The 56560-nt window shown below is 54.4% G+C and carries 55 protein-coding genes (2 of these 55 cut by a window edge); 40 read left to right on the top strand and 15 right to left on the bottom strand.

The annotated features are described in order from the left end of the window. Nucleotides 1-1148 carry the 5' portion of an IS4 family transposase gene (locus PAE68_RS02070; RefSeq protein WP_281882888.1) on the bottom strand. It extends 10 nt beyond the left edge of the window, so only the first 1148 of its 1158 coding nucleotides appear in the window; it begins with the start codon at nucleotides 1146-1148; the stop codon falls past the left edge of the window. Nucleotides 1149-1323: 175 nt separating this feature from the next. Between PAE68_RS02070 and PAE68_RS02075 the strand changes: the two genes are divergently transcribed. The 6 genes from PAE68_RS02075 (at nucleotide 1324) to PAE68_RS02100 (ending at nucleotide 6300) form a co-directional block, all read left to right on the top strand. Next, a complete protein-coding gene (locus tag PAE68_RS02075; protein WP_281883587.1) occupies nucleotides 1324-2364 on the top strand; it encodes a hypothetical protein in 1041 nt (346 codons plus the stop codon). Continuing rightward, complete coding sequence (locus PAE68_RS02080; protein WP_281883589.1) at nucleotides 2351-4555, top strand: molybdopterin oxidoreductase family protein; 2205 nt, start codon at nucleotides 2351-2353, stop codon at nucleotides 4553-4555. The genes PAE68_RS02075 and PAE68_RS02080 overlap by 14 nt, the downstream gene beginning before the upstream one ends. Then, nucleotides 4552-5115, top strand: a complete 564-nt coding sequence (locus PAE68_RS02085; protein ID WP_281883591.1) for a 4Fe-4S dicluster domain-containing protein — start codon at nucleotides 4552-4554, stop codon at nucleotides 5113-5115. The genes PAE68_RS02080 and PAE68_RS02085 overlap by 4 nt, the downstream gene beginning before the upstream one ends. Nucleotides 5116-5141: 26 nt before the next feature. Continuing rightward, the gene (locus PAE68_RS02090; protein WP_281883593.1) at nucleotides 5142-5678 is read left to right on the top strand and encodes a QcrA and Rieske domain-containing protein; all 537 of its coding nucleotides are present in this window, start codon (nucleotides 5142-5144) and stop codon (nucleotides 5676-5678) included. Then, entirely contained in the window at nucleotides 5668-5856 is a 189-nt protein-coding gene (locus PAE68_RS02095) for a hypothetical protein (RefSeq protein ID WP_281883595.1), read from the top strand. Before PAE68_RS02090 ends, PAE68_RS02095 begins: the two co-directional genes overlap by 11 nt. Nucleotides 5857-5937: 81 nt before the next feature. Continuing rightward, nucleotides 5938-6300 carry a group I truncated hemoglobin gene (locus PAE68_RS02100; RefSeq protein ID WP_281883597.1) on the top strand — a complete coding sequence of 121 codons (363 nt, stop codon included), beginning with the start codon at nucleotides 5938-5940 and terminating at the stop codon, nucleotides 6298-6300. Nucleotides 6301-6381: 81 nt separating this feature from the next. On the opposite strand, the gene PAE68_RS02105 is transcribed toward PAE68_RS02100, so the two are convergent. After that, the gene (locus PAE68_RS02105; RefSeq protein ID WP_281883599.1) at nucleotides 6382-7113 is read right to left on the bottom strand and encodes a Crp/Fnr family transcriptional regulator; all 732 of its coding nucleotides are present in this window, start codon (nucleotides 7111-7113) and stop codon (nucleotides 6382-6384) included. A 325-nt stretch (nucleotides 7114-7438) separates the two neighbouring features. Here PAE68_RS02105 and PAE68_RS02110 point away from each other — a divergent pair, with 325 nt between their 5' ends. From PAE68_RS02110 to mobA, 7 genes are all read left to right on the top strand, one after another. Beyond that, nucleotides 7439-7930 carry a GAF domain-containing protein gene (locus tag PAE68_RS02110; RefSeq protein WP_281883601.1) on the top strand — a complete coding sequence of 164 codons (492 nt, stop codon included), beginning with the start codon at nucleotides 7439-7441 and terminating at the stop codon, nucleotides 7928-7930. Nucleotides 7931-7990: 60 nt separating this feature from the next. Then, complete coding sequence (locus PAE68_RS02115) at nucleotides 7991-8644, top strand: response regulator transcription factor (RefSeq protein WP_281883603.1); 654 nt, start codon at nucleotides 7991-7993, stop codon at nucleotides 8642-8644. 49 nt (nucleotides 8645-8693) lie between these two features. After that, a complete protein-coding gene (locus tag PAE68_RS02120; protein ID WP_281890861.1) occupies nucleotides 8694-9743 on the top strand; it encodes a PAS domain-containing sensor histidine kinase in 1050 nt (349 codons plus the stop codon). A 257-nt stretch (nucleotides 9744-10000) separates the two neighbouring features. Continuing rightward, nucleotides 10001-10546: a hemerythrin domain-containing protein gene (locus PAE68_RS02125; protein ID WP_281883605.1), complete on the top strand. Its 546-nt coding sequence runs from the start codon at nucleotides 10001-10003 to the stop codon at nucleotides 10544-10546. A gap of 22 nt (nucleotides 10547-10568) precedes the next feature. Further along, nucleotides 10569-11108: a ribosome hibernation-promoting factor, HPF/YfiA family gene (gene hpf, locus PAE68_RS02130; protein WP_281883607.1), complete on the top strand. Its 540-nt coding sequence runs from the start codon at nucleotides 10569-10571 to the stop codon at nucleotides 11106-11108. A 67-nt stretch (nucleotides 11109-11175) separates the two neighbouring features. After that, a complete protein-coding gene (gene adhE, locus PAE68_RS02135; protein WP_397379362.1) occupies nucleotides 11176-13782 on the top strand; it encodes a bifunctional acetaldehyde-CoA/alcohol dehydrogenase in 2607 nt (868 codons plus the stop codon). 173 nt (nucleotides 13783-13955) lie between these two features. Then, nucleotides 13956-14573, top strand: a complete 618-nt coding sequence (gene mobA / locus PAE68_RS02140; protein ID WP_281883612.1) for a molybdenum cofactor guanylyltransferase — start codon at nucleotides 13956-13958, stop codon at nucleotides 14571-14573. A gap of 120 nt (nucleotides 14574-14693) precedes the next feature. On the opposite strand, the gene thrC is transcribed toward mobA, so the two are convergent. Next, nucleotides 14694-16082 (bottom strand): threonine synthase, encoded by a 1389-nt coding sequence (gene thrC / locus PAE68_RS02145; protein ID WP_281883614.1) that lies wholly within the window; start codon nucleotides 16080-16082, stop codon nucleotides 14694-14696. Between the two features lie 153 nt (nucleotides 16083-16235). Here thrC and PAE68_RS02150 point away from each other — a divergent pair, with 153 nt between their 5' ends. Next, entirely contained in the window at nucleotides 16236-18245 is a 2010-nt protein-coding gene (locus PAE68_RS02150; RefSeq protein ID WP_281883617.1) for a dihydroorotate dehydrogenase, read from the top strand. Between the two features lie 94 nt (nucleotides 18246-18339). Further along, a complete protein-coding gene (locus tag PAE68_RS02155) occupies nucleotides 18340-19179 on the top strand; it encodes a hypothetical protein (protein ID WP_281883619.1) in 840 nt (279 codons plus the stop codon). Nucleotides 19180-19322: 143 nt separating this feature from the next. Here the strand turns inward: PAE68_RS02155 and PAE68_RS02160 are convergent, their stop codons facing one another. Beyond that, a complete protein-coding gene (locus PAE68_RS02160) occupies nucleotides 19323-20969 on the bottom strand; it encodes a stalk domain-containing protein (protein ID WP_281883621.1) in 1647 nt (548 codons plus the stop codon). A 294-nt stretch (nucleotides 20970-21263) separates the two neighbouring features. Here PAE68_RS02160 and PAE68_RS02165 point away from each other — a divergent pair, with 294 nt between their 5' ends. The 4 genes from PAE68_RS02165 to PAE68_RS02180 all read left to right on the top strand — a co-directional run bounded on the left by PAE68_RS02165 (nucleotide 21264) and on the right by PAE68_RS02180 (nucleotide 26361). Then, nucleotides 21264-21713 (top strand): MarR family winged helix-turn-helix transcriptional regulator, encoded by a 450-nt coding sequence (locus tag PAE68_RS02165; protein WP_281883623.1) that lies wholly within the window; start codon nucleotides 21264-21266, stop codon nucleotides 21711-21713. Beyond that, on the top strand, nucleotides 21710-24874 hold the full coding sequence (locus PAE68_RS02170) for an MMPL family transporter (RefSeq protein ID WP_281883625.1): 3165 nt from the start codon (nucleotides 21710-21712) through the stop codon (nucleotides 24872-24874). The genes PAE68_RS02165 and PAE68_RS02170 overlap by 4 nt, the downstream gene beginning before the upstream one ends. 273 nt (nucleotides 24875-25147) lie before the next feature. Then, nucleotides 25148-25540: a Fur family transcriptional regulator gene (locus PAE68_RS02175; protein WP_281883627.1), complete on the top strand. Its 393-nt coding sequence runs from the start codon at nucleotides 25148-25150 to the stop codon at nucleotides 25538-25540. Next, nucleotides 25519-26361 carry a winged helix-turn-helix domain-containing protein gene (locus PAE68_RS02180; protein WP_281883629.1) on the top strand — a complete coding sequence of 281 codons (843 nt, stop codon included), beginning with the start codon at nucleotides 25519-25521 and terminating at the stop codon, nucleotides 26359-26361. The genes PAE68_RS02175 and PAE68_RS02180 overlap by 22 nt, the downstream gene beginning before the upstream one ends. A gap of 177 nt (nucleotides 26362-26538) precedes the next feature. Here the strand turns inward: PAE68_RS02180 and PAE68_RS02185 are convergent, their stop codons facing one another. Next, complete coding sequence (locus PAE68_RS02185) at nucleotides 26539-26814, bottom strand: hypothetical protein (protein ID WP_281883631.1); 276 nt, start codon at nucleotides 26812-26814, stop codon at nucleotides 26539-26541. A gap of 175 nt (nucleotides 26815-26989) precedes the next feature. After that, on the bottom strand, nucleotides 26990-27280 hold the full coding sequence (locus PAE68_RS02190) for a hypothetical protein (RefSeq protein ID WP_281883633.1): 291 nt from the start codon (nucleotides 27278-27280) through the stop codon (nucleotides 26990-26992). A gap of 452 nt (nucleotides 27281-27732) precedes the next feature. Between PAE68_RS02190 and PAE68_RS02195 the strand changes: the two genes are divergently transcribed. Further along, nucleotides 27733-29202 (top strand): catalase, encoded by a 1470-nt coding sequence (locus tag PAE68_RS02195; protein ID WP_281883635.1) that lies wholly within the window; start codon nucleotides 27733-27735, stop codon nucleotides 29200-29202. Between the two features lie 72 nt (nucleotides 29203-29274). After that, nucleotides 29275-29751 (top strand): Fur family transcriptional regulator, encoded by a 477-nt coding sequence (locus PAE68_RS02200; protein ID WP_281883637.1) that lies wholly within the window; start codon nucleotides 29275-29277, stop codon nucleotides 29749-29751. A gap of 80 nt (nucleotides 29752-29831) precedes the next feature. On the opposite strand, the gene PAE68_RS02205 is transcribed toward PAE68_RS02200, so the two are convergent. Then, nucleotides 29832-30467, bottom strand: coding sequence for a nitroreductase family protein (locus tag PAE68_RS02205; RefSeq protein ID WP_281883639.1), 636 nt, complete (start codon nucleotides 30465-30467; stop codon nucleotides 29832-29834). A 109-nt stretch (nucleotides 30468-30576) separates the two neighbouring features. Between PAE68_RS02205 and PAE68_RS02210 the strand changes: the two genes are divergently transcribed. The 6 genes from PAE68_RS02210 (at nucleotide 30577) to PAE68_RS02235 (ending at nucleotide 36717) form a co-directional block, all read left to right on the top strand. Beyond that, a complete protein-coding gene (locus tag PAE68_RS02210; protein WP_281883641.1) occupies nucleotides 30577-30948 on the top strand; it encodes a helix-turn-helix domain-containing protein in 372 nt (123 codons plus the stop codon). A gap of 644 nt (nucleotides 30949-31592) precedes the next feature. After that, nucleotides 31593-34028, top strand: coding sequence for a nitrite reductase large subunit NirB (gene nirB, locus PAE68_RS02215; protein WP_281883643.1), 2436 nt, complete (start codon nucleotides 31593-31595; stop codon nucleotides 34026-34028). A gap of 56 nt (nucleotides 34029-34084) precedes the next feature. After that, nucleotides 34085-34414 (top strand): nitrite reductase small subunit NirD, encoded by a 330-nt coding sequence (gene nirD, locus PAE68_RS02220; protein WP_281883645.1) that lies wholly within the window; start codon nucleotides 34085-34087, stop codon nucleotides 34412-34414. 171 nt (nucleotides 34415-34585) lie between these two features. Continuing rightward, a complete protein-coding gene (locus PAE68_RS02225) occupies nucleotides 34586-35176 on the top strand; it encodes a TVP38/TMEM64 family protein (RefSeq protein ID WP_281883647.1) in 591 nt (196 codons plus the stop codon). Between the two features lie 139 nt (nucleotides 35177-35315). Beyond that, on the top strand, nucleotides 35316-36392 hold the full coding sequence (rsgA, locus tag PAE68_RS02230) for a ribosome small subunit-dependent GTPase A (RefSeq protein WP_397378023.1): 1077 nt from the start codon (nucleotides 35316-35318) through the stop codon (nucleotides 36390-36392). A 232-nt stretch (nucleotides 36393-36624) separates the two neighbouring features. After that, nucleotides 36625-36717 (top strand): YjcZ family sporulation protein, encoded by a 93-nt coding sequence (locus PAE68_RS02235; protein ID WP_281883649.1) that lies wholly within the window; start codon nucleotides 36625-36627, stop codon nucleotides 36715-36717. Nucleotides 36718-36905: 188 nt separating this feature from the next. Here the strand turns inward: PAE68_RS02235 and PAE68_RS02240 are convergent, their stop codons facing one another. Beyond that, nucleotides 36906-37391: a DinB family protein gene (locus PAE68_RS02240; protein ID WP_281890864.1), complete on the bottom strand. Its 486-nt coding sequence runs from the start codon at nucleotides 37389-37391 to the stop codon at nucleotides 36906-36908. A gap of 226 nt (nucleotides 37392-37617) precedes the next feature. Continuing rightward, nucleotides 37618-39297 (bottom strand): glutamine--tRNA ligase/YqeY domain fusion protein, encoded by a 1680-nt coding sequence (locus tag PAE68_RS02245; RefSeq protein ID WP_281883651.1) that lies wholly within the window; start codon nucleotides 39295-39297, stop codon nucleotides 37618-37620. A gap of 239 nt (nucleotides 39298-39536) precedes the next feature. Here PAE68_RS02245 and PAE68_RS02250 point away from each other — a divergent pair, with 239 nt between their 5' ends. Both PAE68_RS02250 and PAE68_RS02255 read left to right on the top strand, forming a co-directional pair. Further along, nucleotides 39537-40076, top strand: a complete 540-nt coding sequence (locus tag PAE68_RS02250; protein ID WP_281883654.1) for a hypothetical protein — start codon at nucleotides 39537-39539, stop codon at nucleotides 40074-40076. Nucleotides 40077-40189: 113 nt separating this feature from the next. After that, entirely contained in the window at nucleotides 40190-41533 is a 1344-nt protein-coding gene (locus tag PAE68_RS02255; RefSeq protein WP_397379365.1) for a DUF2252 domain-containing protein, read from the top strand. Between the two features lie 178 nt (nucleotides 41534-41711). On the opposite strand, the gene PAE68_RS02260 is transcribed toward PAE68_RS02255, so the two are convergent. After that, nucleotides 41712-42689 (bottom strand): EcsC family protein, encoded by a 978-nt coding sequence (locus PAE68_RS02260; protein WP_397378026.1) that lies wholly within the window; start codon nucleotides 42687-42689, stop codon nucleotides 41712-41714. A gap of 96 nt (nucleotides 42690-42785) precedes the next feature. Between PAE68_RS02260 and PAE68_RS02265 the strand changes: the two genes are divergently transcribed. The 5 genes from PAE68_RS02265 (at nucleotide 42786) to PAE68_RS02285 (ending at nucleotide 46386) form a co-directional block, all read left to right on the top strand. Next, on the top strand, nucleotides 42786-42923 hold the full coding sequence (locus PAE68_RS02265; RefSeq protein ID WP_309299309.1) for a hypothetical protein: 138 nt from the start codon (nucleotides 42786-42788) through the stop codon (nucleotides 42921-42923). An 89-nt stretch (nucleotides 42924-43012) separates the two neighbouring features. Then, nucleotides 43013-43447: a hypothetical protein gene (locus PAE68_RS02270; RefSeq protein ID WP_281883659.1), complete on the top strand. Its 435-nt coding sequence runs from the start codon at nucleotides 43013-43015 to the stop codon at nucleotides 43445-43447. A 157-nt stretch (nucleotides 43448-43604) separates the two neighbouring features. Next, a complete protein-coding gene (locus PAE68_RS02275) occupies nucleotides 43605-44441 on the top strand; it encodes a hypothetical protein (protein ID WP_281883660.1) in 837 nt (278 codons plus the stop codon). Between the two features lie 630 nt (nucleotides 44442-45071). Beyond that, complete coding sequence (locus tag PAE68_RS02280; RefSeq protein WP_281883662.1) at nucleotides 45072-45764, top strand: hypothetical protein; 693 nt, start codon at nucleotides 45072-45074, stop codon at nucleotides 45762-45764. Further along, nucleotides 45754-46386, top strand: a complete 633-nt coding sequence (locus PAE68_RS02285; protein WP_281883664.1) for an ABC transporter ATP-binding protein — start codon at nucleotides 45754-45756, stop codon at nucleotides 46384-46386. The genes PAE68_RS02280 and PAE68_RS02285 overlap by 11 nt, the downstream gene beginning before the upstream one ends. Nucleotides 46387-46886: 500 nt before the next feature. On the opposite strand, the gene PAE68_RS02290 is transcribed toward PAE68_RS02285, so the two are convergent. The 3 genes from PAE68_RS02290 to PAE68_RS02300 form a co-directional block, all read right to left on the bottom strand. Beyond that, nucleotides 46887-47615, bottom strand: coding sequence for an IS4 family transposase (locus PAE68_RS02290; RefSeq protein ID WP_281883666.1), 729 nt, complete (start codon nucleotides 47613-47615; stop codon nucleotides 46887-46889). Between the two features lie 182 nt (nucleotides 47616-47797). After that, nucleotides 47798-48583 carry a transposase gene (locus tag PAE68_RS02295; protein WP_281883668.1) on the bottom strand — a complete coding sequence of 262 codons (786 nt, stop codon included), beginning with the start codon at nucleotides 48581-48583 and terminating at the stop codon, nucleotides 47798-47800. 578 nt (nucleotides 48584-49161) lie between these two features. Continuing rightward, nucleotides 49162-49641, bottom strand: coding sequence for a hypothetical protein (locus PAE68_RS02300; protein WP_281883670.1), 480 nt, complete (start codon nucleotides 49639-49641; stop codon nucleotides 49162-49164). A gap of 549 nt (nucleotides 49642-50190) precedes the next feature. Here PAE68_RS02300 and PAE68_RS02305 point away from each other — a divergent pair. The 4 genes from PAE68_RS02305 (at nucleotide 50191) to PAE68_RS02320 (ending at nucleotide 54018) form a co-directional block, all read left to right on the top strand. Then, a complete protein-coding gene (locus tag PAE68_RS02305) occupies nucleotides 50191-51096 on the top strand; it encodes a cation diffusion facilitator family transporter (RefSeq protein ID WP_281890867.1) in 906 nt (301 codons plus the stop codon). 18 nt (nucleotides 51097-51114) lie between these two features. Further along, the gene (locus PAE68_RS02310) at nucleotides 51115-52200 is read left to right on the top strand and encodes a flavin-containing monooxygenase (protein ID WP_281883673.1); all 1086 of its coding nucleotides are present in this window, start codon (nucleotides 51115-51117) and stop codon (nucleotides 52198-52200) included. Between the two features lie 57 nt (nucleotides 52201-52257). Further along, nucleotides 52258-52533, top strand: a complete 276-nt coding sequence (locus tag PAE68_RS02315) for a hypothetical protein (RefSeq protein ID WP_281883675.1) — start codon at nucleotides 52258-52260, stop codon at nucleotides 52531-52533. 150 nt (nucleotides 52534-52683) lie between these two features. Beyond that, complete coding sequence (locus tag PAE68_RS02320) at nucleotides 52684-54018, top strand: IS91 family transposase (RefSeq protein WP_281883677.1); 1335 nt, start codon at nucleotides 52684-52686, stop codon at nucleotides 54016-54018. A gap of 390 nt (nucleotides 54019-54408) precedes the next feature. On the opposite strand, the gene PAE68_RS02325 is transcribed toward PAE68_RS02320, so the two are convergent. Both PAE68_RS02325 and PAE68_RS02330 read right to left on the bottom strand, forming a co-directional pair. After that, a complete protein-coding gene (locus tag PAE68_RS02325; RefSeq protein WP_281883679.1) occupies nucleotides 54409-54705 on the bottom strand; it encodes a type II toxin-antitoxin system RelE/ParE family toxin in 297 nt (98 codons plus the stop codon). Next, complete coding sequence (locus PAE68_RS02330) at nucleotides 54706-55092, bottom strand: AbrB/MazE/SpoVT family DNA-binding domain-containing protein (RefSeq protein WP_281883682.1); 387 nt, start codon at nucleotides 55090-55092, stop codon at nucleotides 54706-54708. A gap of 151 nt (nucleotides 55093-55243) precedes the next feature. Here PAE68_RS02330 and PAE68_RS02335 point away from each other — a divergent pair, with 151 nt between their 5' ends. Both PAE68_RS02335 and PAE68_RS02340 read left to right on the top strand, forming a co-directional pair. Further along, nucleotides 55244-55963 (top strand): 4'-phosphopantetheinyl transferase family protein, encoded by a 720-nt coding sequence (locus PAE68_RS02335; RefSeq protein ID WP_281883684.1) that lies wholly within the window; start codon nucleotides 55244-55246, stop codon nucleotides 55961-55963. Between the two features lie 165 nt (nucleotides 55964-56128). Next, nucleotides 56129-56560: the 5' portion of a protein kinase family protein gene (locus tag PAE68_RS02340; RefSeq protein ID WP_281890869.1), read on the top strand. Its footprint extends 231 nt past the window's final position; 432 of the gene's 663 nt are visible here — the first part of the coding sequence; the start codon lies at nucleotides 56129-56131; its stop codon lies off the right edge, out of view.

A 56560-nucleotide genomic window follows, 5' to 3' on the forward strand; every position in this document is an offset into this window, starting at 1 on the left:
TTCTGTTTCTTCTGTCGCCCTCTCGAAGTTCGACTTGGTTTTCGCTCTACTGCTGCGACCATCCTCAGCCACGGTTGCCACATGAGTTCTTTCAAAGCCTCAATGAGTTCCGTTAACGTTCGACTCGTTCCCAGTTCTAGCTTCATAAGCAGCAGCAAGCAGTATGCAATTAAACAGATCCAAATCTGATTCATCACTGCGTTCTCGCTGTCACCGTAAAAACAGGTTAGCTTCAGGTTCTGCTTGACCCACCGGAAGAACATCTCGATCTGCCAGCGGCTACGATACAGGTCACCAAGCTCTTCTGCCGTCAGGTCGAACCGATTCGTAATGATACGGACCTCATTACCGCGACCGTCTGTGGTGACGATCATACGAAGGGGGTGCTGCATGCGCTTGTGAGCTTTGCCTAGCACGACTTTGACATCGCGGATGATGTCTGAATCTGTGTTCACCGAAAGTTCTTCCACTTCTTCGACAACAGCATTGTCCTTTAATCGTGATACGAATCGAATGCCACGCTCGCAGTAACTGTCGTATTTGCCGTAGTCCAGATACCCGCGGTCCATCAGATACGTGACGTCCGACTCATCGATCAGGACGTCCATTTGGCTGCGGTCTGCGGGCCTTGCAGGCGTAACCACTGCCTTATCCGGATAAACATGGTCGGGGTCAGCAAATGCCACTCGCAGGTGCAGTTTCACGCCTGCTTTCGTTTTTCGGAAAGTCGCCCATTTATACCGCTGTAGGCAAACGCTGATCGTAGAAGAGTCTATAATCTTGACCGTTCCGATGCGCCCTGATATCGGCCTAGCATCTCGATGCAACTGTGTAATGAGATTACAAAGGATGGCTTGAAGTACTTCTGGGTCCAGTTGATTATTTTTACGGGACAACTGGGATGCACTGATCGAAGCAATGCCGAGTTGCTTTTGAAATTCCTCGTCGTGCTCCAGCTTTCGCATGATGGAACGAAGACCCTTTCGCTTCTCTAACTGTGCTTCGATGAAGATGTACAGAAAGACTAAGGTGTCGAGCTTTTTCACATAACGGTCGAGCGTAGTCGTGCTTTGCCAATTCGGGATGATGTTTGGATTTATTGGTGCAACCCATTTACCAAATGCAGAAAATAGTGTATCCTTGTCCATGCGTATCTCCTAAGTTAGGGATTTGGACAGGGCTACCTGTTACCCTAATTTTAGGAGTTTTTTGTTACAGAGTACGACCTATTTATTACAATAATAGCACAATTTGTCCAATCTGTTCGCGTGTTAGTTTTTATGCAACGCTACTGATAGAACTTGAAAGTGAGGAGCAATGATCATGGATCAAGCATTCGCCTCCAGATGGGCCCGCAATATGTTCCTGACGGTTTGCGGCCTACTTATTCTCATGTATATCGGTTCCCGAATGTTCACGCATATAGACCTTGCCCTATATGGGTACATGGTTGGGACGGTCGTCTTCATCGGCGGCTCCTTCTACCGCTTCATGGCATGGGCAGACCGGCCGCCTACCCGCATCATCCTGACCAAGGGAATCAAGCTGCTGGGCAGGCGCTCGACGCCGCGAACGGCGACGGAGCAGCTGGTCACTTACAGATTCATCTGGAATCGGGGCTGGTACCGCTGGCTGCAGCATATTCTGCTCGGCTGGGGCTGTCTGCTCTCCTGCTTCGTTACCTTCCCGCTCGTATTCGGTTGGATGTACTTCACGATGGAGGATAACGGCTATTATACGGTCGTCGGCTTCGGACTGGATCTGATGCGGGTGAAGGCAGACGGCATGATCGCATTCCTCTTCTACAATGCGCTCAACATCACGGCCATGATGGTCATCGCAGGCGTATGCATGGCGCTTCGCCGCCGTCTTGGGAGCATGCAGGCCCGTGCGGAGCAGACCTTCGCCTACGATTTCCTGCCGCTTTATCTGCTGCTGTTTATCTCAGTCACAGGGCTGCTGCTGACGGTTAGCAACGTATTCCTCGGTGGCTTCGGCCATCCTGTGATGTCACTCATTCATCAATGGTCCGTCATAATTACGCTGATCTATCTGCCGTTCGGCAAGCTGGCGCACATTCCGTTCCGCCCAATGAGCGTGCTCGCCCGCAGCTACCGTGAGCATTACGGCCAGCAAGCTCCGCTTGCCTGCAAGGTTTGCGCGTCTCCGTTCGTATCGGTTGAGCAATCTGGCGACGTCGTAGAGGTGCTGAAGCAGAGCGGGCTCGACTTCCGCACGCCGGAGGGCTATCATCTGGCCGAGCTGTGTCTGCCCTGCCGCCGCAAGTATCGCATGTCCCGGTTCACTGGTATTGCTACTCATGAGATTCGCGTCAAGGAGGCTAATCAGAATGCTGAAGGCTGATCACGGCGTGAAGCCGATTGAGAATAAGCATCATCCGGGCGAGAAGCTCGTAGAGACGCATTGCTCGTACTGCGGCATGCAGTGCGGCATGAACCTGCGGGTGAGCACCGCTACGAACAAAATTATCGGCGTCGAGCCGCGCTATGACTGGCCGGTGACGCTCGGGAAAATGTGCCCGAAGGGGGTCACGGCATATCAGCAAACGAACCATGACGACCGTCTGCTCCGTCCGCTGATTCGCGACGACCGGTCGCTGAGGGGAACGAAGAACGGGTTCCGCGAGGCGTCCTGGGAGGAGGCCTACGCGTTGATCGTGCGTCGCTTCCAGGAGCTGCAGACAGCTTACGGTAAAGACTCGCTGTCGGTGTTCAGCGGCGTGTCGATGACCAACGAGAAGTGCTACTTGACCGGCAAGTTCGCCCGCGTGGCGCTACAGACACGCTACATCGATTACAACGGCCGATTCTGCATGTCAAGCGCAGCTGCCGGCTTCATGCGCACATTCGGCGTCGATCGCGGCTCCACGATTCCTTGGACGGATCTGAATGAAACGGATTGCTTGTTCATCGCCGGTAGCAATACGGCGGAGTGCCATCCGACCTCGATGTTCCGTGTGTGGGAGATGCAGAGCCGCGGCGGCTACCTGATCGTAGTCGACCCGCGGGCAACGCCGCTTGCCCGCCGGGCCGATCTTCATCTGGATCTGCGTCCGGGAACGGATCTGGCGCTGGCCAATTGCATGGTGCATCTTCTGCTCGAAGGGGGCTATGCGGATCGTGCATTCATCGAGGCGCATACAACCGGCTATGACGAAATGGTAGAGGTCGTGAAGCTCTTTACCCCTGAATATACAAGTGAAATTACCGGTGTCGCCCCGGAGAAGCTGATTCGGGCCGCGGAATTGTACGGCAAGGCGCCGAATGCGGTCGTCATGTTCGCCCGCGGTATTGAGCAGCAGCATAAGGGTGCGGACAATGTGTCGGCGTATACGAATATGAGCCTGGTTACCGGTAAGATCGGCCGTCCGAGATCGGGCGTCGCTACCTTCACTGGACAGGGGAACGGGCAGGGCGGGCGTGAGCACGGGCAGAAGTCCGATGCGCTGCCGGGCTATCGGAAGATCACCAACCCCAAGCATGTGGAGGAGGTCAGCAACGTATGGGGCATTGAGCCGGAGGAGATGCCGCAGGCGGGTGTGTCCGCCTACGAAATGTTCGGACTGATGAGCGACAAGACGATACGTGGCTTATACCTGCTCTGCTCGAATCCTGCCGTATCGGCCCCGAACCTGAACGAGGTACGCGCAGCGATGATGGCGCTCGACTTCATGGTCTGCGCGGATATGTTCCTGTCCGAATCAGCCGAGTTCGCCGACGTCATCCTTCCTTCGACGACCTGGTCGGAGGATGAAGGCACCGTCACCAATCTGGAGGGCCGAACGATCAAGATTAACAAGGCGCAGGAGCCGCTCGGCGAATCGAAGCCGGATTGGCTCATGCAGGTCGAGCTGGCGGAGCGTCTGGGACGGGGCAACTATTTCGCCCACTTGCGCACGCCCAGAGCGATCAACGACGAGTTCCGACTTGCCTCCAAGGGCGGCTATGCTGATTATTACGGCGCGACCTGGGAGAAGATCGATCGGCAGCAGGGTGTATTCTGGCCTTGCCGTAGCGAGGATGACCCGGGAACGCCTCATATGTTCCTGGATAAGAAGTTTTATCACCCGGACACGCGTGCGAAGCTGTGCGCCCTGCCTTACCGACCGCCGGCTGAGGAGCCGTGTGGTGAATATCCGCTGAGGCTGACGACGGGCCGAGTTGTTTATCATTATTTGTCGGGCAACCAAACACGCCGCATTCCTTTCCTGCGGGATATGTGCCCTGAGCCGTTCGTTGAGGTGCATCCAGAGACAGCGGCGAAGTACGGTATTAGGCATGAGCAGTTGATTCGGCTGTATACCCGACGCGGAGAAGCGGTGTTTAAGGTGAAAATAACGGAAGCGATTCGTCCCGATACGGTCTTCGTGCCCTATCACTTCGGACATGAGCAGTCGGTCAACCTGCTCACGATCGCGGCACTGGACCCGATGTCCCGCATGCCGGAGTTCAAAGTATGTGCGGCGCAAATCGAACGTATCTCCTTACAGTGGCTGGTCGAACAACATGTGCACAGGCTGGAGGTGGAGAGATGAGGCAGCATCTATATATCGAAATGGACAACTGCATCGGCTGTCGGGGTTGTTTAGCCGCCTGTACGCAATGCGGCGGACACGAGGAGCGTAACCGTAATTACGTCCTCGACGTGAATCCGCTCGTCGATCGGCAGACGATTCCGCTGATGTGTCTGCACTGCGTTAACCCTGCTTGTGCCCGCAGCTGTCCGGCGCAGGCGATTCAGGTGACACCGGAGGGTGCGGTGCTGTCCGCACTTGTGGAGAAGTGCATCGGCTGTCAGAACTGTACAATTGCATGCCCATATGGGATACCGAAATTTGATGAACAGCAAAATTTAATGTACAAGTGCGATCTGTGCTACGACCGGACGAAGGACGGTATCCCGCCGATGTGCGCTTCGGTATGTCCGACGAATACGCTGCAGTGGCTTACGGAGGAGGAGCTGCAGGCGCGACACAACCGGCACACCTTAGGGCAATGGACGGCCAGCCGTCTGCCGGACGATCCGCTTACAGGGGAGACGAATGTGAAGATTTCGTTGCCGGGCATTGTGTCAGGCATGCAGAAGCGGTATTAAATGTTCAGGAATGGAGGCGTACTAGAATGAGCCACAAGAAGGATCAGGGCATGGATCCCGTTCCGCCGCAAGACGATAAATACACGCACAATATTCGACGTGACAACGAACGGCGATTGGACCGTCGCGGCTTCATGAAGACGATGGTCGGCGCAGCAGGTGTATTCGCCGTCTCCACGCTGCCGTGGGGCGCGATTGCGGCCAAGGAGCTGGTAACGGGCAGGCGGCGGACGTTTCCCAAGCGTAAGATTGTAGAGGTCGGCAAGCTTGCAGTTGGAGAGGCGGCACAGTTCGCCTACCCGGGTGAGCATGATTCTGCCTTGATTGTGCGTCTTGCTGATGGAGAGTATAAGGCTTACCACAATGCCTGCACGCACCTGAAATGTCCGGTGTTCTGGAGCAAGGACAAGGGAGAGCTCGTCTGTCCGTGTCACCATGGCATTTTCGATGTGCGCACTGGTGCGCCACTGCAGGGACCTCCGAAGCGGCCGTTGCCTGAGATTGAGCTGACCATTGAGCAGGATGCGGTATATGCCACTGGGGTTAAGCGCTATGAAGCGTAGCTACGTAGGTGTCATTATGCTAAGCGTTGTGCTGCTGCTGAACATCGTGTTCACCCAGCAGGTTGTCCATGCTTTTTATTTCGAGAAGTATGGGCTTGTACTCATTTATGCCGGCTTGAATATCGTCTTGCTTCCATTTGCGGTCTGGATGTACCGGCGCGAACGGAACTACGGTTAGAGAACGGGTTCAAGTTCAGCGTGCAGGTCGTAAAGGAAATGGTATAATAGTTTATATGTGGATAAAAAGGGGTGATTATGTATGGTTCAACAAACAATGTTTGAGAAGCTTGGAGGAAGCGATGCGATTCAGAAGGTGGTGGATTCCTTCTATCAGAAGGTGCTCGCCGACGATACGGTGAACGGCTTCTTCAAGCATACGGACATGGAGAAGCAGCGCCGTCACCAAGCGGCATTCATCGGATTTGCCTTAGGCAGCACCGCGGCCTATACCGGCAAGTCGATGGCGAAGGCTCATGAGGGCATGAATCTGCAGCCAGAGCATTTCCATGCAATCGCAGGGCATCTGAAGTCAACGCTGGAGGAATTCGGTGTGGATGAATCCGACATCGCCGAGGTGCTGAGCAAGATCGGTGGCTTGCGCGACGATATCCTCTATAAGTAGACCGACGTACAAAAAATGGCTGTTGAATTCGACGGATGAATTCAATAGCCATTTTTTCGTTTCCTTAGCCAGCACTTCAAGCTACACGCGGCAAATTTCGAGCGGGCAGTTCTCGCAGTGGCAAATATCGCGCAGGTACACGAAATCCTGAATCGTAATTTGACCGCTTTTCTCCACCGCGATAACGTCATTCTTGCGGAGATCGCTCAGCATTCGGTTCACACTCTCTCGGGTGGCGCCGATCATTTCGGCCATTTCGCTGTTCGTCAGCTTCTTCTCGATCACGATGTGATCACCCTGCGGACTGCCGTAGGAATTGCTAAGACGAATCAGCAGGGAGCACAAGGCGCCTGTTTTACCATAGAGCATCAGATCGCGGAACTTGGTCTGTGTCATTTGATGCATCATGCCCATCCACTTCATGAAGTCGACGGCGAGCTCGCCGTGCTGCCATAGCAGCACCTCAAGGTCCTTCTGCTGGATGACGCCGATCTCGGCATCCTCCATCACCTCGGCGTCATAGCTGAGCATCGATTGCTGGAACGGTGTGATTTGCCCGAACAAATCACCGGCGTGGTGCATATACAAGGTCACCTTCGTTCCCGCATCGGTCGTTTTGGAAATTTTGACGCTGCCCTTTTTAACATAGTACAGTTGGTTGGCGGCATCGCCCTCCCAGAACAGGAACGAGCCGGCGTTCACCTGCTTCGCGTACATAATCGTCTTGAGACGATTCAAATTGTCTTCCGAGAACAACGAGCGGATTCCTTCTGTTCTTACTTTGCAGTCCGATCTAGATGGTGCAATGGCCATTCGTGCCATCCCCTCTCCGTATAAGCTCATGTCTTAATCATAAAGGTTTGCGCATCGCACGAACATCGGGGGATATACTGATCTTTGGCAGGGGAAAAACCCTCATCCGAAGTGAGGTAGATCACTCTGTGAGGAGTAGAATCCCCCTAGAAGCTCGGTGAAACACCCCTACAGCCGTAAGGGGGAACGTCACTGCTGAGTTATTACCTCTAGAATAGAATCAGGGATTTCCCTGACTTACTTTCTGAGCCGAACCCATTATAATGAGATGCAATAGCAGCACGAGAGCCTAATGCCGATCAGGCGGGTAGTAAGGAGGTAGGGAATGATGCTGAGCGGAGATGAGCTGCGGGCTGAACTGCACATGCTACGTATGGAGCAGACGTTTGACTTCGCAGGCGTTGCACGTATCGATCGTCAGCTTTCAGGTGGACATTGGGTGTCCGTAACGGGTAATCGTACCGATAAGTATAAGCATATGGTGTTGAAGCAGGGCCGGGGAGTTGCCGGGACGGCGCTGATGACGGGCAGGCTCATGACCCATCAAGCGTATGTGCAGACGGGAATGACGATCGCCGATTGCCCGATGATGCTGGCTGAAGGGCTGCTCTCAGCGGTAGCGATTCCGATCCGAAGCTCGAGCGGGGTGCTCGGGGTGCTGTTCATCGGTTCGCGGCAATCCCACGCGTATTCGCTGGGAACACTTGTACTGCTTGAGCGTGTGGCCGGAACGCTCAGGGGCCGACTGCAGGAGGAGTGGCTGGAGAATGAGTTGCCATCAAAGAGTGAAGACACTATGAAGGTTCAGGAATCTTAGCTTGCGTTCCGTTATAATACAAGTGGTAGTGGCTGAAGTTAAGGGCAGGGGGGAAGCAGGGTGACGACCTTAATCATTGTAGATGACCACGCTGTCGTGCGCAGTGGATTGATGCTGCTGTTGAACGGAAGAGAGGAGCTTCAGGTGATCGGCGAAGCCGCCGACGGCGATGAAGGCATACGTCTAGCTAAGGAACTGAAGCCGGATGTCGTGCTGATGGATCTGAGCATGCCACACGGCAAGGATGGACTGACGGCGACGCAGGAGCTGAAGCAGGCGGCACCGGAGTCGGCCATTCTGATCTTGACGATGCATGATGACGACGAATATTTATTTCGAGCGATTCATGCAGGTGCCTCTGGCTATATTTTGAAAAGCGCGCCGCATGAAGAATTGCTTGGCGCGATCCGATCGGTCGCTAGTGGCCAGGCGTACCTGTATCCAACAGCCACGAGGCGTCTGATGAGCGAATATGTGGAGCGCTTCCGCTCAGGAGATGGAGGCGGAAGCTTTGAAACGCTGTCTGAGCGTGAGAAGGAGATTGTCTCCCACGTGGCACTAGGCTACAGCAATAAGGAAATTGCTGAGCAGCTGGTCATTAGCATCAAAACCGTCGAGTCGCACAAGGCGAACGTGATGGAGAAGCTGGGGCTGAAGACGAGACCGGAGCTTGTGAAATATGCGATGAAGAAGGGGCTGCTCCATTTTGAGTAGATTCAAGAAGGAGCCTTCTGAGGTGATCGGGGGCTATGTTGCGGCATTGATGTCTGAGCTTGAGGAGCACATTCAGGATACGGATGTCCGTGAGGAGCTCAAGCACTCCTTAAGGCAGCTGTCGGACCTGAAGTTCGCGCTTGACGAATCTTCCATTGTCGCTATGACGGACAGCCAAGGTCGTATTCAATATGTAAACGATAAATTTTGCAAAATCTCCAAGTATGCAAGAGAAGAGCTGATGGGCAAGGATCACCGGGTCATCAACTCTGGCTATCACGGCAAACTGTTCATGAACCAGCTCTGGTCCACCATTTCCAGTGGTCGGGTGTGGCGAGGCGATATCAAGAACAGAGCTAAGGACGGTACGTATTACTGGGTGAACACGACGATTGTTCCGTTCTTGAATGAGGAGGGCAAGCCGTATCAATACTTGGCCATCCGCAATGAGGTCACTGAGCTGAAGCGGGTCGAAGAGGAGCTGCAGTTCATGATGAAGCAGGTCATGGACATTCAGGAGGAGGAACGCAAGCGATTTTCAAGGGAGCTTCATGATGGTATTGGTCAAAGTCTGTTCTCTCTACTCATACACATGGACCGGGTCATCAGCGAACGCGGGGTAACTGAGCTGGAGCCGCTGCGTGAGCAGGTGACGCACCTGATTGAGGATGTACGCGGGATGGCCTGGGAGCTTCGGCCTTCTGTGCTGGACGATCTGGGGGTCGTTCCGGCGATACGAACGTATATTGAGAATTTCACCGAGCATTATGGTATTAAGGTGCACTTCACCAGCAATATCCGCAAGCGGCTCGGCGCCCAGATCGAGACCACGATCTACCGAACGGTACAAGAAGCGCTGACCAACATTCGGAAGTACGCCGATGCGTCGGAAGCGACCGTTGAGCTGGAAGCCCGCGAAGACTCCATTACGGCACGCATAAAGGATGAGGGCCGCGGCTTTGACCCGACCCTGCGCCTTGCGGGCGGAGTCGGCTTGTTCAGTATGGAGGAGCGGGCTCGGATATGCGGAGGACAGCTGGAGATCGACTCAGCCCCGGGAAGGGGGACGGAGCTCCGGCTGCATATACCGTTTTCTTAGCCCACGAATCGTCTAGTATACAGTAAGCTGAGAAGCCTGCAGCACACCTTCGTCAAGGGTGCTGCAGGCTTATTCGTGCGCTGCACAAAGAGCTAAAAAGAACAGGTGTTCGGATACTGTGCATATGGCTGACTACGCACCCGGACGAGACAGCCACTTCTTGCGCTCGAGTGACTTCCCTCACATACAACAAGGTTGGAAGGGAGTATGATGAACGCATAACCAAGAGCTGAACGCGAGTTGGAGGGATTGGATAAATGAGCATCGAGTCGTCGCAATCGCTGGGAACGGGTCTGGGCGAAGACCATGTGACGGGGCTATTCGCAGCTGTTCAGCGGCTGCAGAACGAGCATGCCTACATCCTTGAGCTTCTGGAGGAGATGGAAGTGCAGGCGGTGCAGATCGGGAAGGCCTCTACCACTGCGCAGGACTGGTCGAGATTACAGCATTTGCGTCTGTGGACAATAGGGGTCATGCAGGAGCTAGAGGCCCATGCCAAGTGGGAGGATGGCGTGCTGCTTCCGTTTCTAGTGAGTTACTTTCACCTTCAGGAGAGTCCATCCTTGGCTCCGTCGCTGTGGATGATGGAGAAGGAGCATGAGCTTGCCGTCGAGTATGTCGAGTGCTTCATGCGGGAGTTCCACAAGCTGCGCCCAGCTTCGTCGCGGGAGCGGATGTGGAAGACCGCATCGCTCCTGCTTCAGGCCTGCTACATTCTCAAGAGTCATATTGAGAAGGAGGAGAAGCTTGTATTTCCGCTGGTGGAGCAGGTGCTGACAGACGTCGATTATTTATTTTTATAAACGGCTATAAGGAGTGGTTAATATGGGACTGAACATACATGGCAAACAAATCGAGGTTACAACGGCGCTGCACGAGTACACCGTGGAGAAGCTCGGTCGTATTCTGGAGCGGCTCCACGAAACGGCAGATGTTGAGGTCATGCTTTCGGTGCAAGGTCATAAGCACGTGCATGTCGTGGAGGTCACGATTCGTGACGAAGGTACCGTTCTTCGCGCGGAAGAGAAGCAGGACGACATGTATGCCTCGATAGACCTGGTTGCAGATAAGCTCGATCGCAAGCTGCGGAAGCTGCGCGAGAAGCGGAGAGATCGCGTTCGGCGCCATACTGAAGGTCGAGCGGCGGGCTGGGACACCGAAGCCGCCTTCGCTGAGGATGAGGAGCTTGAGGTAATCGTACGGCAGAAGCGCATTGTGCTGAAGCCGGTTGATGTGGAGGAAGCGATTCAGCAACTGAAGCTGCTCGACCATGACTTTCATCTGTTCTTGAACCGTGAGACAGGACAGACCGAGCTTATCTACAGACGGCATAACGGCACCTTGGGACATTTGACCACTGTATAGATGAGGAAGAACGCTCTGCTTGTGATGTATTCGGATGTTCCAAATATGGGAGGCGACAAAGATGACGATGAAGGAAAAAGAAGAAGCGAAAAAGCAACCGGCAGCCAATCAAGAGGTGGCGGCTCTCGTAGCCCAGGCGTTGAAGGCTCAGGAGGCGTTCATGGAGCTGAATCAGCAGCAGGTGGACGACGTGGTTCAGGCAATGGCGCTGGCCGGGCTGGAGCAGCATATGGTACTGGCGAGGATGGCGATCGAAGAGACGGGTCGAGGCGTCTACGAGGACAAAATTACGAAGAACCTGTTCGCATCCGAATATATTTATCACAGCATCAAGTATGATAAGACGGTTGGTGTCATCGAGGAGAATGTCTATGAGAATTATCGTAAGGTGGCAGAGCCGGTTGGCGTGATCGCGGGTGTGACGCCGGTCACCAATCCAACCTCCACAACGCTGTTCAAGGCTATGATCGCGATGAAAACGCGTAACCCGATTATCTTCGCCTTCCATCCGTCTGCGCAGCGCTGCAGCGTAGCGGCAGCTCGCACGGTGATGGAGGCTGCGGTCAAGGCAGGAGCTCCGCAGGGCTGCATCCAGTGGATTGACAATCCTTCGGTTGAAGCGACGGGGCTGCTCATGAATCATCCTGACGTTGCGCTCGTACTGGCGACAGGGGGCTCCTCTATGGTCAAGGCTGCTTACAGCACAGGCAAGCCGGCGCTTGGCGTAGGCCCAGGCAACGTGCCTTGCTTCATTGAGAAGAGTGCCAATTTGAAGCAGGCGGTCACCGATCTGATACTGTCCAAGACGTTCGACAACGGTATGATTTGCGCCTCCGAGCAAGCGGTCATCATTGAGGAGCCGGTGTACGCAGAGACAAAGAAGATTATGGAAGAGTATGGCTGCTACTTCTTGGATGCAGAGCAGATCGAGGCGGTGTCCCGCTTGGTTATCGATTCGGACAAATGTGCGGTGAACGCGATCATCGTTGGTCAACCTGCGGTCAACATCGCCGCCATGGCGAATATCGAGGTACCGGCAGATACGAAAATATTGGTCGCCGAGCTCTCGGGCGTCGGCAAGGACTATCCATTGTCCGCAGAGAAGCTCAGTCCTGTGCTGGCGTGCTACCGCGCGAAGAATGCAGCGCAAGGCATCGAGCGTGCAGCACAGGTGACTGCCTTCGGCGGAATGGGTCATTCCTCGGTCATCCACTCGCAGGATGACCATGTAATTGCAGCTTATGCATCGGCGCTGAAGACAGGCCGAGTGATCATCAACTCGCCTTCCACCCATGGTGCGATCGGGGACATATACAATACGAATCTTCCGTCCCTGACGCTCGGCTGCGGCTCGTATGGACATAATTCGACGACGTCCAATGTGACGGCGGTCAATCTGCTGAACATCAAGAGCGTTGCTTACCGCACCGTCAATATGCAGTGGTTCAAGATTCCACCGAAGGTGTACTTCGAGAAGGGCTCCACTCAGTATCTCGAGAAAATGCCGGATATCTCCCGGGTCCTAATTGTAACCGACCCGATGATGGTGAAGCTCGGCTATGTGGAACGTGTGGAATATTACCTGCGAAATCGGCAAGCGCCTGTCTATATTGAGGTCTTCTCCGACGTCGAGCCGGATCCTTCCGTCGATACGGTAGAGCGTGGCACGGATCTGATGGAACGGTTCCAGCCCGATTGTATTATCGCTCTTGGCGGCGGCTCTCCGATGGATGCAGCGAAGGCGATGTGGCTGTTCTATGAATACCCGAATACGAGCTTCAAATCGCTGAAGCAGAAGTTCATGGACATCCGTAAGCGGGTGTATAAATATCCACGACTCGGACGGAAGGCGAAGTTCGTTGCGATTCCGACGACGTCTGGCACCGGCTCGGAAGTCACGTCCTTCGCGGTCATTACCGACAAGCACGATGGCCATACGAAGTATCCGCTGGCAGACTACGAGCTCACTCCCGATGTAGCCATTATCGACCCGGATTATGTCTACACACTGCCAAAGGTGGCGGTTGCGGATACCGGTATGGACGTACTGACGCATGCGATTGAAGCGTATGTATCCGTGATGGCGAACGATTATACGGATGGTTTATCCATGAAGGCGATCCAGCTCGTCTTTGATAACTTGGAAAAGTCGTACGCTACCGGTGATCCGGTTGCCCGTGAAAAAATGCATAACGCCTCGACGATTGCCGGCATGGCGTTCGCGAATGCCTTCCTCGGCATTAATCACAGCCTGGCTCACAAGTGGGGCGGGGAGTTCCATACCGCCCACGGACGGACGAACGCGATTCTGATGCCTCACGTCATTAAGTATAATGCCAGCAAGCCGACGAAGTTCGCTTCGTTCCCGAAATATGATCACTTCATCGCTGACCAGCGCTACGCGGAAATTGGGCGCATGCTAGGCTTGCCAGCACGTACAACAGAGGAGGGGGTTGCATCTCTCATTATGGCTGTTCGCAAGCTGGGGCAGGCGGTAGGCATTCCAGCTTCCTTCGCCGAGCTCGGCATCGATCCGGTGTTGTTTGAAAGTCGGGTAGAAGAGCTGGCGGACCGTGCCTTTGAAGATCAGTGCACGACAGCTAACCCAAGAATGCCTCTTGTTACTGAGCTCGCAGAGGTGTACCGCAACGCATTCTACGGCAAGTTCGAGTAACACGTAATGACCCATTAACAATTCCTGTTGAATCCATTAGGGGCTGTCTTCGCTTAGCGTTCTGCTGCGGAGCAGCCCCTCATCCTTGAACTTGAAGTCGACTCGGCTTCTTGACTATAGCTAGGGGGGCAAAAATTGCCGAATTGCAAATGATATAGGAAGGAGCACCTGATATGTTGACGGGTATTATACTGGCAGGTGGGGATAGCGAACGAATGAATGGGACAAACAAAAGTCTGCTTACCTTAGATGATGAGATGCTGGTCCAGCGGCAAATTCGATTGATGAAGCAGATTTGCGAGGAAATTATTATAGTAACGAACGAGCCGCGTCCTTATTTACAGCGGTTGGACGGGACGATCCGAATTATCACCGATTATGTGACAGGCATAGGGCCACTGGGTGGAATGTTCTCCGGCTTATCGCTGGCGCAGAAGGACCATGCATGGGTAATCGGCTGCGACATGCCGTTTATTTCGGCCAAGGCAGCCAGGCTTATGCTGGCACACAAGCAGCAGCATGGCTATGAGGTTGTATTTCCTTGCATTCAGCAGGTGGTTCACCCGCTTCACGCGATTTATGATCGCTCCTGTGTAAAGGCGATTGAGCGGATGCTGCACCACCATGATTATGCGCTGACTAAGCTGCATCGATACTTGAATTGGGATGTACTTTTAGAACGAACGTTCGTTCATCACGATATTGAGAGCTCGTTTCTTTATGAGATCAAGACGCAAGAGGATTACTTAACAGCCGTTGAGCTACTCGAGCTGAGGTGTCCTGGCGCATGAGTGTGACACCTTCAATTAGCCTACGCCAAACAACCCTCAGGCTAAGTCTGAGGGTTGTTTGGCAGCGGCAGGTGCCGAAACTTTTAAGTAGAAGAAGGGCTTGGAGTCAGGAGTCTTTCTTTAAAAGAACGAAACAAGCTGCTCCTTAATCGCGTCGTTCGTACCCGCCACAACCTTCTGGAACTGCGGCTTGTCGAACAGCGCCTGAATCTGCTCCGGATACGTCTGGCTGATGCTGCGCAGACGGATCGCCTCGTCGAACTTGGCTGGATGTGCGGTAGACAGCGTCACCGTCACTTCCCCCTCGGCCGTCAGCTTGTCCGAAGCGGCGATACCGCATGCGGTATGCGGATCGAGCAAGTAGTCGTGCTGCTTGTAGTACTCGCTGATCGTATCGAGACATTCCTCGTTCTCGACGCTGTAGGCGGCGAAGTCAGCCTGCACCTGCTTCAGCACGTCACCTGTGACCGTGAGGCTGCCCTCGGACTTGAAGCGGGCCATCAGCGAGGCGACAGCGTCAGCGTCGCCGTTATTCAAGTAGTACAAGTAACGCTCGAAGTTGCTCGCCACCTGAATGTCCATCGACGGGCTGTGCGTGCCGCGGAACTCGCCTGGCTGGTATAAGCCTTCGTTCACGAAGCGTGCGAGGATGTTGTTCTCGTTCGTCGCCACGATCAGCTTATGAATCGGCAAGCCCATCTGCTTGGCCATGTAGCCTGCGAAGATGTCGCCGAAGTTGCCAGTCGGCACGCTGAAGCTGACAGCGCCTTGCTGCCCTTGCTCGGCCAGACGGAAGTACGCGTAGAAGTAATAGACGATCTGAGCGAGAATACGGGCGATGTTGATCGAATTGATCGCTCTCAGATGGTATTGATGCTTGAAGTCGACGTCTGCGAACAGCTCCTTAATAATGCGCTGGCAGTCGTCGAACGTGCCCTCGACCGACAGGTTCAGCACGTTCGCATCGTCGATTGTCGTCATCTGCAGCTCCTGCACCTTGCTCACCTTCTGATGCGGGTGCAGAATGCAAATCTTGATGCCTTCCTTGCCTCGTACGCCCTCAATCGCCGATGCCCCCGTATCGCCCGAGGTCGCCCCGAGGATGTGGATGATCGAGCTGGTGCGGCGGGAGATGTAGGAATACAGATTGCCGAGGAATTGCAGCGCCACGTCCTTGAACGCGAAGGTCGGGCCGTGGAACAGCTCCATCACGTACTGGCTGTCCTTCAGCTTGCGAACCGGCGTCACCGCTTCGTCGCGGAACGTGGCATAGCTGTCGTCGACGAGCTGCTTCAGCTCGTCGCGCGGAATTTCGTCCTCGATGTAGAGGGAGAAGATCTCCAGCGCGAGCTCCGGGTACGACAAGCTCTGCCACTTGGCCAGCTCCTCCTTCGTCAGCTGCGGCATGCGCTCGGGCACGAGCAGTCCGCCGTCGTCCGCCAGTCCCATAAGTACGGCGTCGATGAATCCGATCGGGGCGACTTGTCCCCTTGTACTGATGTATTTCATAACCAAGCTCCTTGTGTCTATAAATTATTCCTATTGTACCGTATCGCGGCCGTTTCCTCAAAAAAATTTTGCCTTAATTGCGTAGAAATTCGTACAGCGCATCTCTTCTTTGGTAACATTAGGGTACTAAGCTAGTGAAAGCGAGGGACCTCCATGCCCGATTGGTCGTATCAAACGGTGTTTCGTCCGCTACTGTTCAGGCTTCCGCCGCGAACGGCACGAACGCTCACGCTCGGAGCGATGGGAGCGCTCAGCCGTATGCCGGGCGGAGCCTTCGTCATTCGCACGCTCGGTCATATGGAGCCGTCTCCGCTGCTCGAGAGCCGCACACAAGGTGTACTGCTGCGCACCCCTGTCGGGCTGTGCGGCGGACTGGACCCCGAGGGGGCCGCGCAGCGTGCGCTGGCGCAGTTCGGCTTCGGCTTCCTCGAGGTCGGGCCGATTACGTATCAGCCTCACCGAAGCGGGGGGACGATCCAGCGAGAGGCTGCTACGGAGACGATTGTGTATGCAGCTTCGGGGGAGCCGATCGGACTGGATGATGCTTGCGAGCGCATCCGCGGCTGCAGGCATAAGGTGCCGATCATGGCGCGAATACGGCTAGAGCCTGAGCTGAGCCATGAGGAGACAGGCGCTCGGCTGGCACAGCTGCTAGCTCCGCTGAGGGCAGCCGGGTCGGCGGGCTTCTACCTCGACGTGCTTGATATGAGAGATGTGCGCGATGTGGAGGCATCGGATACAGCGGGCTCGGACAACGAGGCTGCGCTACGAGCGCTCCAGCGTCTGAGACGTGTCGAAGCGGTGCTGGCTGAGCTCGCGTCAGCTTGGGGCGAGGCGCCGTCGTTCTACCTGTATCTCGCTCCGGACTGGCCGCTGGCGCAGCTGGAGGCGCTGCTGCAGTCAGGTCTAGACCCGATCTGGGCAGGCGCTGTCATCGGTGATGGCATACGCGAGGGCGATCGTCTGCGGGTCGGGCCCGAGGCGAAGCAGCCTGCGCTGGCGCGTATACGGCTCATTCGGGAGCTGGGACGACCTGACCTGACGGTGAAGGCGGCTGCAGGTGTACATGAGCCTGCCGATGCGCTGGAGCTGCTCGCGGCGGGGGCGGACTACGTTCTGCTGCACAGCGGTCTCGTGTTCGCGGGACCGGGACTTGCGAAGCGGGTGAACGAAGCGATTATCTATGAGAAGGTGAAGGCGGAGCCGCCTCCGGAGCCGGTATCGTTCTGGAAGCATTGGGGCTGGATGTGTCTGCTCGGCATCGGCATGATGCTCGGAGGCGTGATCGCCTGGATGGTCGCGGCGACGTCGGTGCTGCTGCCTTACGACGAGGCGTTCCTCGGGATGAGTGGCAGTGAGCTAGATCGGATCAATGAGCACCTGCTGCACTTCATGTCGCATGACCGTATCACGCTGGCCGGGACGATGCTCTCGATCGGCATCCTGTATTACCAGCTCGGCAAGCACGGCCTCCAGTACGGCCTGCATTGGAGCAAGACGGCGCTGCTGCTGTCGGGTGGCGTCGGCTTCTCCAGCTTCTTCCTGTATCTCGGCTACGGCTACTTCGATCCGCTGCACGCCGTCATGGCTGCATTGCTGCTGCCGATGTTCCTGCTCGCCATGCGCGGCAATCCGGACCAGCCTTACCGGCTGCCCGTCAATATGAAGAACGATCGCGCATGGCGGCTTGCACAATGGGGCCAGCTCTGCTTCGTCGTGCTCGGCTTCTCGCTTGCGATCGGTGGCATTACGATAGCCGCTGTCGGCGTGACGTACGTGTTCGTACCAGAGGATCTAGCCTTCATGCAGACGACGGCTGCCGAGCTGGCAGCTGCCAACCCGCGTCTATTGCCGCTCATTGCCCATGACCGGGCCGGCTTCGGCGGCGCGCTGCTGTCTGATGCGCTGGCTCTGACGGTGCTGGCGCTATGGGGGCTGCAGCAGGGCGCCCGCTGGCAATGGTGGACGCTGCTGCTCGGCGGCGCACCTGCCTTCCTCGCCGGTCTCGGCGTCCATCTGGACATCGGCTATACCGACCTATGGCACTTGTCGCCTGCGATCTTCGCCTTCGGTCTGTATGTGGCTGGCCTTGTTCTGCTGTACCCGTATCTGATGCGACCGGGCACGATGACCGCAACTTCTCGCCGCGCTGTCTCGTCGTAGGTATACAGGGCGCAATAAATAGGCGCGACCTGGTTATGCTAGGAAGTGAGCCGTAAGGCCACATCGAGCAGTACGCAGGAAGGATGTGCGAAATATGCGGAATAAGCGCAGTATGATAGCAGTCATGATGGCGATGACCTTGCTTGCAGGGTGTACGTGGTGGGGGAACGAAGCAGAGCAGGGGAACGGTGCCGCGGGTGGCTCGCAGCAGGAGAAGCCGTCGCATGAAGCCGGGACTCCACCGGATGCGGCTAAGCCAGGCTCGTCTGGCGATCAGCCACCCAAGAACGGCGGCACTGGTGATGCGGGCGGCGCAAATAGCGGCAGCGATGGCCGCACAGGTGGCGCTGATCCGAAGCCTGCACCGGGCGGCAGCGCAGCTCCCGCAGACGGTGCGGACAAGCAGCCTGCTGTATGGACGCCGGAGCAGGCCAAGGCCATCATTGCCAAGCAGGCGGACGACGTCGTAGCTGCATGGAAGGCGAAGGATATGGCGAAGCTGCAGAGCTACGCCCACCCAGAGAAGGGGATTCGGTTCTCACCGGACACGCATGTGGACACCAAGGTCGATCAGGTCGTGAAGCCGGACGAGCTGAAGTCGCTCCTCGGCGACAAGAAGAAGCGTGTCTGGGGCGAGCATGACGGCTCGGGAGCGCCGATTGAGCTGACCTTCGCCGAATATTACGACCAATACGTCTATAAGCATGATTACGCGAAGGCAGAGAAGAAGGCATACAACGAGACGGTCGGCAAGGGCAATACGGTCAACAACATTCGCGAGGTGTATCCGAAGGCGGTTGTCGCAGAATACCACTTCAGCGGCTTCGATCCGAAGTTCGAGGGGATGGACTGGGCGAGCCTGCGCCTCGTATTCGAGACGCACGATAACGTCTGGAAGCTCGTAGCCATTGTGAATGACAGATGGAGTATTTAGACCTTTATAACATAACGCTGCATGTAAGGCTTGCTTCTTGATTGAAGCGGGCTTTTTTTCATCGAAAAAAACAAGCGGCAAAGCTACAGCGTAATCGTACGATCACGTCTTCGCTCGCCGCTCGTCAGGCAACATACGAACGATCAATATTCAATCCGAATGCTGTGCGACTCCTCGATATAGGTCACCTTGGCGCCGAGCACCTCGGACAAGAGGCGTACAGGAATCATCGTCTGCTCATCCACGAGCTGTGCGGACACGTCGCCTGCGATCTCCTTGCCTTGGATCGCGTAAGCGGGGCGCGTCGTGTAGAAGGCGACGGTGCGGTCCTTCTTCGTGTAGATCGCGGCCTTCTGCTCGTCGTTCCAAGTAACCTGTGCCCCGAGCGCCGTGGCAAGGTCGCGCACCCACAGGTACGAGGAGCCGTCGATGACGATCGGCTTCACCTGCAGCTCCAGCGGAGCGCCGTCCAGCGTATACCGCTGCTTATTCAGCGAGATCTCGGCCGTATGCGGCACGCTGCTGCGGTCGAGCAGCTTCAGGTACGCCTGCACGTCGGCGTGCAGCTTATGCTTGCCGACGCCGTCCCCCGGCTCGGTGCGGAACTGCCACTTGCGCTCGAATGCTTCCTTGCCGCCGCCGCGCTCCGAGGACAGCTTCACATAAGCGGTATAGGTAGTGTCCGGCTGGAGCGGCTCGAGCGGTGTCAGGATGACTTCACGGATAAGATGCTCATCGTTGTCCGGCGAGTTGCGCAGCAGCTTCACCTCTTGCCCCTGCTCGTCGGTGACCTTCGCCTCGAGCAGCGTAATCTTCTCATCCGGTCTTGAGCCGGTCAAGCGGGCGACGATCGGGTAGCCGACCGGATATTCCGCTTCCTTGTGCATGCGGATCGGGTCGGGGTCCTCGTGTCCGTCGAATTGGATCGGGACGTACTTGTCACCCGCAGCAGGCGTCACGAGCAGCTCGCGCTTCAGCTCCTCCTCGAAGCCGAATTCGAGCACGACGACCGGACCGACAGCGGCCACGCCGATATGCTTCGCCTGCGACAGCAGGAACGGGATGCGGTGATACGGCGCGTCGAACAGCTTGTCGATCGATTCGATCGGCGTCCCTGTATTGTAGGCGACGTCCTCCGCTACGGAGTCGAAGTAGCCGACATACTCGGCCCGATCGCCGGGCTTAGCACCGATGAAGCCGGGCAGCGAAGACTTCTGGTCGTGCAGCGATACCTCGGAAGGATCGATCTTATTCATGTAGATATAGTCCGCGTGCAGCTGCGCCGCCATCATCAGATGGGCATCCGCGCTCAGCGGCTGCAGGCCGTACAGCGTCCGGTAATCGTTGACCGCCCGGACCATCTTCAGCTGCGTCTCCGAATAGTCGGTCGTCGGCTCCTTCACCGCCGTAGCCGCAATCTTGAACGTCCATTGTTGCTCCGCCTGTTCGTAGCCGGAGAAGTTAATGGACGCCTTCACCTTATGCTCACCGACGGAGTAAGGCTCCTTCGGCACATACGTGACGCTCATCGTTTCGCGATCGAATTCACCTCGCACTTCCTTGCCGTCGATCGTAAGCGAGATGTAATTCAGGATCGAGAGCTCGGTGCCGAGGTCGCCAATTCGGAAGCCAATCGTCGGCTTCTGAATCCCAACCTCACCTTGCGGATAAGCATAGTAGCGGAAGGAAGACGACGAAGCATGAGCCGAGGGCAACATAGCGCCGCTGCCAAGTCCAGCGAGCAAGCACAGGGCGAGCACGAGCTTCATCGTAATGTGTAACAGTTTCATCGGGTAATAAGCCTCCTCAATCGTGAACGATCTGTTTCGGACACAAGCACACACCATGCATTCGCCTTCTACGGCGCGGATTCCTTCCTTTTTCCGTAAAAACGTCTAATCCTTATTAGAAATGCAGCGGCTACGTTCGTATGGGTGAAAATGGGAGCTTGACGTTCAGCCTAGCTGTATTATATAGTTCATCTGTAGAACAATTAGATTAACGAACTGTTCGATCATTGAATTAGATCATTCCATACAGATGGAGCGTGTATTCACATGGAGCCTATGAACCATTGTTGTAGCATGAAGCAAATTGTCGCCCGCTACGAGGCGGCTTCCTTCACCGTCAATCGTCGCATCAACGCGATGATCCGGGAGTGTATGCAGGAGGAGCTGACGCTGGACCAGTACTCGATTCTACGTTATATCGGCGATCGTTCGCAGTGTACGTCGTCGGAGCTGGCCGAGGCGTTCTGTGTCGGCAAAAGCTCGATTACGGCGATCATTACGCGCCTTGCGGCTAAGCGTCTCATCGTGCGGCTGCCCGATGAGAAGGACCGCCGCGTCACGTACTTGGCGCTGACCGAGGAAGGCAGAAGGCTCAGCGATGTGGTGGAGTCGAGCATTCAGCAGCTGCTGACGCGGCTGATGGAGCATTTTCAACCCGAAGAAGCAGAGGCATTCATTGGGACGTACGAGAAGCTGGCGAAGGTGCTGGTGATGGTGGATGAGAAGGGGGATACCGAGGAATGAGGATGATCTTGAAGCTGCGCTGGCTGGTGCTTGTACTATGGCTGGTAGCGCTCGTCGCACTGGTGGCGGCCGCACCGGATATGAAGCAGCTGGTGCGTGACAAGGGGCAAATTACGGTGCCCGACGGCTACTCGTCGACGATGGCAGCCGAGCTGTTGAAGGAGATGAAGCGAGGGAGCGGAGCAGCTGAGGCTGCGAATGCGGGCTCGAGTCGGACGTCCGTGCTCGTTCTTCATAACGAGAACGGGCTGAATGAAGCCGACGATCAGCAGATGAAGCGGGCGGTCGAGCTGCTGAAGCAGGGCAAGGAGCGCTACGGCATTACTTCGGTCACGACGCACCTCGACACCCCGGAGCTGAAGGAGCAGCTGGTGGCGAAGGATGGACGGACGGCGCTGATGCTTGTGGAGGCGGAGCTTGGCGGTCGTACCCCGGCTGAGCTGCGCGAGGGGCTGTACGAGGCGCTCTCCGATGTGCAGGTGGACCATTATTATACGGGCAACTGGCTCATTCAGGAGGATGTGATCGAGAGCTCGGAGGAGGGGCTGAAGAAGACGGAGTGGATTACGCTCGTGTTCATACTAGCGATTCTGCTCGTCGTGTTCCGCTCGCCGGTCGCGCCGTTCATTCCGCTGTTGACGGTCGGTATTACGTATATCGTATCGCAGTCGATTGTGGCGTTCTTGGTCGATACGGTGAGCTTCCCGCTGTCTAACTTTACGCAAATCTTCCTGGTGGCGGTGCTGTTCGGTATCGGTACGGACTATTGCATTCTGCTGATCAGCCGCTTCAAGGAGGAGCTGGTGCGCAGCGGCGGTGATCGAGTCGAAGCGATCGTCGCTTCGTACCGGACGGCGGGGCGGACGGTGTTCTATGCCGGTCTTGCGGTGATGGTTGGCTTCGCCTCGATCGGCTTCTCGACGTTCGTGCTGTACCGCTCGGCGGTCGCGGTAGCGGTAGGCGTGGCAGTACTGCTGCTGGCGCTCATGACGCTCGTGCCGTTCTTCATGATGGTGCTCGGTCCGAAGCTGTTCTGGCCGGTGAAGGGCTCGCTCGAGCATAAGCCGAGCAAGCTGTGGGATACGGTCGGGCGCTTCTCGCTGAAGCGGCCACTGACCGCGCTGCTGATCGTGGCGGCGGTGACGGTTCCGTTCTTGTCGGTGTATGAGGGGTCGACCTCGTTCAATTCGCTCGATGAGATCGGGGATAAATATCGTTCGGTGAAGGCGTTCAATGTGATCTCGGACAGCTTCGGCCCTGGTGACTCGCTGCCGTCGACGATCGTGATGCGCAAGTCGGACGGCTGGGCCGGCACGGCGGGGCTCGCCGCTGTCGAGCAGGTGTCCCGCGAGCTGGCGGCTGTGGACGGCGTGAAGCTGGTGCGCAGCGCGACCCGACCGACAGGCGAGCCGATCGGCGAGTTCGAGGTCGGGAAGCAGGCGGCCGCGCTGGAGGATGGACTCGGCGAAGGCAGCGACGGCTTGTCGAAGGTCGGCAGTGGTCTGTCCGAGGCGAGCAGCCAGCTGTCGGACAACGCGCCGAAGCTACAGGAGGCGGTGTCCGGCGCCGATGAGCTGGTCGCAGGCACGACCGAGCTGAAGCAGGGCGTCGACGAGCTGGCGAGCGGTCTGCTTCAGCTGCAGAAGGGGCTCGCGGACGGCTCGGCAGGAGCGGGTGAGCTAGAGGCGGGGCTTGCGGAGGCGCAGGCGAGCGCCGAGCAGCTAGCCGCAGGGAGCCGTCAGCTGCAGGCGAGCTATGAGCAGCTGGGCGGCGGGCTGGGACAGCTGACAGAGGCCTATGTCCAGGTAGCCGGGCAGTCCCAGTCGCTGGCGCAAGGGCTCGCCGATGCCGGTCTAGGCATGCAGGGGCTGGCGGTGAAATATCCGGACCTGCAGCAGGACCCGGATTACTTGAAGCTGCAGGCGGCGATGAAGCAGCTGCAGTCAGGTGCTGAGCAGCTAAGCGCAGGTCTTGGCGAGCTGAACGCGCAGCTGGCCGGCGTGGAGCAAGGGCTCAGCCAGGCGAACTCGGGTTACAAGCAGGCCGCAGAGGGTCAGGTGCAGCTGGCCGCAGGACTTGGTGCGCTCGCCCAAGGGATGAGCGAGCTGCAGAGCGGGATCGCCAAGGCCGCTGACGGCCAGGGCGCGATCGTGAAGAAGCTGCCGGAGCTGAGCGGCGGCTTGGAGCAGCTGTCGTCCGGTCAGAAGGAGCTGCAGCAGGGCTTCGTGCAGCTGAACGAGCAGCTCGGCGAGCTGACGAGCGGACTGCAGTCGAGCGTAGACGGTCTGAAGCAGCTGGAGGACGGCTTGAAGTCGGCGCAGGGCTACCTCGACGGCTTGTCCAGCCCGTCGAACGGACAGCTGTCAGGCTGGTATGCGCCAGAGGAGGCGCTGTCGGATGCTTCGTTCGTCCAGGCGCTCGATACGTACATGTCCGCCGACCGGACGCTGATGAAGCTGGATGTCGTCTTCAGCGGCAACCCGTATGATGCGGCGACGATGGCGAAGGTCGACGACCTGAAGGCTGCGGTCGAGCGTGCGGTGCGGACAGCCGGTCTTGCGAATGTGACCTTCGCCATTGATGGAGTGTCCAGCAGCAACCATGACCTAAAGACGATATCGGATGCAGACTATTCGCGCACAGCGGTGCTGATGCTTGTCGGCATCGGGCTCATCTTGATCGTGATGTTCCGCTCGATCGTCATTCCGATCTATATCACGCTGTCGCTAGTGCTGACATTCTTCACCTCGATGGCAATTACCGAGGTCATCTATGTCGATCTGCTTGGCTTCGCCGGTATTAGCTGGGCTGTGCCGTTCTTCGGCTTCGTGCTGCTGATGGCGCTCGGCGTCGATTACAGCATCTTCCTGATGGATCGGTTCAAGGAGTACCGCCATCTGCCGCCAAGAGAGGCGATTCTGGAGGCGATGCGGAGCATGGGAGCGGTCATCGTCTCGGCTGCGGTCATTCTCGGCGGCACATTCGCTGCGATGCTGCCGTCGGGAGTCATGTCGCTCCTGCAGATCGCGACGATCGTGCTGTGCGGACTGTTCCTGTACGCATTCATTATGCTGCCGCTGTTCGTGCCGGTGATGGTGCGTACGTTCGGCGAGGCGAACTGGTGGCCGTTCATGCGTAAGACGGAGCGGGATGTGGATTAAGACCTGTTCGGGATCGGGGCTTGAGCCGAAGCTGTAGCCTCGTTCTGCACCGCAGGATCGTTTCGCCTATTCAAGCTCTCGACCAACGAGCCGCTGTCCTGCGGCTGGGGTCGGGAGTTTTTTTTCACCCGGAAATTAGATGGTTGTCAGCACGGGAATATGCTCTCTGGGTTAATGCTCGGTCGTGCTGAGCGGCAACGTCTGGGTTGACCAATGGCGAATATAGATTTATACTTAATCTAAATTCAATTATGAACGCAGGAGAAGGCGCATATGAATAAACTCAACTTAACCCCACAGCGTAAAGTAATCTACGATATATTGGTTCAGAGCGACGACCATCCGACGGCAGCAGAAGTCATCGAGCGGCTGCGGGAGATGGGCCAGCATCTGGCCTACGGCACGGTCTATAATTCGCTGCGCTACTTGACGGACATGGGCTTGATCCGCGAGCTCAAGCTGGGAGAGGCATCCAGTCGGTACGATGCGCGTATGGAGAATCACCATCATATTCAGTGTGCCGTGTGCGGCAAGGTGGATGAAGTGCACACGGAGGAGCCAGCCGAATGGCTGAAGGCGATAGAAGCAGAAACGGGCTATACGATCGATCATTCTCATCTGGTATTCGAAGGAGTGTGTTCGGGATGCAGAGCAGCCGCAAAGTGATAGAGCTGGCCTCAGTTCGTCTGATGCCCAAGACGCCGAGGGAGGAGCAGGCCGCACGGGAGCTGCCGGAGCCTACGGGCGCGTACTGCAGCAAGACGCAGCGTCTTGCTGTGATCAGCGTCTTCCCGGAGAGGCTGCATGAGCTCGTGGGCGATCTGTCCGCACGCTGCCTCGATGTGATGATGTTCCACCGCTTCGAGCCGGACGTGATGCGTGGTCTGCCGGTAGAGGCGATCGTCCTCGATGCGGCGGCAGCCGAGGCGGCTGGTGAGCTTGCTGCACTGCGGGAGGCCGTGGCCCAGCATAGCGGCAGTCGTGCTCAGCTGGTATGGCTCGTTGACCGCGAGGGGCTGGCTGCTCAGCTCCCTGCACATTCGCTCGTCGTCTCGACGCGAGATCGGATGCTGGCGGTGGAGCGCATTATGGGGCGTCTATCCGCGGCGGAGTCGATGGGGCTGTCTGGTGACGCCGCGACCGACGCGTCTGTCCGTGTACAGCATTCCGGCGGTACGTCCGGCGTGTACACGTTCAAGGATCTCACGCTCGACCCGAAGCGTATGACGCTGTCCCAGTCGGGCAAGCGCGTCGACGTGACGAAGACGGAATTCGAGCTGCTGCTGCTCCTGATGCAGGCGGGCGGCGAGGTGCTGTCGCGCGAGGTGATCATGGACGGCGTCTGGGGCAGTCAATATTTCGGCGGCAGCAACGTCGTCGATGTCCACGTGAAGAGCTTGCGCAAGAAGCTGCGCGATTCCGCCGCGGCTCCCGCTTACATTAGTACGGTGCGCGGCGTAGGCTACAGGCTGGCCGATGGGCAGTAGGCGAGGTGCTAGGGCAGGGGCAGCTAGATGGATATATTGGCAAGGCACGCTAGGCTATGAACTATAGTAACGACAGTAACGACGGTGCAGACTTCTCTTTGGTGACAAGAGGAGGCTGCACCTTTTTCGTTTCTATATGGGAGGTGGCAGGCAATTGTTCGATTGAAGCGTTGATTGCTAGCTGCCGCTTTCGTATAGCTCCTTCATTTTGTTGTGTAGATTCTCATTGAATATATAGTACGTGTGGCCGATTTGATTATTGGTCATGGACAGCTTTAATTGATTGTTTTCATAGAGATTAAGAATGAACGTATAGCCTGATTTAGGCTCTTGATTGGGGTCGACGGTGAACTCCATATGTTTAATGTTATCGAGGAACTTTTGTATGGTCTCTTGATCCTGATACGTCTTGGTACGCCCTGTGGCTCCATCCTTCAGATCGATTCGGTCCATGCTCGTCAGGTCTCCCGGATAGAGCTGAGCTAGGGATGAGCTTGCTGCGGGTACGTGTGGTAGCTGTTGATTCGGACTCTGGCTGCTACAGCCTGAAGTAGACAGAGCAAGCAAGAGGATCCATGCAAGCAATAGCAATCGTGGACTTTTCATACGTGTATAGCCTCCTCGTGATCTACACCTCATCAAGCTGCATCACAAGCATGACCAGACTATTATAGACTCTTTCCTGAACAAAATATCCAGCCTCACTTAGCTTCACGCCCGGTTGTGCTGGTAATAGGTGAGAAAAAGCATCGAAATCCTTATGACCGTCTACCTCGAACAGGATGCACTGCTCCAGCGCAAGGTCGAAGGATGCGTATTTTTTCAATGGAAATGTAAGTATGAGAGACCTTCCTCGTTCTGAGGATAGGAATACATACAAGAACCCATTCTTCTTATGATAAGGTATCTCCTCCAGCATCCCACAGCACCACCTACTCTATGTTTTGCCAACCATCCAAGTTTACACATTGCTAGAAACGGTTAATGTTATTCTGTGCAGCCAATCGGTGTGTAGGACGTGCTCTTCTGACCGTCGGCTTATACTTCGCAGCACCTATCGTCTCCGAATCAATAGCGTAATGATCATACCGATGAATATGACGATAACAGCAGCCATAATGATTCCTGCAGGAGTAATTAACATCAGCACACCCAACCCCTTATTTGGTTATTACTTACAGTATACCAAACGATAGCTAGCAGGTCATGCGAGTCGTTGGCGGCCTTGGACACCTCCACATTGCACACTGCACGAGCCTTCATCATTTCTTCATCAAAAGCTCATACAGCCTTCATGAATGACAGCACGCGAAATGTTATGATCAGTCCAAGGATTTAGATCAAGTCTAAATATAAAGGAGCTCGATAACGATGAATCCATTCCGCTTAACGACGAACCAAGGCGCCCCAGTCGGCGATAATCAAAACTCCCGCACAGCCGGTCCGAACGGCCCGACGCTTCTCGAGGACTACCACCTGCTAGAGAAGCTCGCTCACTTCGACCGTGAGCGTATTCCAGAGCGCGTCGTGCACGCACGCGGCGCAGGTGCCCATGGCGAGTTCGTCGTGGAGAACAGCATGAGCGCCTATACGAAGGCGCATCTGTTCGGTGAGGTTGGGCGTAAGACGACGGTATTCGTTCGCTTCTCCACCGTTGTTCACGGTGTGGGCTCGCCGGAGACCGCACGCGATCCGCGTGGCTTCGCGGTGAAGCTCTACACCGAGGAGGGCAACTACGACATCGTCGGCAACCATCTTCCGGTCTTCTTCATTCGCGATGCGATCAAGTTCCCGGACATGGTTCACTCGCTGAAGCCTGCGCCGGACACGAACGTGCAGACTCCTGCGCGCTACTGGGACTTCATGACGCTCACGCCGGAGTCGACGCATATGCTCACTTGGGTGTTCTCCGATAACGGAACGCCGGCCAACTATCGCCAGATGGACGGCTTCGGCGTACACGCCTTCAAGTGGATCAACGCACAGGGTAAGGTCACGTATGTGAAATACCACTGGAAGTCGAAGCAGGGCGTCGTTAACTTCTCGGCGAGCGAGGCGCAGGACATGCAGGGTCGCGACTTCAACCATGCGACGCGTGACCTGTACGATCAGATCTCGGAAGGCAATTACCCAGCATGGGAGCTGCATGTGCAGCTACTGCCGGTCGAGGACCTCGATGCGCACAGCTTCGATCCGCTCGATCCGACGAAGGTGTGGCCAGAGAACCTGTATCCGCTGCACAAGATCGGTACGATGACACTGAACCGCAATCCGGACAATTTCTTCGCTGAGGTCGAGCAGTCCGCCTTCTCGCCGAGCGCGCTCGTGCCAGGCATCGAGCCTTCCGAGGATAAGCTGCTGCAGGGCCGTCTGTTCTCGTACCCGGATACGCAGCGTTACCGTCTGGGCGCGAACTATTTGCAAATTCCGGTCAACTGCCCGTATGCGTCGGTGCGCAACCATCAGCGTGATGGCTTCATGAACGTGAAGCAGGACAGCTCGCCGGTCAACTACGAGCCGAACAGCTTCTCCGACAGCCCGAAGGAGGACCCGGCATACGCAGACAGCACCGCACCGCTGCACGGCGCGGCAGGTCGCCAGCGCATTGCGAAGACCGACGACTTCACCCAGGCAGGGGAGAAGTACCGCAGCTTCACGCCGCAGGAGCGCGACAATCTGATCGCGAACCTCGTTAACGATCTGAAGGCGACGCCGCAAGACATTCAGCTGCGTGCGATCTGCAACTTCTTCCGCGCAGACGTAGAGTACGGCGCTAGAATTGCCGCTGGTCTTGGAATTGACATCTCTGGCTTCATGTCGGCCGCTCCGACGAAGGAATAACACTTATTCAATAGCCTGCAGCAAGGCTGAATAGCGCGGTAACACCCGTAGAGGAAGGAGGGGACAGCTCCCATGAAGGTCACTAGGAATGAGGCGATACAGAAGCTGAAGGAGCTGGGTATTCGGATGACGACGCAGCGCGAGCTGCTGCTCCATTATTTGTACGAGCGGCTGTCGCATCCTTCGGCTGAGCAGCTGTATGAAGCGATCTATGCCGATTACCCGAAGGTCGTCAGCATTACGACGGTATACAACAACTTGAGATTACTGCGCGAGCAGCGTCTTGTGAAGGAATTTTACATTCACCATACAGGCACCGCCAGATACGATACGAATGTTCAGCCGCACCATCATCTGTACTGTACCTCGTGTCATAGTGTGACCGACTATGCGGCTGCTGGCTCGCTCCCGACTCTGGCCTCGGGAAGGCTTGAGCCTGTGCAGGAGCTGCCGCCGGGGTTCATCACCGAGCAGGTGTATCTCGAAATATCCGGTATGTGCGAGGCGTGCAGCCAGCCGCAGCCGTTACGCCGAGAGATTGCGATATAAGTCGGTTAGGGTGAGGTGAAATCCGCAGCTTCCTTAGGGAGCTGCGGATTTTTATACGATCAGCTACGTTTCAGTCACCCTTACCGCCAGAACGTAATCTGATCGGGATGCAGACGAACGGAAGGATAGCCTGCCTCTGCGGCTTTGCCAATTGAGACGATGACGACAGGCACGTACCGCTCGGCATCCAGGCCGAAGGCTTCGGCTAACTGATCCGCCTCAAATCCGGCCATCGGATTCGTGTCATACCCGTAAGCTCTGGCCGTCAGCATCAATTGCATCGTGAACAGTCCGCAGTCGAAGCGCGTCACCTCACTGGACTTCTCGGGAGGAAGTGACGGGAAGTACGACTTGATCATACCTAGCTGCTGGTCGCGCACCTCTGGCGGCATTTTGCCTTGTTCCACAGCAAGGTTATAGATGTAATCGGCGTTCTCGTAATATCTTGTATCTGCGAAGATCAGCAGCATCGCGGAGGACGTATCGTTCTGACGCGTATTGAACATGACGAGCGGACGCAGCTTCTTCTTCCCTTCCTCACTCTCCACGACGACGACCCGCCAAGGCTGGAGGTTCGCCGACGATGGAGCGGAGGCTGCGGTCTCGATGATTGCAGTCAGCTCCTCTCTTGGTATCCGGTAATTCGGCTGATAGACTCGAACGGAACGTCTGCCCTTCATGATGCTCTCAAGCTGGTTCTCTCTTAACTCTTTCATATGGTCAGCTCCTTCTTGTATACTCGTGAGATCGTGCACGTATCATCACTTCCCATAGCGTAAACCATGAAGTATACTTCATAGCAAGAGACTTCATGAGATGGAGGAGATGGCTGTGAGGATTAGCGAAGTAGCGAAGCTGACAGGGCTTCCGATCTCGACGATTCGTTATTACGAGAAGTCAGGTCTCATTCCTGATGAATATATGCGTAGAGACTCCAATCATTATCGGATCTACGAGTCGGACATTGTTCGCCACTTGGACGTTGTGAAGACGTGTCTTGCAGTCGGCTTTTCCATACAAGATGTGAAGTCGATGATCGCGAAGCAAGGGCTCACGAGAGAAGAGCAGACACGTATACTTAGAGACAAAATAGCCGAGCTCGAAGAAGCGCAGCACAAATTAGCGGCGGCCAAGCGATCACTTACCGACATTCTCGAATCGAGCATCTGGTGCGAGAAAGGGTTCGGCAAGCATTGATGCCGCTGCATCCGTTATATCGTTCAAGCTCTAGTGTCACCACATGCGTGGTGGCTTTTTTGCATCCATTTCTCCTCGTAACGGAACTCAGAGGCCTTAATTTGCCGTTTCGAGACGATTACAGCTGCTAACGGAACTCATCGTCGCTATATGACCATTATGAGGTCGAGACGGTACAGAAGCTGAACAATAACGTCTCTGCGTTCCGTTAACGGTCCATACAGCCCCATTTTCACCGAATAACGCCTCCTCGTTCCGTAAGCGTAGACGCTCATTGGCCTGCTGTCATGGTTAGCATGATCCACAAGTACCCTATATCTGAGTTCTTACCTTCGACCTGCCATCAATAAAGACGTGATTGCTCATCTTTTATTCCGTTCTGTGCCGTACAATAAGCTTTGAATGTAAGAATACCTGACTCCAAAGAGAGATATTAAGCTTTTTTATAAAGTCCATAAGAAATAATGTTATGAAAATTTACATAAAAGTGTTGTCAATCATGTGACGTATCGCTTATATTATTAAGTAACAGAACAATGTTAGATAATCTTACTTAGTCGAAGTTTTCTACTCAAAGTCCCTATGTTAAGCTGTCGCGACAAGCGTTTGTGTTAGATATTATTACATGATGGAGTGTGAGTACGATGAAGAAGAAGCTCGTTCTCGTTGGTAATGGTATGGCTGGCGTATCCTGTGTCGAGCAATTGCTCAAGATCGCTCCGAACAAATATGAAGTGACGATATTCGGTAAGGAGCCTCATCCGAACTACAACCGGATTCTGCTGTCCAAGGTACTGGCTGGCGATTCGGACATGAAGGATATTGTGCTGAACGACTGGTCCTGGTATGAGGAGAACGGCATCACGCTCCATACCGGCCACGAGGTGAATCAGATTGACACCGTGAACAAGACGGTCACATCGGACCGGGGGCTGACAGTCGCCTACGATGAGCTCATTCTCGCGACAGGCTCGCTGCCGTTCATGCTGCCGCTGCCAGGTGCGGATAAGGAAGGCGTCATCGCCTTCCGAGATATTCAAGATTGCGAGACGATGATCGAGGCGGCGAAGCAATACAAGAAGGCCGTCGTCATCGGTGGCGGCTTGCTCGGTCTGGAGGCTGCCCGCGGCCTACTGAACCTCAACATGGAAGTGTCGGTCGTTCATATCCACCACTACTTGATGGAGCGTCAGCTCGATGAGACCGCAGCGCTCATGCTGCAGCGGGAGCTGGAGCAGCAAGGCATGCAGTTCCTGCTTCAGAAGAACTCCGAGTCGATTCTGGGCAAAAACCGCGTCACCGGCCTCAAGTTCAAGGACGGCTCGTCAGTCGATGCGGATCTGATCGTCATGGCGGTCGGTATTAAGCCGAGCGTCGAGCTTGCGAAGTCGGCAGGTATTACGGTGAATCGCGGTATCGTGGTCAACGACTACATGGAGACGGACGTTCCAAGCGTCTACGCGGTTGGCGAGTGCGCCGAGCACCGCGGCATCGCCTACGGCCTCGTCGCTCCGCTCTATGAGCAGGGCGCTGTGCTGGCGAAGCGTCTTGCAGGCGCTGAGACGGAAGGCTACCAAGGCTCCGTCGTGTCGACGAAGCTGAAGGTGTCCGGCGTCGATGTGTTCTCTGCTGGTAACTTCGTCGATGCCCCGGGCACGCGCTCGGTACGCGTACAGGACGACTTCGACGGCATCTACAAGAAGGTCGTCATTAAGGACGGCAAGATCATCGGCTCTGTCTTGTTCGGTGACACGAGCGACGGCTCCCGCATCTTCGCGATGATCCGCAAGGGCGAGGACGTGACGGGCAAGGAGAAGGAAGTGCTGCTGGGCGAAGGCGGCGGAGGCACGAAGAAGTCTGGCGCTGAGCTGGTCGCGGCGATGCCAGATGATGAGATCATCTGCGGCTGTAACGGCGTATCCAAGGGTGCGATCGTCAGTGCGATCAACGAGAAGGGCTGCTCCAGCGTCAACGATGTGAAGGCATGCACGAAGGCGTCGGCCTCGTGTGGCGGCTGTAAGCCGCTCGTCGCTGATGTGCTGTCGTTCGTGCTCGGCGCAGACGGCGTGCAGACGGTCAAGGAAGGCATCTGCGGCTGCACATCGCTGTCGCGTGACGAGGTCGTCGAGTCGATTCGCAGCATGAGTCTGACAACGAGCCGCGAGGTGATGAACGTGCTCGAGTGGAGCAATCCGGAAGGGTGCTCCAAGTGCCGCCCGGCGCTCAACTACTACCTCGGTATGGTATGGCCGGCTGAGCATGAGGACGAGAGAGAATCCCGCTTCGTCAACGAGCGTAACCACGCGAACATTCAGAAGGATGGCACGTATTCGGTCGTGCCTCGTATATATGGCGGCGTCACGACGCCGCAGGATTTGAAGAAGATCGCCGAGGTAGCGGAGAAGTATGAGGTGCCGATGGTGAAGTTCACCGGCGGACAGCGGATCGACCTGCTCGGTATTAAGAAGGAGGATCTGCCTAGCGTATGGGCGGAGCTCGACATGCCTTCCGGCTACGCATACGGGAAGGCGCTCCGTACGGTCAAGACGTGTGTCGGCAACACGTTCTGCCGCTTCGGCACGCAGGACTCGATCCAGATGGGCATCGACATGGAGAAGAAGTTCGAGCGTCTGAACACACCGGCGAAGGTGAAGATGGCAGTATCCGGCTGCCCGCGTAACTGTGCCGAATCACTGATCAAGGACCTCGGTGTCGTCGCGATTGATGGAGGCTGGGAGCTGTACGTAGGCGGCAACGGCGGTACGAAGCTGCGAGGCGGCGACCTGCTCGTGAAGGTGAAGACGAGCGACGAGGTGCTGGAATGGACGGGCGCGTTCCTGCAATATTACCGCGAGACGGGCAAGTTCAACGAGCGTACGTCCGAATGGACGGAGCGTATGGGGCTTGATGCGATCAAGCAGGCGCTGGAGAAGGCGGAGGATCGTCAGGCGCTCGTCGAGCGGATCGAGCATACGCTGAGCCTGATGAAGGACCCATGGAAGGAAATTATCGAGACCGAGCAGCTGAAGGCGACGTTCGAGGTGCTGGCTGAGGTCGAGGTAGCGGCAGCGGCAGAGTAACGGGGCAGAAGCATAGACGGATTGGCTAAATTTATATTCGAAAGGACTGAGTCGATATGAACCGTATTATCGTGGGTCACATGTCCGATATTATGGAGAAGCGCTCGCGGGTGGTCGTAGCCGGCGGGAAGGAAATCGCGATCTTCAAGCTGTCCACGGGGGAGCTGAAGGCGATCGAGAACAAGTGCCCGCATAAGGGCGGCAAGCTGTCCGAAGGCATTCTGTGCGATCATCATGTCTTCTGTCCGCTGCATGACTGGAAGATCGACGTGAATGACGGTCTTGTGCAGGCTCCGGATGAGGGCTGTGTCGAGACATTCCGCATCGAGGTCGAGGAAGGCGGACTGCTGGCTCTTTATTTGAACGAGGTTGATATGGCTTCTTAATTAAAAATTAACATGCACTCCAAAGTGCCTGACGAGGCTGGCTAGCGTAAGCGGCGGCTTCGAACGGGTGCTTTTTTTTCGTGCGGCGGGAAGGAGAATAACTTTGCTTCTAGGCAGCTCCATCGCTTATAGTGAAGGAAGTACAAGCATAAGGTGGTTGGGAACTGAGCTATGGATTGGACGAACAAGCTGACCTCGATCAGGTGGGAAGATATACAGCACTGGCTGCAGCAGTACGAGTCATTGGGCCCGATTCCGGGAATCGTCGCGCCGATGCTCGAGTCATTCTTCCCTGTGCTGCCGTTAGTGGCAATACTCGTTGCGAATGTGAACGCCTATGGACTAGGCCAAGGGTTCCTGCTCTCGTGGATTGGCGTCGTAGCAGGTTCCATTAGCGTATTCGCCATCGTGCGGGCGCTGGGTGGTCGTCTGCGCAGCATGCTGGAGAGTCGTCTGCCGCGGACGGAGAAGCTGATTCATTGGCTGGAGAAGCACGGCTTCACGTCGATCTTCCTGCTCGCCTGCTTCCCGTTCACGCCGTCCTCGCTGGTCAATATCGTGTCGGGCATGTCGCGCATTCCGTTCCATACGTTCTTCACGGCGACGCTGCTCGGCAAGGGCGTCATGATCTTCCTCGTCTCGATGGCCGGTAGCGACCTTGGGGGCATGCTGAGGAATCCGTGGAAGCTGGCGCTCATTATTGGGGTGCTGGCGCTGATGTGGTTCATTGGCAAGAGGCTGGAGAAACGGTATATGAAGTAAGGAGGCGGTGTAACCGAGCAGATTATTCGGTTATAACCGTCTTTTCCATAGTAAGGGAGTGAGCCTGTGTCTATACTGAAGCATGCAGGGCGATGCAGCTATCGTCTGTGCAGCATTCGTGAAGGCGGAGGTACGACGATTGAATGATATCGATCTGAGAGCTTGGGGCTGGCGCGAGGAGCTGGAGCAGCCGTTCGCTCCGTGGAAGGAGCAGGGCTGTGTGCCGGGGCGCGTCGTGCTGGAGCATAAGCGGCTGTACCGTGTGAGGAGCGAGCATGGCGAGCTGCTGGCCGAGGTATCCGGCAAAATGATGCATCTAGCCGTAGGCCGGGCTGATTATCCCGCGGTCGGTGATTGGGTCGTGCTGCGTGCGCGTCCTGAGGAGGGCCGGGCGACGATTCAGGCTGTGCTGCCGCGCAGCAGCAAGTTCTCCCGCAAGGCGGCGGGGTCTACGGTGCAGGAGCAGGTCGTGGCGGCCAATATCGACACGGTATTCCTCGTGCACGCGCTGAACCATGATTATAATGTGCGGCGGCTGGAGCGCTACTTGACGCTTGCTTACGAGAGCGGCGCACAGCCTGTCGTGCTGCTAAGCAAGGCCGATCTGTGCGAGTCGGTCGCGGATCGGCTGTCCGAGGTGCGGCTCATCGCGCCGGGTGCGCCCGTGTACGCGCTCAGCACGGTCAAGGATGAAGGGCTGGAGCCGCTGAAGGTGTACCTGCAGCCGGGACTGACGGTGGCGCTGCTCGGCTCGTCCGGGGCGGGCAAGTCGACGCTCGCGAACAAGCTGTATGGCGCTGAGCTGCTACGGACCGGCGAGATCCGCGAAGGGGACGACCGCGGCCGTCACACGACGACGCACCGCGAGCTGGTGCGGCTGCCTTCGGGCGCGCTATTGATCGATACGCCCGGCATGCGGGAGCTGCAGCTGTGGGAGGCGGAGAGCGGGCTTGCCGCTGCGTTCGACGACGTCGAGGAGGTGGCTGCGCGGTGTCGCTTCGGCGACTGCAGCCATGCGGGCGAGCCGGGCTGCGCCGTACAGGCGGCGCTGGTGAGCGGCGCTCTTGCAGACGCTCGCTACCAGAGCTACGTCAAGCTGCAGAAGGAGCTGGCGTATGAGGCGAGGCGGGCGGACAGCTCACTGCAGCGGGCGGAGAAGGAGCGCTGGAAGAAGCTTCATGGCGATATGAAGAAGCATCCGAAGCGGCCGCGATAGGTGGGAGCAACGCTAGCGGTGGGCTGACGGTCTTAGCGCTCCAGACGGTTCAGACGGTCCCAGGGGGAAGCAGCCCCGGCATGAGCGGGTTCTCCTGCGTGGAGTCGTCGAGGGCCTCCATAGCTAGCAAGCGCCTAAAGTGAGGTCAGCTGGACGCGAGCCCATTCGTTCTGTCCGCCCTAGGCATAGGATATAGCGTAAGTCAATCAGCTCCCCAAGGAGGACGATATTCATGACACACGCAGGTAATGCCTATACAACGACAGGTGCCATTCTGGTTCTGTTCATTCTTCTTGTGATCATCTGCAGCACGGTTCTGGTCTAACGCATAATGATGAGCAGCGCGCGTGGCTTAGCGCCGCATGGCTGCCTATTCAATAGCATCCTAACAAGCGCCGCTCTTCCCATGAGGGAGGGCGGCGCTTGCGGTGTGGAGCGGTATGCTGCGTTCCTCGGTGACTCGGTGCCTTGCGCATAGCGGCGGCAGTCTCCAGACGAACGACGGGCTTACGCCTAGGCCATCTGCGCCCATTCCTCTTGGGCCGGTCCGTAGACGCCAGGCACCTTCAGTCCGGCTTGACGCATGAGGACGGTCATCTGGCCGCGATGATGAATCTGGTGCGCAACCAGAATGTGCAGCGTCAGCCCGTTCGGCCAAGGCTCGCCGTACAAGTTCACAAGCTCCTGCAGCGACGCGTCGGTCCACTGCGAGCGGATCGCCTCCAGCATGGAGTCACAGGCACGCTCATAGCTCTGGACGATGTCTTCGGCCGTAGCAGGCATCTGGGCATGCTCACCCGGCGCCTCGAATGTCAGTCCGGTACGGCTCATCATCTCGTGCAGTGTTGTGACGAGGTGCCACGCCAGCTCGCCGAGCTTGCGATGGCCGGGTGCTACCTCCTGAGAGAGGGATTCATCGGTCAGTGCGCGGAGCACCTTCAGGGTGGAGCTGCTTTCAAACTGCCACGTCTCTTCGAATCCAGCGATTGTTTGGTACATCATGGGCCAATACATCCTTTCAAGGGGGAGTGGGATTGCCATGAAGTGCTACAGGTTGTATATATCCAATTCCACACATATGTTCGTATTTCCTGCCGGCTATATGTTAAGGAATAATTAAGTTATACGCGCGCACATAACGAAGGCCGTCCCCCCCTCCGTCGGAACGGATGAAGAGACGGCCCTATTCATATGCAGACAGTAGACAAGTAGACAGGGGGCAGGATCAGCCCTTGCCCTTGGTGGCGTCGAACGAGCTCTTCAGCGAGACGATACGGTTGAAGACGAGCTTCTCAGCACTCGTATGCTTCGGATCGACATTGAAGTAGCCGTGACGGAAAAACTGGAACTTGTCGTGCCCCGCTGCATCCTTCATGTTATCTTCGACATAGCCTTGCACGGACACGAACGACTGCGGATTCAGGTTGTCGAGGAAGCTGTCGCTCTCGCCAGCCGATGCATCAAGAATGAGCGGCTCGTACAGCCGGAATTCGGCCTTGCGCGCCTGAGTCGCCTCGACCCAGTGAATCGTCCCCTTCACCTTGCGGCCGGTGAAGCCGCTGCCGCTCTTCGTCTCAGGGTCGTACGTGCAGCGAAGCTCGATCACTTGACCGGCCTCATCCTTCACGACCTCCTCGCACTTGATGAAGTACGCGTGCTTCAGACGCACCTCGTTGCCCGGGAACAAGCGGTGGTAGCCCTTGACCGGCTCCTCCATGAAGTCATCCTGCTCCACATAGATCTCACGGGAAAAAGGAATGTGCCGAACGCCCATCTCCTCGTTCTCGGAGTTGATCTCGGCCTCCAGCATCTCGACCTGCCCCTCCGGGTAGTTCGTGATGACGATCTTCAGCGGCTGCAGCACCGCCATCGTGCGCGGAGCCTTCAGCTTCAGGTCCTCGCGGATGAAGTGCTCGAGCAGCTTCTCATCGACCGTGCTGTTCGCCTTGGCGACGCCGATCTCGCGGCAAAACTCGCGAATCGCCTCCGGTGTATATCCGCGGCGACGCAAGCCTGAGATGGTCGGCATGCGCGGGTCGTCCCAGCCGTCCACCACCTGCTCGTCGACGAGCTGCTTCAGCTTTCTCTTACTCATCACCGTGTTGGTTACGTTCAGTCTGGCGAATTCGTACTGCTGCGGCACGCAGTCCATCTCACAGGCACGGATGACCCAATCGTACAGCGGTCTGTGGTCGGCGAATTCGAGCGTACAGATCGAATGCGTCACGCCCTCGATCGCATCCTCCAGCGGATGCGCATAGTCGTACATCGGGTAGATGCACCACTTGTCGCCAGTATTATGATGATGCGCGTGGGAGATGCGGTACAGCACCGGATCGCGCATGTTCAGGTTCGGTGAAGCCATATCGATCTTGGCGCGAAGCACCTTCTCGCCGTTCTGGAACTCACCCTTGCGCATGCGCTCGAACAGGTCGAGATTCTCCTCAACGGAGCGGCTGCGGAACGGGCTGTCTTGTCCTGGCTCCGTCAGCGTGCCGCGCGTCTTGCGAATGTCGTCGGCCGACAGATCGCACACGTACGCTTGTCCCTTCTTGATCAGCAGCACGGCGCGGTTGTACATCTCCTCGAAGAAGTCGGAGGCGAAGAACAGCTTCTCCCAATCGAAGCCGAGCCACAACACATCCTCCTTAATCGATTCAACGTACTCCGTATCCTCCTTCAGCGGGTTCGTATCGTCGAAGCGAAGATGCGTGCGGCCGTTGAACTCATCGGCGACCTCGAAGTTGAGGCAGATCGACTTCGCATGTCCGATATGGAGGTAGCCGTTCGGCTCCGGCGGGAAGCGCGTGACGATCTCCTTCACTTTACCGGACTTGAGATCCTCAGCGACGATTTGCTTAATGAAATGATTAGATGAAGCAGGCGCAGGTTTCGTTCTCTCCACGGTGGTATCAACCTCTCTCTACGTGACAATATCGTATCGCAATAAGACCGTAAATCTATTACTCCTTATAATACACAATTTTACCGTGGATTATAATGGTTTTTCGCGACATTCGCTCGCAGGAGGTGCTGTTGGACGAGGGTTAGTCCGTTTTTGCCCCCATAAAATGACAACCGATGACGAATGCTCTACTACGCCCGACGAACCATTGGTACGCAAAATGTGGAGGAGGGATCACGATGAATACGAATGATAACGCTGGAAATGAGCAGAGGTACGAGCAGGAAAGGGCCTATGACCCTCAGAGGAGGTACGAGTCGTCTAGATCGCATGAGCAGGCGGATAGGCTTGAGGAGGCGGGCAGAGGAGCGCGTGAGCAAGGTGTCGAGCGTGATGAGGCGGGCTCGTATGGGCGAGGCGGGGCGTACGATCAGCAGAGCATGCTGGAGCAGGCGTATGCAGCAGGTCGCCGTGAGGCGGCTGAGGAGCGACATCGGGCGCAAGCCCGCGGCTGGCGGTGGGTGTGGCTGGTCGCTGCTGTGCTCGGCGTCGGGGTGATCGCGGTGATGCTCGGGGCATTGCTCGGCGGGCTTGAGGATGTCGGGCAGGCGGTTACGCAGCAAACGGAGGCCGTCAAGGCGCAGACCGAGGCGGTGCAAGAGCAGACCGGCGTTCTGCACAGTATGCGGCAGGAGCTGGCGAGTGTGACCAGTGAGGTGAAGTCGCTCGCCGATACCGTCCGACAGGCGGTGCAGTCGTTCTTCGCCTCGATGGGCTAGAATGGACTAGACCGCGTTGACATTAGCTTTCTGGATCGGCTACGATGAGGCATAATGACGGAATTGCCAGCAGGCAGCTCGTGTTCGTTGATGCGTGGAGAGGAGCCGATCGGATGCCTATAGAGGAGAAAATTATGCGCGTGCAGCGCACGCACCGCAAGCTGCGGAAGCTGCTGCTGCAGCGCATATTCGATGAGTTTGACGGGGAGCTGATGGAGCTTGCCGAGGAGGGCCGCCGGGCGAAGTATGCGAAGATGGGGGCGAGCTCCTTTTCCTTCTTCAGGGGGAGCGCGTATTTGTTCTATTTCGACACGAGCCGGGAGTGGTTCCCGTATCATACGCCAGACGCTTACCCGACCTGGATTCAGGGCGATCTGCACTTCGAGAACTTCGGTGTGTTCCAGAGCGAGCTGGGTCGTCTGGTGTATGACGTGAATGATTTTGACGAGGGCTATATGGGCTCTTACTTGTTCGATATATTGCGGATGAGCGTAAGCATTGCGCTCGTGGCGCGTCAGCTAGGGCTTGGCGGCGAGGATGAGCATCAGGCGATCACGGCGTATACGGATGCTTATGTGAAGCAGATTCGCCGCTTCGCCCGTCGCAAGGACGATCCGCGGACGCTCGTGTTCGATAAGGAGCACGCGACCGGGCCGATTCGCAAGCTGCTGAAGAAGGCGGAGAAGCGCGCGGCCTCGCAGTTCCTCGAGGGTGTGACGATGCTGACGAGGGATGAGCGTACGTTCGTGCGCAGCGAGGAGCTGCTCGTGCTGAGCGCGGAGGAGCGGCGGCAGCTGGACGAGGCGTGGCCGGACTATCTGGCGACGATTGAACCCGACGCGCTGCGGCCTGCGAGCAGCTATGCGATCAAGGACGCAGCGGTGAAGCACGGCTCCGGTACGGCGTCGATCGGACTGGACCGCTACTACGTGCTGATCGAGGGAGAGGGCGGCGAGCAGTCGCCGGAGGACCGCGTGATCGAGGTGAAGGAGGTGCGCATTCCGGTGCCGGCCTACTTCATGCCGTATCACGAGCCGTTCTGGGAGCGCTTCGCCCATCAGGGCAAGCGGGTGACGGTGACGCAGCAGATGATGCACCATGAGGCGGACCCGTTCCTCGGGTACTTGTCGATGGGCGACCGGCAGTTCTACGTGCGCGAGCGTTCGCCGTACAAGAAGAAGCTGAAGCTGGAGAAGCTGGCGGGAGCGGAGGAGCTCGTGGAGGTGCTGGACTGCATGGGCCGCATCACAGCGAAGCTGCATGCGCGGGCCGATGCGGATATGGCACACAGCTTGATCGAGTACCACAGCGAGGACGAGATCGCGAAGGCGATCGGCGAGGACGAGCAGTCGTTCAGCGCCTTCGTGGCGCGCTGGGCGTCCGCGTATGCGTATCAGGTGGAGGCGGACTACGAGCTGTTCACCGAATGGGTGCAGGAGCGGTCAGTGCAGGCGTGAATCGTATAGGGTGCGAAAATAGCGGGGCCTTCAGTCGAGCAATTAGCTGAAGGCCTCGCTCAATTGTCGTATGTGTCGAACGGATGTGTTGGATGAAACGTTTGCGTACATCGAACGAGCGTGCGGTGTGGGCGTGGCGCAGGTCATCCTCTGCTACTTGGGCATGCTGTGCGACGCGTCATGTCTCGGTCTGGGCGTGAAGCCGCTCCAGAATGCGCCGCTTGCGATACAGCATCGTGGCCGCCTCTGCGACATCGTGGAGCGTGCTGCGGTTCAATATGGCGCCGAGCAGCATGCCGGCGATCGGCACGAGCTGGAACAGCTTCTTCCAGCCGAAGTTGTCGCGGTAGGCGGTAATGACCTCGCGCCATCCTTGCAGCTGGGACAGCGCCTCCCGACGCTGCTCCGCGTGCTCATGCGCTTGACCGTACACCGACAGCTCCTGCAGCACCGCCTGCTTGCCGACGTAATCGGCGGAGGCGAACTGCAGACATTTGATGACGAAGACGCGCTCCTCCTTGAGCTTTGGATCGTAGCCGTACGTCATGGCGATCTCCTGGATCGTCTTCAGCGATAGGCCGAGAATGGCTGGGATGTCGATGGCGAGCGTGAACAGTCCGCCGAAGCCGGTCGTCGCGCCCTGTGCGGTGGCGAGCGTCTTGCGACTGCGGGCGAGGCTGTCGGCGGCGCGGTTCATGACGGTGAGCGGCAGCAGCTTGACGCGCTCGAGTGTCAGTTCCTCGGCGTGTGGTGCTTGCTCAGGTGGAGCGTGCGTCAGATTGTCGGTGTGTGGTGCTTGCTCAGGCGACGCGGTCTTCACTTTCTCGGCGTGCGGTGCGTATTCAGGTGAAGCGTCCTTCAGCTCCTGCTTCAGCCGTCGCAGCACGCTGCTGTCTGAGATGAGATGCTGACCGCCAGTCTGCACGTAGCTGCCGATCTCATCGAGCGCCTCGGCGAGCTTCGTCTGCAGCGACTGCGGGGTGAGCCGATCGAGCAGCTTGAAGGGCAGGCGGCCGATTCGCTCCCACAGCCACAGATCCTTCTGCTCCTTCTCCCACGCTTCGACTTCCCGGAGCATGGTGAGGAGCGTTTCGTTCGATTCTGTATTTCGGTACAATGACGATGATGAGAGGTTGGGATGCGTGTTAACGTCCATATCGACAATTCCTCCTTGCGGCTGCTGATCATATCGTACGTATAAAGTGGGAATGGGATTCATGGTCGTTATGATAAAAGGAGCGAGGTGGGAGGTATGATTCGAATTGGCCTGGCGGGCTGGGGCGACCAGGAGCAGCTGTATGCGAGAGGGACGACGGCGAGGGATCGGTTGAAGGCATACAGCCGGTACTTCTCGGTGGTGGAGGTGGGCAGCTCGTTATCTATCATGTAGTGATTAATCAATAGGTCTAAATCTTGTAATATAGTATTGACAAAATTAAAGAGTAAATTTACTATGAAGTGGGATCCCAAATTTTACTATTGAAAGAAGATAGTGGATATTTTATGAATATTAACGGTAAGTTAGCTATGGGTGCTCTAGTATTGTCCATGTTGTTTTCAACATCTGCGTTTGCTGCATCGACTACATTTAGTGGAACTCTACCTGCAAAACAGGGAGACACTGAGGTGAGTACAGTAGGGAGAGCTAACGCGCAGGATACTGTTCAGTACTTTAGTATTAAAGTAACTAAACTATCAAACGGCTACTCATCAGTTAGAGCATGGACGGAAGAAGCAGGTTGGCAAGGAGAAAACTACTCCAATCCGTATACTGAAGTATCGGCAAATTCTAATTGGCATACTCCTGCCTATACTACAACTCCTGCTAAAGGTGATAACGTTACCTTAAATCGTGATAACCCTGTTTATACAACTTCGACAGTTTCTGTAGAGGGTGAATGGAGTCCAAACTAAACTTAAATACTTTAACGAGAGCATTATAAGCGACAAAGACTACCAGATCAAATAAGGTCTGCGATCAATATGGATTCGTTTTACAAGGGGGGGTAGTACGCCTCTTGTAAAACGAATTGTATTGCGTTACGAAAAACAGCATTCACTAGGGGGGCATATGAACTACTTTAGGATAGACCTCAAAAGGCTGATGACAAGCAAACAAGTAATAGCTACCGTTATGTTACTGCTTGTTATAGCCATAGGAGACCCAATTACAGTATATATGCAGTTTTCTAAAGATATTGGTACTGCGCAGACAATTGGACAGAATCCATTTCAGTTTTGGATGCTAATGAACTCCGTAAGTTGGGGAAACAACGTATATAATATGTTGTTCTGGATTATCGCAGTATTATTAACCGGATTAATCTACTACGATGATATAAATACTTCGATGTATATGTATCAAATTATTAGAAAAAATAAAAATCAGTACTTGTTCTCAAAGTTTCTTTCCACAGGCTTATTTTCATTTGTTATATTGTTATCTGTTTTAGAGATAAATTTATTTGTAACCTACATGCTCTTTCCTGATACGATGGTCATGACAGAGTACTATAATTTCCTAGTTCCACAAGAAAACAGTTTTGTGTATACAACTTTTATGTCAAACCCAATAAATATGGCTCATATCTACAGTTTATTAAATGCTCTCGCAATGTCAACATTTGTTATATTCTCGCTTTGTATGAGTATGTTATTTAAAATTTCAATCAGATATGTTGCACTTTTAGTTCCTGTCATTACTCTATATGGTATTAGCTTTATTTTTGATTCTTTTCCAATTTTATTTTCATATAATATCCGAATGATACTCCAGCCCAGAGCGGTTAGTGCATTAACCACTATAATTACATGGGACAATGTAATTACTGTTATAGGAGGCTGGATCATAATGAACTTACTATTTATAAGTATAATATATTTTAGATCGAGAGATTGTTATGAGTAGACGTACATTTCAATTATTATTTACAATTTATATTTCAATTACTGCCTTAATAGCTATAGTGAAATTGTCAAATGGCCATGCTTGGTTTAATCAATGGTTTTTTGATAAATTTTTCGTTTTTCAATTTGTATCCGTCATGATTATTGGATTAGTTATCGAAGGAGGATATCTCCACAACTTATCTTACATTAGGCTAGGAAGTCGAAGAGAGATTCTCCGCATAGAGTTGTTAAGATACTATAAACAAGGTTTTATTTATTTGAATATTATGTACACTTTTATAGTACTTGGAGCATTGTTACTCAAAGAAAATAATTACATCGTACAATTAATAGATTTCTATATCAGATATTTACTCGGAATTATTCTTTTTATCAACATAATGTCCTGTATGAAATGGTCAAAAAACTATATTTTAAGTAAATATTGCAAAATATTTACTTTGTTGATGATGACTGTAGATCTCTTATTGCTCAAGCCTTATGTTAGTAAGTTTTTTTTATTGGAAATTAACTTGATATTTTCATGGGTCTTTTATACGGGGCTGGTGAGCTATCCGATTATTTTGATTTTAATTGTGCTTACTGCACTTTTGAATATTTGGTTTAGTGATAAGAGGGATTTTTTGTGATGGCTGTGTTGAAAAGTATGACTCCTTCTGTATTCATAATTTTGATTGGCATTATTATTGCGTATGGATACCTAAGAATGAACGGCAACAACAGTGACTTTGTAACTATGTTCCAAATCATTTTCGGAGGCAAGCCTTTATACGGTGTAAAGTTAAAAGCTTTATTCATCATGGTAATTGCATGGTTACAGTATATAAATATTCACTATATTTCTTTCTATATAGACAACTCAGATAGCTTGTCTGTTCGGTATGGCAGCAAAGACAATTGGTTGAAAGCCCTAATAAAGGGTATTTTTATAATAACAGCAGTATTCGTGATGATGTTTTACACGGTATGGCTGCTTCTAGATTTTTGCTTTGGCGCTTCTACGATGGTTCAAGTATTTAATATGCATGCTCTTGTTGTTATAGGGAGAATTTATTTGTTTTGTATCATATTGATTTTAATTTTTGTCTGTCTGTTGCTGAAACTGACGAAAACAAGCACCTATATGATTATGGGGGGAATTGCTATCTTTTTAGCTATGACTAGTCATCATAGGGGGGGATTGATATTTATCTTACCTCAATTTAGTAATCCTACAAGTACACTTCTTAACGTTATTTTGAATATATTATTTGCGTTCAAGTTAGTTGTCCTTATTACAAGAATAAACCGTAAGAAGGAGTTGTCCTCATATGAAGATTGAGGTTATAAACTTTTCTAAATCCATCGGCAACATCCAGGTTCTAGATAATATAAATGCCCTATTGGAAAGTGGCAATATATATGGAATTATCGGAAAGAACGGAAGCGGAAAGACTATGTTTTTAAGGATGCTTGCTGGCTTGATCCTGCCAACCATAGGGGAAGTCAGGGTAAATGGAAAGGTATTAGGAAAAGATAAATCATTTCCAGACCACTTAGGTGTATTACTTGAAAAACCTAGCTTTCACCAGCATCTTACGGGTTATGAGAACTTACAAATGTTAGCGAAAATTAGAAATGTGACTAGCAATGAAGATATCCAATCGTACATGGGTTTGTTTGATTTAGATTGGAGGTCAAGAAAAAAAATGAAAGAGTACTCATTAGGGATGAAGCAAAAGTTAGGTATTATTCAGGCTATGATGGAGAATCAGCAATTCATCATTCTAGATGAACCTTTTAATGCCTTAGATGAGAGTTCTGTGGAAACATTAAGACACGTCCTAAAAAAACTAAAAACGGAGCAGAAATTGATAGTTATGACATCACACAACAAAGAAGATATTGAATTATTATGTGACCACACTATTACGATCTCTGATGGGAAATTGATGACTTCATAACACGATTGTCAATTAACAGAGTCAAGTCTACCATAGAACTTGATTCGGAGGAACCTGAAAGAACGCAATAGGATGCCCGGAATGGCCATTTTTCGTTTTTCGCTCCTGGCCCCAATTTGAAAAAATGAGTAATTATGAGGCTTCTGGATCCGCTATGATATTCACATCATAGCCTAGTGTTGTTAGTTGCCAGAGGAGAAGTTTCGCTTTATTATCCTTTGAAACATTCTCTTACAGGCCTGTTAATTAACCAGATATTAGGCGACTATTTTTCTTGCATTTGTCTAAAGCATAGAAATGGCGACTATCCATTCGGGAGATAGCCTATCCAGAAGAAATAAGCGAGTGAACGAAACGAGAGCCAGTGATTAGCACTTTATAATAAATAGCTTGGTGCTGCTATACAACCATTGGAGAAGGACATAGGCAATTAAAGCGGCGAATAATTGGATATATATCGCATTCTCTGTTGTACCAAATAAGGTGGGTACATTCAAATGTTATTTGATCCATCGAAAGAATACTTCTATGCCCCAACGTGCTTTATAGATCGCTACGATATGTTCAGCCGATACGTGCAACAAGTTCGTTACAACTCGAATCTCATGACCATGGTCATCTTGAAAAAACACGACACGATGTCGTTTTTCGGATCGACATTGTTCGGTGCCCAATCGGCATGTGATGTCACGCGTGACACTGAAGCCTTCTACGGATTGGCGCTGCAAAGAATGCGGCGTCACCAAAGTCATGTTTTCTTTGATACGTATCACGAAATATTGGCTTTGCTGCGCATAGGTATCGAATCGCTCAATCTTCCCGTAAGCGCGATTTTCTACGATGATAAAATCAGGATTGGCAAGCTTTTCACCGATCGGCCCGTCATGCTTGGTAGCCTTCGTTTCGATGACTTTCGTAGGCATGTTGGCCACCACATCGTAAGCTACGTGAAGTTTGATTCCTGATCGCTTTCCATGGAACACCGCCCAGGGTAATCGGGTCTCGCCCGCCATAATGGTTGTCGAATCGACGAGAAGCAGCGAGGTTGGGACCCCGAGCTTTCGCCTAGTAGACTGATTACACTTGGAAACAAGGATCTCAAACAGACGTTTGAAAAGGAACGTCGGACGCTTTCTTGGAGAAGGTAGAGTGGTTGAACGTTGGCAAACCGCATTCAGCTGCTTTATCGACACAGGCCCGATAGCCTTCCCACTCTCTTGCTGCGGCATTCGTTAAAAAATGGAGCAAGATAGATAAACACAGTAAAAGTTCTTGCCTTATCGTGATATCCAATCACTCGCTGTATCTTTATCAAATCCGTCGAACACAAGATCGTGACCCTGCTCGCATTTCGGCTTTCCTTCGGGGGAGCAGTGCTCGGGTATTTTCGTGTTTGTACGGCTACATCATGCTACAAAAGCGCTTCTTTCTGATCGTCGGCATCGAAGTAACCCAAGTCTGCCACAAGATAATCGACCTTCAGTCCGTCAATCTGCGTCATCAATTCAACGAGCGGCAGCATCACCTTGACGTTTGCTGTATCATTGGGCAGAATGATCGAGAACAAGACAATCGGCCCTTTTGGGCTGGGACAGATGATGGAATGTTTTCGATAGCCGATAAAAAACTTGTTCTGGTTCGCCCTCGTTCGCTGCACGCCGATCGTCGCATCCGGATCGGAAAACGTCTTTACACATTCGCATGTGTTCTGATCTGGACATGAACAACGTTTGTGCTTGTATCCGTTGACGTTGGCCCAAACAGGTCTGGAATCGATGCCTGTAAGCATCGGTGATAGAAAGTCTTTTAGTTGCAATGCCTGAGCAATGAGATCAAAAAGAATGGCATAAAACAACTCAGTGTTGACCTTGGACCTGAAGTTGCTCAGGCAACTGTGAGACGGTACCTTGTCTAAATTAGGGGCGCCGATTAAATTGCGCCATGCTTGATTCTTCGGCTCTCTCAATTGCCTCACCAGTTCCCGGAACGAGGAGATCTCTGGTCGTGTGAAATAGAGGTAATGCATCCGAAAGCAGACTCTCGGATCGATCGGAGGACGTCCGCCTTTCTTGTAAAGCGGAGCGGTCTTCTTCAGCACACTCGAGTCATCAACATGGTCGATGTAATCAATGAGTTCTGCATCAAAGCCGAGTGTGTTATAGTAGTGGTAGGGCAGCAATTCAAGCTGTAAGTCCATGAAAATGCACCTCGCGAATGGTTAATTTGGTGGTAGGGGTACTTCCATTTTACCATTTTTCGCCGCGGTGCATTTTTGTTTTTTCGATTTTATTAGCTTTTTGAATAGGCTCTTTAAGGAAAAAGATAAAGGGGTTCAGTATGAATAATGTCCACAAGATATTACTATCACTAAAAAATCGCATAGACACAAATGGAGGACTTCTTAAAATTCAATACAGTGAGGGGGGATGTAGATCAGTATGCTTGTAAGTTTAGAGAGCCTGCGACTACGCAACAAGTATCAGTCATACAAAAGCTACTCCATGGTTATAGTCTTCCAAGAGAGTATTTAGAATTTCTCTATTTTGTAATGGCTGCGATTTGTTTATTCATCCAGTATACGGTGGTGAAAAGCATATGTACGGAACTTCAGATCTTATGGAGTTTAATGATTTTAGTGAATGTAAACATAAAATACGTATCGCGCAAGTGAACACGGACCATATCATTATTGATGTCAAAAGCTACTCCAAGGGTAACGCTTCATTTTGGTATTGGGGTGCACAATATCAATATTAGATTGCTTGACCCACATTATTAATATTGCCGTGCGTAAACGTTGATGTCCGTAGTGCTACCGTCATCAGTTGTAACATAGACTCTGAATTTTCCATAGATCCCCTTGCCATTCTCCATATGAAAATGCTCGGTTAACTGATCTCCGGCAGCAACCGTTTCATAGCCGTAATCCAAGTTGGTCGAGACATGGATGACCTTCATTTTAACCGATGAGCTGCCATTGTTCTGTATCCAGACGGTCATTTCAGTCCCATTGTCAGGGTCACACGTAAACGTCATATCGAAGGCGGATGTACTTGAGTGGCGCACATGATTAATCATAACAACGTCAAATGGATTGAATTCAGAGCTGTTCGCAGCTGAACCTTTAACTGGAGCTACATGGAATAAGCTGCCTTGAGTAGTTACGACTTTACTCTCGTGAATAGCAGCAGATGCGACGAAAGAAATAGATAATGCGAGACCCAAAGCAAGACTTGCTTTCAATAGCTTTGTCATTGTACGGCGATACTCCTCGATAGTATTGATGTAAGACACCATGATTGATTATCAATTCATTCTATAAACTACCACATAAAGGATTTATTGTAAACGAATTCATGCAATCTACATCGTTCACAGTCACCCAATCTGGGAGGCTTGGCTCCTTCGGAACGGGGTATCCATTGCTTCCACCACAGCAGCTCGACTTGTTCTAATCTGGGGCTGTGAGGGCTTTTCATGGGAAAGCTGAATACACTGTAGCCATCGCGCCGCATGACTGGGCATTTATGGTTGACAGGATCGGCGTGGCGGACTTAATATAACATATGAACACTTATTCATATGTTAATATGTAACGGAGGTGCCTTCGTGACGAATACAGAAGGTAAGCCGCAAGGCGATTCCCATGAACACTCACACCACTGCGCGCATGATCATGCGCCGAAGGGTACATCTTGTGAACAGCATCACGAACATTCACATGGCCATCATGGCCACCACGGTCATTCACACGGCCATCATGATCACCACGGGCACGGCGGTCATCATCACCATCACCACGGGCTGGGCGGTCATCACCACCACCATCACCACGGTGGAGCCGACGGCAATCGCAAGGGGCTTGCGATTGCGCTCGCCATAACGACCGGCATCATGCTTCTTGAGTTCGTCGGCGGCTTATGGACCGGCAGTCTCGCACTGCTGTCTGACTCTGGTCACATGCTTAATGATGCGGTGTCGCTGCTCCTGAGCTTCATCGCGATCGGAGTAGCAGCACGACCAGCGACGGCAGGGAAGACGTTCGGCTTCCGCCGCTTCGAGATCGTCGCCGCCCTGTTCAACGGAGTGACGCTGTTCGTCATCGCCGCATTCATCGTCTGGGAGGCGTACGAGCGGCTGCTTCAGCCGCAGCAGGTGGCAAGCGGAGCGATGATGGGCATCGCGGCGGTCGGGCTGCTGGCGAATTTGCTGAGCGCTTGGGCGCTAATGCGCAAGGGTGATGTGCACGGTAATGTCAATATGCGAAGCGCTTATTTGCACATTATCGGGGATGCGCTTGGATCAGTAGGCGCCATAGTCGCTGGACTCATCATGCTGCTGACCGGCTGGTACTATGCCGATCCGATCATTAGCGTCATTGTGGCGCTGCTCATTCTGAGAGGGGCGTGGGGCGTCATTCGGCATACGCTTCACATTCTGATGGAGGGTGCGCCCGAGGGGATTCATCCGCCTGAGGTGGAGGCGGAGCTGAAGACGATACCGGGCGTGGAGGATGTGCACGATCTGCACATCTGGACGATTACGTCAGGGCTCGATTCGTTAAGCTGTCATGTGCGGGTGGCCGACGATGCGGACGGACAGCGTATTCTGCAGCAAGCGATTCGGCTGCTCAGTGAGCGGTATGGCATTCAGCATGCGACGATACAGGTAGAGAATTCGACCATCACCCATGCGGAGCTGGACGTGTAGAGGGGGAGGCTGAGTCTCATGCAGCAAGATGAGAGGCACTGGGAGGTTGTTGTCATCGGTGCGGGGCAGGCGGGACTTGCCGCGGCGTATGAGCTGAAGCGGGCAGGCGTACCGTTCGTCTGCCTTGATCGGCAGGAGCGGATCGGACAGACATGGAGAGAGCGGTACGATTCGCTCCAGCTGTTCACGCCGCGGAGCTTCAGCTCGCTGCCGGGACTGCCTCTGTCGGGTGCGCCGGGTGGCTACCCGCGCAAGGATGAGCTGGCCGACTACCTGCAGGCATACGCGCGCGCATTCGAGCTGCCGGTGCTGAGCGGTACAATAGTCGAGAAGGTGACGTCCTGCCGCACAGCAGCAGGCGGACGCTTCCGGCTCGAGACGAGCCGAGGCGCGATGACCGCGCGGCATATTGTGGTAGCGACAGGTCCGTTCCAGCAGCCGGTAGTGCCTGCGTTATCGGCGGAGCTGGACCCTGGCGTCCTGCAGCTGCATTCGAGCAGCTACAAGCGGCCGCAGCAGCTGCAGCCCGGCCCGACCGTCGTCGTCGGAGCGGGCAATTCCGGCGCGCAGATCGCCGTTGAGCTAGCGCAGCAGGGCAGCGACGTATTGCTATCTGCCTCCACCCCCATTCGCTACGCGCCGCTAACACTGCTAGGGACGAGCGTGTTCACATGGCTGACCAGAACGGGCATCGTGTACGCCTCGGCTCGGTCGCCGCTCGGAGCATGGCTGCAGAAGCGCCCCGACCCCGTGTTCGGGCGTGAGCTGCGCGATGCGGTCCGTGCAGGCCACATTCAGCTGAAGGGTCGTACGACTTCGGTCCAGGGGCGCCGGCTTCGATTCGCAGACGGTACGGAGGCGGAGGCAGCTAACGTCATCTGGGCCACCGGCTTCAGATCAGACTACAGCTGGCTGGCGGTGCCGGGTGCACTCGACGAGACAGGACGACCTCGTCACCTGAACGGTGTGAGCGAGGTGAATGGTCTGTTCTACATCGGCCTGCTCTGGCAGCGCTCGCGCAGCTCGGCCTTGGTCGGCGGCGTGGGACGGGATGCGGCCTACGTGATCGGCAAGCTGCTCGCACAGCGGACACACTCTGTATAAAACAAAGGCGAACTCCTCACATTAACATCGATCGATGTGCGAAAGGAGGCATGCCCTATGTCCAAGTACGAGTACGACTCCAGCTTACAGTCTCAGAACCCGCTGTCTCAAGCGCAAAACTCGGTGGAGAAGGCGCATCATGCGGTTACGCAGGCGCAGTCTCATCCTTCCTCCCAGCTGATCGAGCAGGCGGAATCGGCGATCACGAAGGCGCACCGCGCGCTGGACCAGGTCGACGACGACAAGTACAAGGAGCCGCTGCAGACGGCGCGTCAATCGCTTGCGGATGACGAAGCTAGCTTGCACGGCCTGAAGCCGATGAAGGAAGAGTAGTAGCGGCGCAAGGCCATATTGAGATATACGCTCACGCAAAAAGGGAGGTGCCGAAGCTGTCGGCCCTCCTTTATTTACATTATAGAATTTATAACATTTTAGGGTGGGGCATGTATTCCATCTTATTTGTGTTTTTGGTAAGGTAAAGATATGGAGACGAACATTTTAAAACGGATCTTTTTCGATAGACACGGACATTGGGATCGCTTTGTCGTGAAATATAAGGACAAACTCCGTTCTAACGTACTTAAGGAAGTAGAGAAATTCCGCGGCTGCGGAGACCTCATGAAAGGCTTTAAGCTGCTCGTGTGCGAAGGATGCCACGACCTGCGAATTGTTCCGTATCGCTGCAAAGGAAGGTTTTGTACGACCTGTTCGTGCGGAGAGACCGAAGAATGGGCGCGTATTCTAGAACAAGACGTATTTCAGGTGAATCATCGGCATGTCGTTTTTACGATCGATGAGGGACTTAGGGACATCTTTTTACGACATCGAGAAAAGTTGCTTAAAGAGTTCATGGATGAGGCAGTCCGTGTGATAAAGACGTATTTCGAAAAGAAGCATAAGGTCACTCCCGGCATCATCGCTGGATTACATACATTTGGGTCACGGTTGAACTTTAACCCTCATGTTCATATGTTGGTGACGATGGGTGGTATGAAGTCAAATGTAGAATGGAAGACGTATGACTTCGTTCCGTTTGAAATGCTGCGCAAGCAATGGCAGACGGTTGTATTGAAACTTATTCGTCGAAAGCTCAGCGAGCAAGAGAAAAAGCAAGTACAAGCCCGCTTGCAAAAGGCCTACTCTGAAAATGGGGAAGGCTTCTATGTGTATGCTCCAAAACAGAAAGGCAACGTGAAACAGCAGCTGGGGTATATTGGACGTTACATGAGAAGACCCGCGATCGCCGTAAGCCGAATCGAGGCGTATGACGGGGAGACAGTGACGTTTCGTTACCGTGACAAGCAAGACGGGAAAGAGAAAACGGAATCGATCCCCGTGGAGGAGTTTATCGGTAGACTTATACGCCATATCCCGGATGAGAATTTTAAAACGATCCGTTACTATGGAGTGTATTCACGCAGGATCAAGAGCCTGTGCAAAAAACTAGTTAGCCAGTGGCAACAAGCAGCGAGAAAATGGATCGTGAAGGCGAAACGACTACTAAAACGAAGAACATGGGCAGAGCGTATCCAGGAGCAAACGGGAAAACCGCCATGTTGCCCGAAGTGTGAAAGTTATTATGAATACAAGGGAGAAGTCTGCCTTGAGGAAGGCAAATTGAAGGTGAAGTATGCAAAGTGTATGACTGCAAGAACATGTCTGGAGAGGGTAATAAACGATGTCACCGGTGTCAAAGAAACGAACAACAGGGAAGAAAAAGAAAAAGCAGCCGCTAAGCAAAAGCAAGCACATGGTAAACAAAGAGACGGTCAAGTACATATGCTTGAACTGCAAAGAAATGGAAGACATACCGCTTAGCGTGGTTCGAGATTTCGATATGATGGATGATGGGGACCCGGAAGTGCCTCCGCAATTTAGCTGCGAAGGATGTGGTGGGGAGATGTATCCTGAGTACTACAAGGGAGTCCAAGGATATGAATACCGGATCGATGACCGGTTAGGGAAGAAGGAAATGGAGTTGAGCAAGGAGTAGATCCAGAGAGGGAATGGGTATGGGGTGGAAAGTTTACGGGCCGCCTTTGAAGTCGTGTCCTTACCGCTAAATAAATACAAATGGACACGATTTCAAGAGCGGTTGGAACCCCACACCCATCCCTCCCCACGCGCCGAATGTATGGATCAGTACGTAGAGATCTTAAAAGACGCCGTTAGGCGTTTTTCTTACGTGCAAGCTGTGGTTGCTGTCATTCAGCTTTTGAGATATCGTTTCAACTCTTCATAGAAATTTTCTCTGGATCCAGCCAAAATCACAACGACTAGCTCCCCATCTTCATTCTCTTCCATTCGGTAGGCAATTTCATAATTCGTACCCTGATACGATACATCGTACCCGTAGATACCATTTAGATCGCCTGCTTTTTGTCGGCCTATCGAAGGATCTAGCCGAATGGCATTTATGGCATCCAGGTACGCTTTTTTGAGTGGCTTCTCAACCAGCTTATTGAAATACCTTCTTGCGGGGCTAAGATACGTAACGGGAAGCATCTAATCCTCTATTACATCGCCGAATAGCTTTTTCGTTTCGTCTTCACCCGTTCCTCTATAGCTCCGGGCAACGTCTGCGGATTCGGCAATGAGCTGTTGAACAGCAACTTGTAATTCAGCTTGTTTTTCGCGAAATTTGGCTAGGAGTTGCTCACCTGTGTAGCCTTCCTTGATTAAGTCTGCCAAAATGAGATCTGCAAAGTAGTCGCTGCCCGTATGTTCACGTACAGGTCGCATAATGATGTGGTTGCCTTTAATACCGAACTCTACTTCATCTTTAATTCCTGCTTGCTCGAAAAGCTTCTGAGGTATTGTAACTTGGCGTTTCTGTGAGACACGCGCCCGCTTCCATTCCATTCGTTCCACCGCCTCATTTACAGTTGCCATAAGTATACTCCTCCTATATGTTCGATATTCCTAGAATAGAGTTTCCTTGTTTCTTTACTTTCTATTTTACACGTTATGATAAATAATGAAAGCATGAGCCAACCTAAATATGGTACATTCTAGTAGGACGCATGAAAGGTGGAGGATCCGTATGAATCAACGCTTGTCCGCCGTCGTGCATGCCATACGCGTCTCGCGTCTGACCGCCCTGCAGCGAAGCAGTCTGAGCGGGCTCGTGTCCGAGGAGCGCAGAAGCCGGATGGCGCGGTTCGTTCGGCAGGAGGATGCCGATCGATGTCTGCTCGCCGGGCTGCTCATTCGGTACGGAGCCGAGCGGCTGTTCGGTATTCGGCACGAGGAGATGACCTTATCAACCAATACATACGGCAAGCCTTCATTCGCCCGTTATCCGGACATATTCTTCAATGCTGCCCATTCGGGCGACTGGGTCGTCTGCGCGTGGGATTCAGCGCCGATCGGCGTCGATGTCGAGCAGCTGCAGGAGATCGACCTGTCGATCGCAGACCGCTTCTTCTCGCGACCCGAGTGCGCGATGCTCGAGGAACAGCCTGAAGCCCAGCGACTCGAGCTCTTCTACCAGCTGTGGGCGCTGAAGGAGAGCTTCATCAAGCAGGTCGGCAAAGGGTTGTCCATACCCCTCGATGCCTTCGCGATCTTGCCGAAGCCGGGCGGCATCGAGCTGACGGTGCTGCAGCCAAGTGCACAGGCGCAAGGGCCGCTCTCCTTCCGGCTGTACGAGCTTCAAGCAGATGGCGAGCGGTACGCCGCAGCGCTATGCGCGACGCACGATGCGATGCCCGATGCGATGACGGTCGTGGAGCTGGAGCAGCTGGTGGCATGCTTCACTTAAGCGAAGCGAAGGCCGATGTCGACGGTCATGATGCGTATAGTCCTGCATGACCGGTTCGCGAACCGTATGCTACAATAGTAGCAGCGACGGATGGAGCGGTGCTCGTCTTGCCGCTTCACATGGAACGGGAAGGAAGTAGAATGACCCATGATCAACGGCATAACGATGCAGCCTGGGCAAGAGGATGGGCCGGATCGGCTCGCGGCTTGCCTGCAGCAGATTGAGGAGCACCTGCTGGTCGGTCTAGAGATGGCCAGCGAGAGCGAGCACGACCCGATTCAGGTGTACACGGTGCCAGAGCCGTGGACCATTGTCGGCGTCGGCAATTACGCGGCCGTGTTCGTACACCCGTCCTGGCCTGAGTGGGTTGTGAAGGTGTACGCGCCCGGCAGGCCGGGAGTTGAAGAGGAGCAGGAGGTATACCGCAGGCTCGGCAACCATCCGGCATATTCGCAGTGCTTGCACGACGGCGAACGATACTTGCTGCTGCGCAGACTGACCGGTGTGACGCTGTACAATTGTATTCGGCGAGGCATTGACATTCCGCAGCAGGTGATCGACGATATCGACGCCGCACTCGCGTATGCCCGCAGCAAG

It is taken from the genome of Paenibacillus sp. YYML68 (genome assembly GCF_027923405.1).
In the GTDB taxonomy this organism is placed as follows: Bacteria; Bacillota; Bacilli; order Paenibacillales; family NBRC-103111; genus Paenibacillus_G.

Excerpts from the sequence above, each read along its gene's own strand:
- PAE68_RS02335 (WP_281883684.1), top strand. The coding sequence starts at position 55,244 with ATGAATCAACGCTTGTCCGCCGTCGTGCATGCCATACGCGTCTCGCGT.
- PAE68_RS02320 (WP_281883677.1), top strand. The coding sequence starts at position 52,684 with ATGGAGACGAACATTTTAAAACGGATCTTTTTCGATAGACACGGACAT.
- PAE68_RS02325 (WP_281883679.1), bottom strand. The coding sequence starts at position 54,705 with ATGCTTCCCGTTACGTATCTTAGCCCCGCAAGAAGGTATTTCAATAAG.
- thrC (WP_281883614.1), bottom strand. The coding sequence starts at position 16,082 with ATGAAATACATCAGTACAAGGGGACAAGTCGCCCCGATCGGATTCATC.
- PAE68_RS02170 (WP_281883625.1), top strand. The coding sequence starts at position 21,710 with ATGAGGATGATCTTGAAGCTGCGCTGGCTGGTGCTTGTACTATGGCTG.
- PAE68_RS02150 (WP_281883617.1), top strand. The coding sequence starts at position 16,236 with ATGCCCGATTGGTCGTATCAAACGGTGTTTCGTCCGCTACTGTTCAGG.
- PAE68_RS02310 (WP_281883673.1), top strand. The coding sequence starts at position 51,115 with ATGCAGCAAGATGAGAGGCACTGGGAGGTTGTTGTCATCGGTGCGGGG.
- PAE68_RS02255 (WP_397379365.1), top strand. The coding sequence starts at position 40,190 with ATGCCTATAGAGGAGAAAATTATGCGCGTGCAGCGCACGCACCGCAAG.
- PAE68_RS02260 (WP_397378026.1), bottom strand. The coding sequence starts at position 42,689 with ATGGACGTTAACACGCATCCCAACCTCTCATCATCGTCATTGTACCGA.
- PAE68_RS02075 (WP_281883587.1), top strand. The coding sequence starts at position 1,324 with ATGGATCAAGCATTCGCCTCCAGATGGGCCCGCAATATGTTCCTGACG.
- PAE68_RS02235 (WP_281883649.1), top strand. The coding sequence starts at position 36,625 with ATGACACACGCAGGTAATGCCTATACAACGACAGGTGCCATTCTGGTT.
- PAE68_RS02110 (WP_281883601.1), top strand. The coding sequence starts at position 7,439 with ATGATGCTGAGCGGAGATGAGCTGCGGGCTGAACTGCACATGCTACGT.
- PAE68_RS02105 (WP_281883599.1), bottom strand. The coding sequence starts at position 7,113 with ATGGCCATTGCACCATCTAGATCGGACTGCAAAGTAAGAACAGAAGGA.
- mobA (WP_281883612.1), top strand. The coding sequence starts at position 13,956 with ATGTTGACGGGTATTATACTGGCAGGTGGGGATAGCGAACGAATGAAT.
- PAE68_RS02200 (WP_281883637.1), top strand. The coding sequence starts at position 29,275 with ATGAAGGTCACTAGGAATGAGGCGATACAGAAGCTGAAGGAGCTGGGT.
- PAE68_RS02300 (WP_281883670.1), bottom strand. The coding sequence starts at position 49,641 with ATGACAAAGCTATTGAAAGCAAGTCTTGCTTTGGGTCTCGCATTATCT.
- PAE68_RS02175 (WP_281883627.1), top strand. The coding sequence starts at position 25,148 with ATGAATAAACTCAACTTAACCCCACAGCGTAAAGTAATCTACGATATA.
- PAE68_RS02085 (WP_281883591.1), top strand. The coding sequence starts at position 4,552 with ATGAGGCAGCATCTATATATCGAAATGGACAACTGCATCGGCTGTCGG.
- PAE68_RS02160 (WP_281883621.1), bottom strand. The coding sequence starts at position 20,969 with ATGAAACTGTTACACATTACGATGAAGCTCGTGCTCGCCCTGTGCTTG.
- PAE68_RS02205 (WP_281883639.1), bottom strand. The coding sequence starts at position 30,467 with ATGAAAGAGTTAAGAGAGAACCAGCTTGAGAGCATCATGAAGGGCAGA.
- PAE68_RS02100 (WP_281883597.1), top strand. The coding sequence starts at position 5,938 with ATGGTTCAACAAACAATGTTTGAGAAGCTTGGAGGAAGCGATGCGATT.
- PAE68_RS02225 (WP_281883647.1), top strand. The coding sequence starts at position 34,586 with ATGGATTGGACGAACAAGCTGACCTCGATCAGGTGGGAAGATATACAG.
- nirD (WP_281883645.1), top strand. The coding sequence starts at position 34,085 with ATGAACCGTATTATCGTGGGTCACATGTCCGATATTATGGAGAAGCGC.
- PAE68_RS02185 (WP_281883631.1), bottom strand. The coding sequence starts at position 26,814 with ATGGACCGAATCGATCTGAAGGATGGAGCCACAGGGCGTACCAAGACG.
- adhE (WP_397379362.1), top strand. The coding sequence starts at position 11,176 with ATGAAGGAAAAAGAAGAAGCGAAAAAGCAACCGGCAGCCAATCAAGAG.
- PAE68_RS02180 (WP_281883629.1), top strand. The coding sequence starts at position 25,519 with ATGCAGAGCAGCCGCAAAGTGATAGAGCTGGCCTCAGTTCGTCTGATG.
- PAE68_RS02315 (WP_281883675.1), top strand. The coding sequence starts at position 52,258 with ATGTCCAAGTACGAGTACGACTCCAGCTTACAGTCTCAGAACCCGCTG.
- PAE68_RS02190 (WP_281883633.1), bottom strand. The coding sequence starts at position 27,280 with ATGCTGGAGGAGATACCTTATCATAAGAAGAATGGGTTCTTGTATGTA.
- PAE68_RS02295 (WP_281883668.1), bottom strand. The coding sequence starts at position 48,583 with ATGGACTTACAGCTTGAATTGCTGCCCTACCACTACTATAACACACTC.
- PAE68_RS02275 (WP_281883660.1), top strand. The coding sequence starts at position 43,605 with ATGAACTACTTTAGGATAGACCTCAAAAGGCTGATGACAAGCAAACAA.
- PAE68_RS02095 (WP_281883595.1), top strand. The coding sequence starts at position 5,668 with ATGAAGCGTAGCTACGTAGGTGTCATTATGCTAAGCGTTGTGCTGCTG.
- PAE68_RS02285 (WP_281883664.1), top strand. The coding sequence starts at position 45,754 with ATGAAGATTGAGGTTATAAACTTTTCTAAATCCATCGGCAACATCCAG.
- PAE68_RS02155 (WP_281883619.1), top strand. The coding sequence starts at position 18,340 with ATGCGGAATAAGCGCAGTATGATAGCAGTCATGATGGCGATGACCTTG.
- PAE68_RS02125 (WP_281883605.1), top strand. The coding sequence starts at position 10,001 with ATGAGCATCGAGTCGTCGCAATCGCTGGGAACGGGTCTGGGCGAAGAC.
- PAE68_RS02330 (WP_281883682.1), bottom strand. The coding sequence starts at position 55,092 with ATGGCAACTGTAAATGAGGCGGTGGAACGAATGGAATGGAAGCGGGCG.
- PAE68_RS02080 (WP_281883589.1), top strand. The coding sequence starts at position 2,351 with ATGCTGAAGGCTGATCACGGCGTGAAGCCGATTGAGAATAAGCATCAT.
- PAE68_RS02240 (WP_281890864.1), bottom strand. The coding sequence starts at position 37,391 with ATGTACCAAACAATCGCTGGATTCGAAGAGACGTGGCAGTTTGAAAGC.
- PAE68_RS02250 (WP_281883654.1), top strand. The coding sequence starts at position 39,537 with ATGAATACGAATGATAACGCTGGAAATGAGCAGAGGTACGAGCAGGAA.
- PAE68_RS02165 (WP_281883623.1), top strand. The coding sequence starts at position 21,264 with ATGAAGCAAATTGTCGCCCGCTACGAGGCGGCTTCCTTCACCGTCAAT.
- PAE68_RS02195 (WP_281883635.1), top strand. The coding sequence starts at position 27,733 with ATGAATCCATTCCGCTTAACGACGAACCAAGGCGCCCCAGTCGGCGAT.
- nirB (WP_281883643.1), top strand. The coding sequence starts at position 31,593 with ATGAAGAAGAAGCTCGTTCTCGTTGGTAATGGTATGGCTGGCGTATCC.
- PAE68_RS02280 (WP_281883662.1), top strand. The coding sequence starts at position 45,072 with ATGGCTGTGTTGAAAAGTATGACTCCTTCTGTATTCATAATTTTGATT.
- PAE68_RS02120 (WP_281890861.1), top strand. The coding sequence starts at position 8,694 with ATGTCTGAGCTTGAGGAGCACATTCAGGATACGGATGTCCGTGAGGAG.
- PAE68_RS02090 (WP_281883593.1), top strand. The coding sequence starts at position 5,142 with ATGAGCCACAAGAAGGATCAGGGCATGGATCCCGTTCCGCCGCAAGAC.
- PAE68_RS02210 (WP_281883641.1), top strand. The coding sequence starts at position 30,577 with ATGGCTGTGAGGATTAGCGAAGTAGCGAAGCTGACAGGGCTTCCGATC.
- PAE68_RS02290 (WP_281883666.1), bottom strand. The coding sequence starts at position 47,615 with ATGCCGCAGCAAGAGAGTGGGAAGGCTATCGGGCCTGTGTCGATAAAG.
- PAE68_RS02265 (WP_309299309.1), top strand. The coding sequence starts at position 42,786 with ATGATTCGAATTGGCCTGGCGGGCTGGGGCGACCAGGAGCAGCTGTAT.
- hpf (WP_281883607.1), top strand. The coding sequence starts at position 10,569 with ATGGGACTGAACATACATGGCAAACAAATCGAGGTTACAACGGCGCTG.